This window comes from Enterobacter cloacae complex sp. ECNIH7 (genome assembly GCF_002208095.1).
GTDB classification, from domain to species: Bacteria; Pseudomonadota; Gammaproteobacteria; order Enterobacterales; family Enterobacteriaceae; genus Enterobacter; species Enterobacter cloacae_M.
This window is the reverse complement of the sequence record NZ_CP017990.1, coordinates 2,237,234-2,294,107: the sequence shown is the minus strand read 5'-3', so window position 1 is coordinate 2,294,107 and position 56,874 is coordinate 2,237,234. Positions and strand designations below refer to the sequence as shown.

The 56,874-nt window shown below is 55.2% G+C and carries 54 protein-coding genes and 4 pseudogenes (2 of these 58 only partly in view); 34 read left to right on the top strand and 24 right to left on the bottom strand.

What is annotated here, in order from left to right; genetic code table 11:
* A pseudogene (locus WM95_RS11410) lies at positions 1–1,047 on the top strand (molybdopterin-dependent oxidoreductase) (its annotated part extends 378 nt beyond the left edge of the window); the annotation flags it as partial.
* Positions 1,048–1,635: 588 nt separating this feature from the next.
* Here the strand turns inward: WM95_RS11410 and WM95_RS11405 are convergent.
* Positions 1,636–2,622, bottom strand: a complete 987-nt coding sequence (locus tag WM95_RS11405; RefSeq protein ID WP_063408715.1) for a hypothetical protein — start codon at positions 2,620–2,622, stop codon at positions 1,636–1,638.
* Between the two features lie 70 nt (positions 2,623–2,692).
* Positions 2,693–3,184 carry a hypothetical protein gene (locus tag WM95_RS11400; RefSeq protein WP_063408716.1) on the bottom strand — a complete coding sequence of 164 codons (492 nt, stop codon included), beginning with the start codon at positions 3,182–3,184 and terminating at the stop codon, positions 2,693–2,695.
* 246 nt (positions 3,185–3,430) lie between these two features.
* Between WM95_RS11400 and WM95_RS11395 the strand changes: the two genes are divergently transcribed.
* On the top strand, positions 3,431–3,739 hold the full coding sequence (locus WM95_RS11395) for a hypothetical protein (protein WP_074166111.1): 309 nt from the start codon (positions 3,431–3,433) through the stop codon (positions 3,737–3,739).
* On the opposite strand, the gene WM95_RS27595 is transcribed toward WM95_RS11395, so the two are convergent.
* The 4 genes from WM95_RS27595 to WM95_RS11370 form a co-directional block, all read right to left on the bottom strand.
* Positions 3,720–3,911: a hypothetical protein gene (locus WM95_RS27595; protein WP_074166112.1), complete on the bottom strand. Its 192-nt coding sequence runs from the start codon at positions 3,909–3,911 to the stop codon at positions 3,720–3,722. The two genes, WM95_RS11395 and WM95_RS27595, sit on opposite strands and share 20 nt — an antisense overlap.
* Before the next feature lie 2 nt (positions 3,912–3,913).
* Entirely contained in the window at positions 3,914–4,399 is a 486-nt protein-coding gene (locus tag WM95_RS11385) for a hypothetical protein (protein ID WP_063408717.1), read from the bottom strand.
* A gap of 1,032 nt (positions 4,400–5,431) precedes the next feature.
* Positions 5,432–6,040 carry a hypothetical protein gene (locus WM95_RS27415; RefSeq protein ID WP_063408718.1) on the bottom strand — a complete coding sequence of 203 codons (609 nt, stop codon included), beginning with the start codon at positions 6,038–6,040 and terminating at the stop codon, positions 5,432–5,434.
* A gap of 13 nt (positions 6,041–6,053) precedes the next feature.
* Complete coding sequence (locus tag WM95_RS11370; protein ID WP_088544778.1) at positions 6,054–7,406, bottom strand: site-specific integrase; 1,353 nt, start codon at positions 7,404–7,406, stop codon at positions 6,054–6,056.
* 309 nt (positions 7,407–7,715) lie between these two features.
* On the opposite strand from WM95_RS11370, the pseudogene WM95_RS11365 reads away from it, so the two are divergent.
* Positions 7,716–8,741: pseudogene (locus WM95_RS11365) on the top strand (molybdopterin dinucleotide binding domain-containing protein); the annotation flags it as partial.
* Between the two features lie 93 nt (positions 8,742–8,834).
* Positions 8,835–9,449, top strand: coding sequence for a Tat proofreading chaperone DmsD (gene dmsD / locus WM95_RS11360; protein WP_063408720.1), 615 nt, complete (start codon positions 8,835–8,837; stop codon positions 9,447–9,449).
* Positions 9,450–9,489: 40 nt separating this feature from the next.
* Here the strand turns inward: dmsD and WM95_RS11355 are convergent, their stop codons facing one another.
* Both WM95_RS11355 and WM95_RS11350 read right to left on the bottom strand, forming a co-directional pair.
* On the bottom strand, positions 9,490–11,205 hold the full coding sequence (locus WM95_RS11355) for a SulP family inorganic anion transporter (RefSeq protein WP_063408721.1): 1,716 nt from the start codon (positions 11,203–11,205) through the stop codon (positions 9,490–9,492).
* Between the two features lie 170 nt (positions 11,206–11,375).
* Positions 11,376–11,801, bottom strand: a complete 426-nt coding sequence (locus WM95_RS11350; protein WP_063408722.1) for a VOC family protein — start codon at positions 11,799–11,801, stop codon at positions 11,376–11,378.
* A gap of 254 nt (positions 11,802–12,055) precedes the next feature.
* Between WM95_RS11350 and WM95_RS11345 the strand changes: the two genes are divergently transcribed.
* On the top strand, positions 12,056–12,604 hold the full coding sequence (locus tag WM95_RS11345; RefSeq protein WP_231106823.1) for a hypothetical protein: 549 nt from the start codon (positions 12,056–12,058) through the stop codon (positions 12,602–12,604).
* Between the two features lie 9 nt (positions 12,605–12,613).
* Here the strand turns inward: WM95_RS11345 and WM95_RS11340 are convergent.
* A pseudogene (locus WM95_RS11340) lies at positions 12,614–13,153 on the bottom strand (MipA/OmpV family protein); the annotation flags it as partial.
* Positions 13,154–13,353: 200 nt separating this feature from the next.
* On the opposite strand from WM95_RS11340, the gene WM95_RS11335 reads away from it, so the two are divergent.
* Complete coding sequence (locus tag WM95_RS11335) at positions 13,354–14,616, top strand: hybrid sensor histidine kinase/response regulator (protein WP_088544777.1); 1,263 nt, start codon at positions 13,354–13,356, stop codon at positions 14,614–14,616.
* Between the two features lie 137 nt (positions 14,617–14,753).
* On the top strand, positions 14,754–15,233 hold the full coding sequence (locus WM95_RS11330; protein ID WP_047174831.1) for an RrF2 family transcriptional regulator: 480 nt from the start codon (positions 14,754–14,756) through the stop codon (positions 15,231–15,233).
* Positions 15,234–15,332: 99 nt separating this feature from the next.
* On the opposite strand, the gene oqxB is transcribed toward WM95_RS11330, so the two are convergent.
* Entirely contained in the window at positions 15,333–18,488 is a 3,156-nt protein-coding gene (oqxB, locus tag WM95_RS11325) for a multidrug efflux RND transporter permease subunit OqxB (protein WP_088544776.1), read from the bottom strand.
* 24 nt (positions 18,489–18,512) lie between these two features.
* Positions 18,513–19,688, bottom strand: coding sequence for an efflux RND transporter periplasmic adaptor subunit (locus WM95_RS11320; protein ID WP_063408724.1), 1,176 nt, complete (start codon positions 19,686–19,688; stop codon positions 18,513–18,515).
* Positions 19,689–20,024: 336 nt separating this feature from the next.
* Here WM95_RS11320 and WM95_RS11315 point away from each other — a divergent pair, with 336 nt between their 5' ends.
* The 3 genes and pseudogenes from WM95_RS11315 to WM95_RS27520 form a co-directional block, all read left to right on the top strand.
* On the top strand, positions 20,025–20,378 hold the full coding sequence (locus tag WM95_RS11315) for a helix-turn-helix domain-containing protein (RefSeq protein WP_023311528.1): 354 nt from the start codon (positions 20,025–20,027) through the stop codon (positions 20,376–20,378).
* Positions 20,379–20,448: 70 nt separating this feature from the next.
* Complete coding sequence (locus tag WM95_RS11310; protein ID WP_032657529.1) at positions 20,449–20,766, top strand: YebG family protein; 318 nt, start codon at positions 20,449–20,451, stop codon at positions 20,764–20,766.
* Positions 20,767–20,839: 73 nt separating this feature from the next.
* Positions 20,840–20,953 (top strand): annotated as a pseudogene (locus tag WM95_RS27520) (DUF6500 family protein); the annotation flags it as partial.
* A gap of 80 nt (positions 20,954–21,033) precedes the next feature.
* On the opposite strand, the gene WM95_RS11300 reads toward WM95_RS27520, so the two are convergent.
* Together WM95_RS11300 and WM95_RS11295 are read right to left on the bottom strand one after the other, a co-directional pair.
* Positions 21,034–22,221, bottom strand: coding sequence for an OmpP1/FadL family transporter (locus tag WM95_RS11300; RefSeq protein WP_063408725.1), 1,188 nt, complete (start codon positions 22,219–22,221; stop codon positions 21,034–21,036).
* Between the two features lie 30 nt (positions 22,222–22,251).
* Complete coding sequence (locus WM95_RS11295; protein WP_088545037.1) at positions 22,252–23,862, bottom strand: mechanosensitive ion channel family protein; 1,611 nt, start codon at positions 23,860–23,862, stop codon at positions 22,252–22,254.
* Positions 23,863–24,170: 308 nt separating this feature from the next.
* Here WM95_RS11295 and WM95_RS11290 point away from each other — a divergent pair, with 308 nt between their 5' ends.
* From WM95_RS11290 to WM95_RS11280, 3 genes are all read left to right on the top strand, one after another.
* Positions 24,171–25,649 (top strand): DUF1254 domain-containing protein, encoded by a 1,479-nt coding sequence (locus WM95_RS11290; RefSeq protein WP_063408726.1) that lies wholly within the window; start codon positions 24,171–24,173, stop codon positions 25,647–25,649.
* 12 nt (positions 25,650–25,661) lie between these two features.
* The gene (locus WM95_RS11285; RefSeq protein ID WP_063408727.1) at positions 25,662–27,125 is read left to right on the top strand and encodes a DUF1254 domain-containing protein; all 1,464 of its coding nucleotides are present in this window, start codon (positions 25,662–25,664) and stop codon (positions 27,123–27,125) included.
* Between the two features lie 144 nt (positions 27,126–27,269).
* A complete protein-coding gene (locus WM95_RS11280) occupies positions 27,270–27,680 on the top strand; it encodes a YybH family protein (protein ID WP_063408728.1) in 411 nt (136 codons plus the stop codon).
* A 44-nt stretch (positions 27,681–27,724) separates the two neighbouring features.
* On the opposite strand, the gene WM95_RS11275 is transcribed toward WM95_RS11280, so the two are convergent.
* On the bottom strand, positions 27,725–28,144 hold the full coding sequence (locus WM95_RS11275) for a hypothetical protein (RefSeq protein WP_369880840.1): 420 nt from the start codon (positions 28,142–28,144) through the stop codon (positions 27,725–27,727).
* A gap of 203 nt (positions 28,145–28,347) precedes the next feature.
* On the opposite strand from WM95_RS11275, the gene WM95_RS11270 reads away from it, so the two are divergent.
* The 7 genes from WM95_RS11270 to clcB all read left to right on the top strand — a co-directional run bounded on the left by WM95_RS11270 (position 28,348) and on the right by clcB (position 34,972).
* On the top strand, positions 28,348–28,971 hold the full coding sequence (locus WM95_RS11270; protein WP_063408730.1) for a glutathione S-transferase family protein: 624 nt from the start codon (positions 28,348–28,350) through the stop codon (positions 28,969–28,971).
* 153 nt (positions 28,972–29,124) lie between these two features.
* Positions 29,125–29,862, top strand: coding sequence for a YoaK family protein (locus WM95_RS11265; RefSeq protein ID WP_063408735.1), 738 nt, complete (start codon positions 29,125–29,127; stop codon positions 29,860–29,862).
* 276 nt (positions 29,863–30,138) lie between these two features.
* On the top strand, positions 30,139–30,849 hold the full coding sequence (gene osmY / locus WM95_RS11260; protein WP_088544775.1) for an osmoprotectant ABC transporter permease OsmY: 711 nt from the start codon (positions 30,139–30,141) through the stop codon (positions 30,847–30,849).
* Between the two features lie 18 nt (positions 30,850–30,867).
* The gene (gene osmX, locus WM95_RS11255) at positions 30,868–31,767 is read left to right on the top strand and encodes an osmoprotectant ABC transporter substrate-binding protein OsmX (protein ID WP_063408731.1); all 900 of its coding nucleotides are present in this window, start codon (positions 30,868–30,870) and stop codon (positions 31,765–31,767) included.
* An 8-nt stretch (positions 31,768–31,775) separates the two neighbouring features.
* The gene (gene osmW / locus WM95_RS11250) at positions 31,776–32,423 is read left to right on the top strand and encodes an osmoprotectant ABC transporter permease OsmW (RefSeq protein ID WP_023311514.1); all 648 of its coding nucleotides are present in this window, start codon (positions 31,776–31,778) and stop codon (positions 32,421–32,423) included.
* Entirely contained in the window at positions 32,423–33,559 is a 1,137-nt protein-coding gene (gene osmV / locus WM95_RS11245; protein ID WP_088544774.1) for an osmoprotectant ABC transporter ATP-binding protein OsmV, read from the top strand. The genes osmW and osmV overlap by 1 nt, the downstream gene beginning before the upstream one ends.
* A gap of 102 nt (positions 33,560–33,661) precedes the next feature.
* Complete coding sequence (gene clcB / locus WM95_RS11240) at positions 33,662–34,972, top strand: voltage-gated ClC-type chloride channel ClcB (RefSeq protein ID WP_063409417.1); 1,311 nt, start codon at positions 33,662–33,664, stop codon at positions 34,970–34,972.
* Here the strand turns inward: clcB and bioD are convergent.
* The 3 genes from bioD to WM95_RS11225 form a co-directional block, all read right to left on the bottom strand.
* Positions 34,907–35,602: a dethiobiotin synthase gene (gene bioD, locus WM95_RS11235; RefSeq protein WP_047742052.1), complete on the bottom strand. Its 696-nt coding sequence runs from the start codon at positions 35,600–35,602 to the stop codon at positions 34,907–34,909. The two genes, clcB and bioD, sit on opposite strands and share 66 nt — an antisense overlap.
* A gap of 130 nt (positions 35,603–35,732) precedes the next feature.
* Positions 35,733–36,953: a sugar metabolism global transcriptional regulator Mlc gene (mlc, locus tag WM95_RS11230; RefSeq protein WP_023311510.1), complete on the bottom strand. Its 1,221-nt coding sequence runs from the start codon at positions 36,951–36,953 to the stop codon at positions 35,733–35,735.
* Positions 36,954–37,047: 94 nt separating this feature from the next.
* Positions 37,048–37,980 (bottom strand): LysR family transcriptional regulator, encoded by a 933-nt coding sequence (locus tag WM95_RS11225; protein ID WP_047742053.1) that lies wholly within the window; start codon positions 37,978–37,980, stop codon positions 37,048–37,050.
* Between the two features lie 121 nt (positions 37,981–38,101).
* Here WM95_RS11225 and WM95_RS11220 point away from each other — a divergent pair, with 121 nt between their 5' ends.
* The 8 genes from WM95_RS11220 (at position 38,102) to WM95_RS11180 (ending at position 44,829) form a co-directional block, all read left to right on the top strand.
* Positions 38,102–39,355, top strand: coding sequence for an MFS transporter (locus WM95_RS11220; protein ID WP_063409418.1), 1,254 nt, complete (start codon positions 38,102–38,104; stop codon positions 39,353–39,355).
* 173 nt (positions 39,356–39,528) lie between these two features.
* Complete coding sequence (locus WM95_RS11215) at positions 39,529–40,011, top strand: Hcp family type VI secretion system effector (protein WP_063409419.1); 483 nt, start codon at positions 39,529–39,531, stop codon at positions 40,009–40,011.
* A 13-nt stretch (positions 40,012–40,024) separates the two neighbouring features.
* On the top strand, positions 40,025–40,474 hold the full coding sequence (locus WM95_RS27590) for an STM2901 family protein (protein WP_063409420.1): 450 nt from the start codon (positions 40,025–40,027) through the stop codon (positions 40,472–40,474).
* Positions 40,474–40,803, top strand: a complete 330-nt coding sequence (locus WM95_RS11205) for a DUF1493 family protein (protein WP_047742057.1) — start codon at positions 40,474–40,476, stop codon at positions 40,801–40,803. The genes WM95_RS27590 and WM95_RS11205 overlap by 1 nt, the downstream gene beginning before the upstream one ends.
* 101 nt (positions 40,804–40,904) lie before the next feature.
* Positions 40,905–42,392 (top strand): carboxypeptidase M32, encoded by a 1,488-nt coding sequence (locus WM95_RS11200; RefSeq protein WP_063409421.1) that lies wholly within the window; start codon positions 40,905–40,907, stop codon positions 42,390–42,392.
* A gap of 156 nt (positions 42,393–42,548) precedes the next feature.
* On the top strand, positions 42,549–43,088 hold the full coding sequence (locus WM95_RS11195) for a thioredoxin fold domain-containing protein (protein ID WP_081247955.1): 540 nt from the start codon (positions 42,549–42,551) through the stop codon (positions 43,086–43,088).
* A gap of 174 nt (positions 43,089–43,262) precedes the next feature.
* Positions 43,263–43,727 carry an acid resistance repetitive basic protein Asr gene (gene asr / locus WM95_RS11190; RefSeq protein ID WP_032657610.1) on the top strand — a complete coding sequence of 155 codons (465 nt, stop codon included), beginning with the start codon at positions 43,263–43,265 and terminating at the stop codon, positions 43,725–43,727.
* Between the two features lie 280 nt (positions 43,728–44,007).
* The gene (locus WM95_RS11180; RefSeq protein ID WP_045401259.1) at positions 44,008–44,829 is read left to right on the top strand and encodes a trypsin-like serine peptidase; all 822 of its coding nucleotides are present in this window, start codon (positions 44,008–44,010) and stop codon (positions 44,827–44,829) included.
* A 38-nt stretch (positions 44,830–44,867) separates the two neighbouring features.
* Here the strand turns inward: WM95_RS11180 and mdtI are convergent, their stop codons facing one another.
* The 3 genes from mdtI to WM95_RS27850 all read right to left on the bottom strand — a co-directional run bounded on the left by mdtI (position 44,868) and on the right by WM95_RS27850 (position 45,836).
* Positions 44,868–45,197: a multidrug/spermidine efflux SMR transporter subunit MdtI gene (gene mdtI, locus WM95_RS11175; RefSeq protein ID WP_024909144.1), complete on the bottom strand. Its 330-nt coding sequence runs from the start codon at positions 45,195–45,197 to the stop codon at positions 44,868–44,870.
* A complete protein-coding gene (gene mdtJ, locus WM95_RS11170; protein WP_063409423.1) occupies positions 45,184–45,546 on the bottom strand; it encodes a multidrug/spermidine efflux SMR transporter subunit MdtJ in 363 nt (120 codons plus the stop codon). The genes mdtI and mdtJ overlap by 14 nt, the downstream gene beginning before the upstream one ends.
* Before the next feature lie 119 nt (positions 45,547–45,665).
* On the bottom strand, positions 45,666–45,836 hold the full coding sequence (locus tag WM95_RS27850; protein ID WP_085930315.1) for a protein YdgV: 171 nt from the start codon (positions 45,834–45,836) through the stop codon (positions 45,666–45,668).
* A 133-nt stretch (positions 45,837–45,969) separates the two neighbouring features.
* On the opposite strand from WM95_RS27850, the gene WM95_RS11160 reads away from it, so the two are divergent.
* Positions 45,970–47,004, top strand: coding sequence for an AI-2E family transporter (locus WM95_RS11160; protein WP_063409424.1), 1,035 nt, complete (start codon positions 45,970–45,972; stop codon positions 47,002–47,004).
* Between the two features lie 3 nt (positions 47,005–47,007).
* On the opposite strand, the gene WM95_RS11155 is transcribed toward WM95_RS11160, so the two are convergent.
* On the bottom strand, positions 47,008–47,955 hold the full coding sequence (locus WM95_RS11155) for a zinc-dependent alcohol dehydrogenase family protein (RefSeq protein ID WP_088544773.1): 948 nt from the start codon (positions 47,953–47,955) through the stop codon (positions 47,008–47,010).
* Between the two features lie 28 nt (positions 47,956–47,983).
* Entirely contained in the window at positions 47,984–49,009 is a 1,026-nt protein-coding gene (locus tag WM95_RS11150; RefSeq protein ID WP_023311499.1) for an LLM class flavin-dependent oxidoreductase, read from the bottom strand.
* A gap of 178 nt (positions 49,010–49,187) precedes the next feature.
* Here WM95_RS11150 and yajD point away from each other — a divergent pair, with 178 nt between their 5' ends.
* Positions 49,188–49,535, top strand: coding sequence for an HNH nuclease YajD (yajD, locus tag WM95_RS11145; protein WP_003857471.1), 348 nt, complete (start codon positions 49,188–49,190; stop codon positions 49,533–49,535).
* 28 nt (positions 49,536–49,563) lie between these two features.
* Here yajD and WM95_RS11140 read toward each other — a convergent pair whose 3' ends face one another.
* Positions 49,564–50,349 (bottom strand): MipA/OmpV family protein, encoded by a 786-nt coding sequence (locus WM95_RS11140; protein ID WP_088544772.1) that lies wholly within the window; start codon positions 50,347–50,349, stop codon positions 49,564–49,566.
* Positions 50,350–50,473: 124 nt separating this feature from the next.
* On the opposite strand from WM95_RS11140, the gene WM95_RS11135 reads away from it, so the two are divergent.
* The 4 genes from WM95_RS11135 (at position 50,474) to WM95_RS11120 (ending at position 56,663) form a co-directional block, all read left to right on the top strand.
* A complete protein-coding gene (locus WM95_RS11135; RefSeq protein WP_029739347.1) occupies positions 50,474–51,169 on the top strand; it encodes a response regulator in 696 nt (231 codons plus the stop codon).
* Positions 51,166–52,362: a sensor histidine kinase gene (locus WM95_RS11130; protein WP_063409427.1), complete on the top strand. Its 1,197-nt coding sequence runs from the start codon at positions 51,166–51,168 to the stop codon at positions 52,360–52,362. The genes WM95_RS11135 and WM95_RS11130 overlap by 4 nt, the downstream gene beginning before the upstream one ends.
* A 78-nt stretch (positions 52,363–52,440) precedes the next feature.
* Entirely contained in the window at positions 52,441–53,589 is a 1,149-nt protein-coding gene (locus tag WM95_RS11125; RefSeq protein WP_063409428.1) for an efflux RND transporter periplasmic adaptor subunit, read from the top strand.
* Positions 53,586–56,663 carry an efflux RND transporter permease subunit gene (locus tag WM95_RS11120; protein ID WP_063409429.1) on the top strand — a complete coding sequence of 1,026 codons (3,078 nt, stop codon included), beginning with the start codon at positions 53,586–53,588 and terminating at the stop codon, positions 56,661–56,663. The genes WM95_RS11125 and WM95_RS11120 overlap by 4 nt, the downstream gene beginning before the upstream one ends.
* Positions 56,664–56,685: 22 nt before the next feature.
* Here the strand turns inward: WM95_RS11120 and WM95_RS11115 are convergent, their stop codons facing one another.
* On the bottom strand, positions 56,686–56,874 hold the 3' portion of the coding sequence (locus tag WM95_RS11115) for an arylamine N-acetyltransferase family protein (RefSeq protein ID WP_063409430.1). 579 nt of this gene lie beyond the right edge of the window; the window shows 189 of its 768 coding nt (coding positions 580–768); the start codon falls outside the window, past its right edge — the gene reads right to left on this strand; the stop codon is at positions 56,686–56,688.

Below are 56,874 nucleotides of genomic sequence, written 5' to 3'. Positions count from 1 at the left end.
GGTGAAGGCAAGTTCGAGCGCATCACATGGGATGAAGCGCTGGACGCCATCACCGCCAGCCTGAAAAACGTGGTCAGCAAATACGGCAACGAAGCGGTGTATATTAACTACTCCTCCGGGATTGTCGGCGGCAATATCACCCGCTCCTCCCCTTACGCTTCGCTGGTGGCGCGCCTGATGAACTGCTACGGCGGTTTCCTGAGCCACTACGGCACCTACAGCACGGCGCAAATCGCCTGCGCCATGCCCTACACCTACGGCAGCAACGACGGGAACAGCACCTCTGATATTGAAAACAGCAAACTGGTGGTGATGTTCGGCAATAATCCGGCGGAAACGCGCATGAGCGGCGGCGGGATTACCTATTATCTGGAGCAGGCCCGCGAGCGCTCAAACGCGCGAATGATCGTTATCGACCCGCGCTATACCGATACGGCAGCCGGACGCGAAGATGAATGGATCCCGATCCGTCCGGGTACCGATGCCGCACTGGTGGCGGGTATTGCCTGGGTTTTGATCGACGAAAACCTGGTCGACCAGCCTTTTCTCGACAAATACTGCGTTGGCTACGACGAAAAAACGCTGCCGGAAAGCGCGCCCGCTAACGGCCACTACAAAGCGTACATTCTCGGCCAGGGCGATGACCGCACGGCGAAAACGCCGGAGTGGGCCTCACGCATCACCGGCATTCCGGCGGATCGCATCATCAAGCTGGCCCGGGAAATCGGCTCCGCGAAACCGGCCTATATCTGCCAGGGCTGGGGACCACAGCGCCAGGCGAACGGCGAGCTGACGTCCCGCGCCATCGCCATGCTGCCTATTCTGACTGGAAACGTGGGGATTAGCGGCGGCAACAGCGGCGCGCGTGAGTCGACATACACCATTACCATCGAACGTATGCCGATACCGGATAACCCGGTCAAAACGCAAATCTCCTGCTTCAGCTGGACGGACGCCATCGCCCGCGGACCGGAGATGACCGCCCTTCGCGACGGCGTGCGTGGGAAAGATAAGCTGGACGTGCCGATTAAGTTCATCTGGAACTTCAAGGACTTGAAGCGAGACCGCATTACACCTGAGGTCCTACATTGAGTCAAGACTTTGTGTCAGCCTTTGTGTCAGCCTTTGTGTCAGTGATGCCCCCAGTTCCAGTGCTTGTGGTGCTGATTGAGCGTCTCAACCACCAGCCTAAGGTGAGGGACTATTCGTCCGACCCCGGTATGTTGGACTCTCAGCAGGGCCTATGGGGGAGCTGTCGTCTGCTTAAAGAGTGATATGGGTCCTCACATTTTTCAGTCAAAAACTCATCGGACCCAGCGTCCTGACCAGCGGTCCCGGACCACCAGCACGACCAGTAATCCCAGCTTGACGAGGAAGACCACCAGATAGACTTGATGCAGGCTCATAGTCTCCCCTGTCATTGATATACTACCATACCAGAAATAAGGCCAAGACCCGGAGGTCCTGACCAATAGTTTTATTGTGGCGATTGGAACGATTGTACAGTAGGGACTTTACGTCTCACCCATTGCTCAGCTTCAGCTAGTGACCAGCACAGCCGCTTATAAACTCTGCGGGTCATCCAGATAGTCGCGTGATACCGCCCACCAGCTACAGGCTTTATGGATGTCTTAATCACGGATTACCACGGTCCCAGACGAGACGCTGTACGACAAACAGCAGAGCGTTAACACTGCCCGTCCCCATCTTGATTGTCGCCGCTGGTTCTGCGACTACGTGAACCTTACCGCGAATCTCAAGGTCATGAGACTGAGAGTTACCATCACGAGACAGGACCACATTGATATGTTCACCATCAGTACGCAGACAACCGAAACTCAGCGCAGTGAACCGTTTAGCCAGCACAAAGGCCCCACGGTCAGACCCGTTATAGTAGGCGATGTCCGTCCCCAGCATATCCTTGATAGCGTCTTCACCACCGAAGCCCTTAGAAGCAGCCAGTCGACCCAGAGCGCGAATCTCGTCCTCGTGCATCAGGATTCCGTAGTCAGACAGCGAAGCACCCATAGAGGACTCGGTGTAGGCATACAGTCCATCCAGCAGGGATTCTGCGTAATCGACCATCTTACCAGTAGTCACAGGGACTTCATGGTGTGTCTTCACCAGACGGGAGGTCATCAGCACGTCAACCATCTTGGAGTTAATGGACCGAACGACAGACTCGCAGATGTTCAGGGCGTCTTGCTGAAGTGTGCCAGTGGTGAAGCCTGAAAGGGTCTTAGCGTCCCAGAGCTTGGTTTGATAGCTGACAAGGATTGCCTGCTCAATAGGTTCGACAGTTACCTCAGTCCCAGCCGCAGCATTGACTACAGCAGGAGCCTTACCACCACCAATCGGAACGACCACAGAACGGTCAGCCAGCGTATGAGCAATAATCGGGGTCGGTAAGCTGTTACGGGTCGGCAGCAGTTCCACCGGGAAGGGGATGTTTGACTCAGCGTCCTGAAGTGCTGCATTCAGCATAGCCTTGACGGTCTTAGCTAACTGAAGCGCGTAGACTTGCGGCTCGGTAGCGGCCTGCTCAGAGACCTGAATGTTGTCAGTGTTGGTGATACGGGCTGGCTCAATGCCGAACTGGAAAGCGTCTTTAATAGTTGTCATGATAATCAATCTCCTTTGAGTCAAATACTTGAGGTCCCAGCTTAAAGTCCGGGACCGAATGTGGCTGTGATTACAAGCTGTCCATCCAGTTGTCCATGCCTTCAATCTCCACCAGCTTCGAGGCTCGTGAGCGACCAGTGGAAGACACAGCGTTGCGGATAGAGTCACCATAGGCCTGACGTTCAGCCTTCTGCTGGTCACGCTTCTGGTTAGCCTTAATGCGTTCCTCTTCGGTCATGTGCATCTCTGCCATACGCTCGGCAAGGACACGCTGCTCACGCTCAATGCGCTCTGCTTCACGCTGCTTATTAACCTGACGACGCTGGTAGGATGTAAGGAGGTCGTTACTGAAGAAGTTGCTAATCGTCACACCAGCTTCAGCGAGGGCCTCCAGCAGCTCCATAGACGCAGAGCTGGTAGGAGACAGTCCAGACAGGTAGCCCGGAATCAGGGTCTTTAACGCCAGTGATAACGGGTATGACTCACCGTCCAGCTTGCAAGTATTTGCGTAAAGGTCGATGTCGGTGACTTGGAGTTTCCAGTCGTTTTGGTCGAATAACATTGTTCGTACTCCTCTTGAGAAGGTGAGAACTATCGGTATCGCAGACACAGTTATGCCTACGGGTCTCCCCGCATCGGTCATTCTCAAAAGGTTTAAATAGGGTAGTGAGTAGGCGAGCTACTAACGGTTAGGTTTGATCACTCTGAACGATCAATTGAAGACACTATGATTGGAACAAACGATCAATAGGTATGTGGTTATTTGCTAATCTACGACCACCTTTACAAAGACACACAGGAATGCTTCATGCCTAAATTAGCTATTAGCATATTGCTTTACTTGGCCTGCTTCTATGCAGTTGGATACGGAGCTGGATATATAACAGGTGGGATAACTTGGCACACACTGTATATGCTTGAACGTATAATCACCGTAGCTTTATTTGCATTCGTTCCAGTATTTATCTTTTCAGTTTTATTAAACTCACCTAGAAGACAAGGAATAATAAAATCACTTTCTGTTGCAGCAATTAATATAATTCCTTCAGCTATCGCAATCCTTGTAGGATTTACTGACGCAGTGACCAGAGAATTTCTTACTTACTTTCTCGGTTAACTGACATATTGCGAATGACCAACTGTTCTATTAGCTCATTACGGGAATAAAATGGTCGGTCATTCGTAGCCTCTTTATCCACACCAAGCATCGACAATAGAATAGAAGTGGGAAGACCCCGGTAACGCAGGGTTAAACGGCCCTCAGGTGTGCGTGGGTCAATCATAGCCATTGTTAAAGTCTCCACTCACAGCGACCGACACGTAGCTCCTCAAACTCCTCTTTCGAGACGAGTTGTCCAGCCCTGTAGTGCGATACAGTGTGCTTCTTAATGAATGCCTTAGAGTCCGGCGAGATGTCATCCGAAGATGTTACAGCGGCCTGTACGGTGGAACTGGAGGTCATAGACACAAAGGCATCCGCTACAGCTATTCCGTACTCAAAGTCCAGCCACTCGCCAAACTTGATAGCCGCTACCGGGTCAGCAAGCCATGACGTACCGAGGCGACCCATATCGACTTTCTTTATGCCGCCATTTTTCGGCGTTATAAAGTAGCGACCTGTTTTAGTGCGGGCGAATCGGTAAACCATGGTCGACTCGGTGTCTTCTACCTTACCAATCTGGATACCGACCCGGCGTATCTCATCCAGTCGGAACAATCCGTCCTGACTGGTGAGGTCCTGACCGAAGATATGGATGGTGTATTCTTGTTGAGACATTTACGTGTACTCCTTTTGTTTGCACCCTGAAGTCGCACCCTACTGACCTACTCAAGCCCCCACGTAAAGGGAGACCAGCAGGCAACAGGACGCAAACAGAATGACTTGAGGTAATTGTGTTGTGGTCTGCGATGACCATAGAGACGAAGGTGCGACAGCGTGTCAGGACGACCAGATGGTGAGCGGTGATAGACTCAAGTCAAAATGAAGACACGAGAACGCTAACGGGCTGGAGGTCTGACAGAGGCTGTCTTGCTAGCCTTGGTATGGGAGAGCTTCCGCATGTCCTGACGCATCAGGCTCAGAGGCGGCTAGCCGGTCTCTCTACAGTGAGGGTTTATTCGGTTCTACACTTGAAGTCATCAGACTACTGGTTTGCTAGCGACTCCATGCGATGCCTCATGCGCTTCTATACAAGTAGACTTGATGGTCCGGGTCAGGACCTTAGTTGGGAAGACACGATGCTGGAAGACGCCTTGTGGATATCGTCTGGGGCATCGTGTTACTGAAGTCTAACTACAGGTTTCTTATTGGAATTGTGATAACACAATCCATCAAAGAGGACTCTAGTCAAGCCATAGCAACAATGGGTCTCCTCCAGCCTGCTGGTCATCTCAAAGCCCAAACCTCAGACACCACTGGTCAACCTCTTTGAGTTTCCGCCTGTCCACAATGGGTGTCAGACCTCAGCAATGATGTCTTGGTTCTTCAGTTATCCGCGCAGCGATTATCGCAGAGCCAACTTAAAGTCGGATGCGGTCTTCTGCTCCCCGCCTGTCAAAAGGGAAGATAACCTACGTTAAAGAGAATGGTCTCAGGCGCAAGGTGATTTAACACTAGGCGTATGCGGATGGTTTCCAATCGGTCCGCTACCGGAAGCCTGAGACTTAATGAATGTGGGTCGAGGAACTAAGGGTCCCCCTCCTATAGTGAGGGTATAATGCTTGCTAATTGTAACTCTTGTAAACTATATCAATTATAATATTTCGCAGAACCATATCTATCCTTAAAATGCTAGTTAAGCCCCTACGTTCAGGCGCTAGGCCACATTGACACCCCACTGACCCCGAAAGCTAACATCAGGTTTCTACGCTCGGCTGCCGGGAGGTCCTCTTCAGAAGGCCTGTAACCGTTATCATAAATCTCATGGTCAATATGCTTTGCCATCTCTATGTATTTCTTAAGGAGGTCGGCAGTTAATCCCCGGAATTGTTCGGAGTTTACCGCCAAGACACCTCTTGCAATATCGTCTTGGTTATCCAAATGATCCGCAGAGAAATTAAAGCTGGAAGTGTACGAATCGCCGTGAGCAATTGCATCTCTTACCTCAAGACACTCTTTGATAATTTGATAAGGCCTTGTCCCCATATAATTAGTAAAGCCGCACAATTTTAACGTTTTCTTGTGCATTGTCTTTCTGCACTCTGGTTTCGTCTTATCGTAACCGGGGTCAACCTGTTTTCTATAGAAGATGAACATAGCCTCAATAGCAAAGGCAGTGAATATGATACCTGTACGATAATGGTGCTCACGCTCCCACTCCTCGGTCGCCAGACCTGCTAACCCCAAACAGGTTTCAGCAGTAATCATACATTCATATGACGGCTTATTTTCTTTACGGACTTTAAACTCTTTAACCATTACGATTCTCCACTCACATCCCTACCAGTGCCAGATTTAGCGCATCAGCCAGACGTCCAACCGCGTGCCCCTTCCCGTACAGGTCGTAAGTGATTGACTGCGAGCTATGACCTAAGATGCCCTGAGCGTCCACCAGATTGACACCACGCTCTTTCATGCGGGTCGCCAGCCAATGCCTCAGACTATGAAGCGAGACGTTATCAGCGCCCGGCAGAGCTTCAGTCAGGACCCTTGAGTTAAACCAGCTAGAGTAGGCGCTCGGTGTCATCCCGAAGAGAGGACCATCATCAGGCTGGGCGTCTACCCACGACAGGAAGGACGTCAGGTCAAACCCATGCGCTCCGTTGGTCAGCGGTACAAGTCGGACTGAATGCTTGTTCTTTACGGACTTCCCGTCCCCATCTTCATTGATGTCGATACAAACCATATCGTCGATAGTAACAATGTCACGTTTAGTCAGGTGGCAGACCTCAGCAGACCGTGCGCCCGTGACCACAGAGACCAAAGTCGCCCATCTGCGAGCCTCAGAGGTCGTGTGAGCGGTATGTCGTGTGAACTGATACTCAGCCTCTACCCGGACAAGAAGTCTCTCCAGCTCCTCGTCAGTGAATGCTCTACGCTTGGAGTCGACATCCTTGGTTAACTTCATGCGCTCAATCGGGTTGCGGCCTTTAAGTTGCCCATTCATCAGACCATAGTCCAGACACATCTTCGCCTTGGTCAGTAGCTTGTTAATCGTCGACGGTCTCACCTCAGCAGACAGCATAGCGTCCCTCACTGCCAGCCACTCAGAGCGGGACATCAGGTCCATGCCAGAAGTAAGGAACCGGGATACGGTATTCAGTGAGGACGAGAGGTCCTTGTAGCTAGATGCCTTCAAGGTCTGGACCTTCTCAGCCAGCAGTGAGGACACAAGCTCAGAAAAACTACAGATAGCAGTAGTGACTTGACGCTCCTGCGTGAATACTTCTGGGCTGACCCCCTGCTCGTTACTCAGAATTGACGTAGAGCCGCCTATAGTTGAGTAATCTGTAGGGTTATTATCATCACCACCACTAACTAGCTTAATCAGACCGGAGGTATCGCCAGTGTCTACGCGCTGCTGCGCTGCGGTCAGGACTTCCAGCGCCAACCTTATGCCTTTCTGCTGGTCCAGACTCAAGGCTTGCGTGGCGGCTAGCTCTCTCAGGTTCGACTTCTCGTCGACCAGAGTAGCGACATCTACCCCATTCCAATAATCATCACTAGCGTCTGTCAGGAACTGCTCAGCCATGACCCGGAGGTGGGCTGTAAGAGCCTGTAGTGAGACTTCCGGCTCATCCAACATGAATGCCTTAGCTGTAGCGGCTAGCTCTCTCTGACGCATGACGGCGACTCTCCTGTCTGTACTCCGGGTCGATACTGAAAGAAATGGCTTGGTGTCCCCTTTAAGCCGTAGACGGATAGTATACCGACCATTGGCTCTGCGGACTACTTGCGGGACTGCAAGGTCCTTGATTTGTGTCAGCCTTGTGTCAGGACTTGGGGTGTAGACTTGCCCATACAGATAGGGAGAGCCAGAGAAAGAACTGGATGGATACACAGTATTATCATGATTAATGTCAGTCATATCAGGGCCTTAAGTAGCGTTAAGTCAACTACTTCAAGTCCGTCCATCCGTCTGACAATGGAGTCCATCTGGAACTACGCGGGCAATACCATCATCAACCAGCACTCCGATATCAATAAAACCCACGATATCCTGCAGGATGAAAGCAAGTGCGAAATGATTGTCGTCATCGACAATTTCATGACCTCGTCAGCGAAGTATGCCGATATCGTGCTGCCGGACCTGATGACCGTCGAGCAGGAAGATATCATTCCTAACGATTATGCGGGAAATATGGGCTACCTGATTTTCCTCCAGCCCGTGACCGCGCCGAAGTTCGAGCGTAAGCCGATCTACTGGATCATGAGCGAAGTGGCGAAACGCCTCGGGCCGGATATCCATCAGAAATTCACCGAAGGACGCACGCAGGAACAGTGGCTGCAGTTCCTGTATGCCAAAATGCTCGCGAAAGATCCTCAGCTTCCGTCATATGACGAGCTGAAAAAAATGGGCATCTATAAGCGCAAAGATCCGAACGGACACTTCGTGGCCTATAAAAAATTCCGCGAGAACCCTGAAGCCAATCCGCTGAAAACGCCATCGGGCAAGATTGAAATTTACTCCAGCAAGCTGGCAGAGATTGCGGCCACCTGGGAGCTGGCAAAAGATGAGACCATCAGCCCTCTGCCCGTCTACGCATCGACCTTTGACGGCTGGGACGCACCCGAGCGCGCGCAGTTCCCGCTGCAGCTTTTCGGGTTCCACTTCAAAGCCCGTACCCACTCGAGCTACGGTAACGTCGACGTGCTGAAAGCGGCCTGCCGCCAGGAGGTGTGGCTTAATCCTGTCGATGCCGAAAAACGCGGCATTAAGAACGGCGATACGGTGCGCGTCTTTAATAGCCGCGGCGAGGTGCGAATTGAAGCGAAAGTCACGCCGCGCATCATGCCCGGCGTGAGCGCCATGGGCCAGGGCGCCTGGCACGATGCCAATATGAGTGGCGATCGTATCGACCACGGCTCCTGCATCAACACGCTGACGACCCATCGTCCTTCTCCGCTGGCAAAAGGCAACCCGCAGCACACCAATCTTGTGCAGATTGAGAAAGTGTAGAGGGTGAAACACGAGACCCTGGTTTATTCTGTGGTCAGTATTATCGGTTAACACAGTCGCGCGGGCGTCATCCGCGCGAGCAAGGAAGGTTTAATGAAAGACGTCTCACATAGTGAATCGTTCGCGTTCAGCGCCCGGGTGCTGGGCGCGCTGTTTTATTTCGCTCCGGACAGCGAGCAGGCCGCGCCGCTGGTGAAAGCGCTCACCGCTGGCGAATGGGTTCAGGACTGGCCTCTGCCTGCAGAAACGCTGCAGCCCGTTGCCGATACGTTTGCCTCATCTTCCGATGAGCCGCTGGCGGACGCCTGGCAACGGCTGTTTATTGGTCCGTATGCCCTGCCCGCTCCGCCGTGGGGTTCCGTCTGGCTGGACCGTGAGTCCGTATTGTTTGGCGACTCGACCCTCGCGCTGCGCCAGTGGATGCGTGAGAACAATATCGCGTTTGAGATGCAGCAGAATGAGCCGGAAGATCATTTTGGTACTTTGCTGCTGCTGGCGGCGTGGCTTGCCGAGAATGGCCGCGAAGCAGAGTGCGCTCAGCTTCTGGCGTGGCACCTGCTGCCGTGGAGCACCCGCTTCCTGTCGGTGTTTGTGGAAAACGCCGGGCATCCCTTTTATACCGCGCTGGGCAGACTTGCTCAGCTAACGCTCGCGGACTGGCGAGCCGGGCTGCTTATTCCGGTTGCGGAAAAAACGCTGTATCTCTAAGGGATGCGGCTTGCTCGCGGTTGGCGGGCAAGCCTTTAGCTTATACCTCGCTACCTGATTCACTCGCACTCTCTTTGCTTTGAATGAACCGAAGTGCCAGATAGAGGTCTGGCGCCAGAATCATGTCATCATCATTCATTGTTGGCCGGCTATCTTTAAACCAGCGCGTTAATTCCGTTTTTCTGCCCGCAAGGATTAACGTAATCTGTCGACCTTTCAGATCGCGCTTTAACTCATTTATGGTTGCCAGAACGCTGATGTCTGAATAGGTGAAGCAAGCAACGGCATCAATGACCACCCATTTAGGCTGTACTGCTGCACCATCAACCAGGTTCAATACCCGACGTTTAAAATAAGCCACGTTAAAATAGGTCAACGGTGAGTTAAATCGATACATCAGCACGCCCGGGACCATTTTAATATCGGTTGTATTACCTAATGAGTGAATCATGCCATCGTCGTCAGTTCCCAGTAAGTGCTCAGAGGGACGAAACACCGTACGCAGGAACTGTAACAGGCCAAGCAACACCGCAAGGCCGATCCCCTGGATAACGCCGATAATTAACACACAGCCAAACGTGAAAAAGGCCAGGCGAAATGCCTGTTTATTTCTACGCCTCAGGTTCCATAACCCGCGCAGATCAATTAATGACCAGGATGCGTACATCAAAACAATACCTAATGCAGATACCGGAATAAATTGTAATGGCTGAGTGAAAAACACCACTACGATACCGATGAGTAAGGCTGCGACGATGGAAACCAGCTGGCTTTTCCCACCCACTGAATCATTAACCGCGGTCCGGGAATCGGCTCCACTGATAGCAAACCCCTGAGATAATCCCGACATGAGGTTCGCAATCCCCAGCGCCCGGAACTCTGCATCAGCATTAATTTCATAGCCATTTTTCGCGGCGAAACTGCGGGCGGTCAGCATCAGGCTGACAAAACTGACCAACGCCAGGTTCAGCGCCGGGATCACTAAATCACGCATCGGACCGGGCTGGAACGCGCCCCAGTTAACGACGGGTAAACCAGGCTGGAAGCCTTCTCCCCCAATAGTGGCAATACCATACTGTTGTGCAGATGTCGCCCATACCAGTAGCGTTGTCATCACAATGGCAATCAACGGTGCTGGCCAGTGGCTGCGATACGTTTTGATCGCCATTAAAATAATTAACGTTAAAAGCGATATGCCAACGGTTAATAAATGGCTTTCTGAAAGACGGCCTGGCAAGGCCATTATTTTCTCAATAACCTGCGCTTCGTCGAGTTTTATCCCCAACACCTTGCCTAATTGCCCGACAATAATCGTCACGGCAACGCCATTAAGCAAACCCGTAAGGATTGGATGAGAAAGCAGATCGGCAAGTGCGCCCAGGCGGAATTTACTGGCAAGCAGGCACCACCCACCCATCATCAACGTCATGATAATGGTCAGCTGCCAGTGCAGTTCGGGATTACCTGCAGAAAGAGGAAACACGACGGCTGCAATCACCGCGCAGGTCGTGGCATCAGGGCCCACAATAAGCTGACGTGAAGAACCAAAGAGTGCATACGCTATCATCGGTAAAACGCAGGAATAGAGCCCCACTATTGCCCCAACACCCGCCAACTCAGCATAAGCAATAGCCACCGGAAGCGCGACAGCCGCAACGGATAAGCCAGCTTTAACATCATTTTTTAGCCAGCTTTTATCGTAGGCTAACAAAGTTTGTAAACCTGGCATGTAGTTTAACAATTGTTTTCCGAACACGTTGTTCTCCGGACAGGAATATTAGCCACGTCATGCTGGCACACTTCTCAGTGAGGTTCTGGCTTTCAAATGCTCCGGATTAAGGCCGCCACTATTCAGAATCTAATAACAGTTCAACTATTTATTATTCTGACTGGTGTTAAACATAGTTCAAAAACGACCGCTTGTGACTATTCTTCGCATGGGAACGTATCGGCTTCAGGAGAATAATGCTGACAAACGCATGCCAGCTTATGCCCGTCAGGATCGCGCAGATAGGCAACATAAAAATCGGGGCCGTACGCGGTTCGTGTCCCTGGCATGCCTTCACTCTTTCCTCCCGCAAGAAGGCCTGCTGCATGGAAACGTCTGACAAGCTCCGCGTTAGCTGCACGGAATGCGAACATGATCCCGTTTCCCGCCGTTGCGGGTTGTCGGTCAAAGGGAGGACAAATACAGAAGCTAAACCCCTCATCTGGATTATTTTCATCTCCCCACATTGCCCAGTCCTTGGTCCAGGCAGGCAAGCGTGAATAGCCAAGCACTTTAAAAATCGCGTCATAAAACGCCGCGGCGCGCTGAAGATCATTTGTACCTATAGTGATATAAGTCAGCATCTTGTCACATCCTCTTTGCCTTTTTCTGAACAGCGATTATACCTCAGAGGCTATGATTTTAGCGGCGGCAAAAAGGCTGATTTTCAATCGTGTAAGCGCTTGGGGTAAGGGTTCGCAGAACATGTTCTATCGTAATTTCAGCCCCCAATCCGTGACGTGAATATCTCGAGTTTTGGTATGTATGCTAAAATTTATCCAGCTGAAGATCGAAAATAGTCCTTATAATTTCAGTACGTTAGCTAAAGTGAGCGAATATGGATAATATTCCACATAAGCAGACAGATCGGAAAAGATGGCCCACATGGCTGTGGTGCGGAAGTTTTTATCTTTTTACGTTGCATTGCTCTGCAGATGAAATAAATCTGTATTCAATAAATACCGGCTCATACGTTTATCATCTGACGCATAATCGAGGACAATACACGGAGAACTTTGAAAATAAGTTCATATCCGTTGAGAGGAAATTCTCGCATACGTCGAAATACAGTCTTGTGCTAGGGACAATGAAAAACAGCTTTAATGACAGATGCCTGGCTGCCGGCGTAAGAAGAGACTGGGTTGGATGGGATAACGGTTGGGTTTTTAAAGGAATCTATGGCTATGTAGGTGAATTTTTCTTTGATACTTTCGATGATTGTGGTGACCATGGTTCATACCATGATTTTAAAAAAGCAACGGGGATAGGATTTTCGCCCTATATATATCATGGGTTCCAGTATAATTTTACGTCTTATTTTGGAATGGATGTGGGTATTATCATACCTTCCGTGTTTGTCATTACGGCACAATGGAGCTTTAGATAAATCCGTCAATGAGGTGTAGAACGGGCTGGAAATGCCGAAATGAACCGCTTCACCGTTGTCTCTTTCTGAAACCGGTACCTCTACCTGCATCTGCAGGTGAAGCCAGTCGGTCACCCTGTACTCCAGCCCGGGCACAATGATTGCCGAGCCTTTTATCTCGCCCATTCCTCGCAGCTCGTCGCTGTCGGAGCTGATGGAATCGCTGCTCACGTCTTAATCTTTACGGCCAACTCGATAGCTCAGCGCGGCGCTGTAGTCCAGGTTGCCGATGTTGTTGCCGTAACCGATCCCTCTCGTGGTGCCGATAAAAAAGCCGTTTGCCATGGCGTACTCCACCACCTGAGCCGCACTGACGCGGGTTTTATCGGAACCCGAGTAGCGCGGCGCGACGTCCACGCCGCCCCCCAGCGTTAAGACGTTACCCTGACTCTGTTCTGCCGCCAGCGCAGGCATGGCCAGTAACGCCAGAACGAAGCCCGGCACGAGGTTTTTCAGGCTGCGGCCCGAAAGTAAATGGGGGAACGTATGACGAAGTTCGATGTTTCTCATTAAAGAAGCCCTTTTGGATTCAAATGACGATGCATGCGGTTAACCGCCAGAACGCCCATTTTGAATACCGACCCTAAGGTTCTTATGAGCCGAAAATGAAGAAACACTGAAGCGCGAGCAGGCGCTGTAAACCGGGCTGGTTTCCTGATACCGTTTTTTTCTTAAGATGTTCTTCATTCACGGTTGATACAGTTGCCAGTGTGAAAATTTTACTAATCGAAGACGACCTGGATCTCGGCAACGGCGTACGTATCGCCCTCTCGGATCAAGGATTTGACGTCATATGGGTACGCCGCAAAGAGGATGCGCTGCATCAGCTGGACGTCTGCGTGCCGGAACTTATTTTGCTCGACCTGGGGCTGCCCGACGGCGACGGCATGAGCCTGATGGCGCGTTTGCGCCAGCAGCTCAAGGGGATCCCGGTCATCATCCTGACGGCGCGAGGTACGCTGCAGGATCGCCTGTGCGGGCTGGATGCCGGTGCGGACGACAAATCCCCTCACTCTGACGTGGAGGTCACCCTCTTCACGCCAGCCAGCGGCTGGAACTTCTTTATCTATCTGAACTCACGCGGTTACTACATCCTGCCGCTGCTGGTCTGCTTCCCTTTTCTTCTGTTTCCCGCGTGGCTGTCAATCCGCATTGCGATGCGCCCCTGGAACAAGGTGGTCAATGAAATTACGCTACGCACGCCTGACGATCTCTCCCCTTTAAAAGCCGTTCCCGGACACAGGGAGCTTCGCCAGATGGTGGATGCGATCAATGACTTCCTTGCCAGAGTGCGTGAAAGCGCGGAAAGGGAACGGGTTTTCATTGCGGATGCCGCGCACGAGCTGCGTACCCCCCTCGCGGCGATGCGCATCAACGTGGAAGCGCTGCAGTCCTGGGTCATTAGCGAGAGCCAGCAGGAGCTGCTTGCGGGGGTGATTCGCAGCAACAGCCGGGCAGCGCGTCTCGTCAACCAGCTGCTTCTGATGATGCACAGCGAAGCGCGCATTGATACGGAAATGGAGACCGTGCCGCTGACGACGCTCATCCAGGAGCGAATGGCCGAGCTGGAACCGCTGGCCTCTGCGCGCAGGATAGAACTGGAATTCTTCGCCGAGGATGACATCTGGATCCCCGGCGTCAGGGAACGCCTGGTGTCGCTTATTGATAACCTCATTGAGAACGCCGTGAAGTACAGTCCCGAGGGCGGGCGGATTCAGGTCGACGTCTGCACATCAGATGGCTTCGCGCGGCTTCGCGTTTCAGATGCAGGGCCCGGTATTCCGGTTGAACTCCGGGAGCGTGTGTTCGACCGGTTTTTCCGCGACCCCAATCAGGTGCAAAGCGGGAGCGGGCTGGGTCTTGCCATCGTCAAAGCGGTGGCGCAGCAACACAACAGCAGCGTAAACCTGAGTACTTCCGCTGAAGGTGGCCTGATGGTGACGGTTGACTTCCCGAACCGCACGTTTTGCTAAATCAGAACAGGGGGTTCGATCGCAAATGCCGCAGATTGCTTCAAAATAATTACCGTATTTGTTATATTGTTGTTTATTGCTTATTCACCTCTGCGGTGCCAAAAAGAACAAGATTCACCGCAACCCAGGACAGAGAAATGTTAGATTACCGCTTCCCGACAGCTTTGCAGATGGTTCTCAGCGTAGCGATGGCGGAGCAATTGGGTGAACGTTCTACGAGTGCGATTCTGGCCTACGGCCTGGAAGCGAACCCGAGCTTCATCCGCAAATTGATGGTTCCGCTGACGCGTGACGGCATTATCGTCTCAACGCTTGGCCGTAACGGCTCAATTCATCTTGGTCGCCCGCCGGAAGAGATCACCCTGCGCGACATCTACCTTTCGGTTATCGAAGATAAAAAGCTGTGGGCGTCGCGCCCTGACGTGCCGGCCCGCTGCGTGGTCAGCGCTAACGCCTGCTGGTACTTCAAATCGATATCCGAAGAAGCCGAGGAGGCTTCGTTAGCGGTACTGGCCCGCCATACCGTGGCAAGCGCCCTCGACGCGGTCAAAAACGCCGACAGCAGCGGATGGGATCCGCTCCCCGACCTTATTGCCCAGTATCAAAAAACGTCGTAACGATCTTGCTGGCTGGCGCTGCGCTTACCCGGCCCATATTCAGATGTAAAAAAAAACCGCCTTCACAATGAAGGCGGTTTTTTATTATCTGCAGCATTCCTACGCGGGCAGAACGTCCCTTTCCTCTTTTTTCCCGCGCGTCACGAATTTACGCAGCGTCACGTAAAACACCGGCGTCAGGAACAGACCAAACAGCGTCACGCCCAGCATCCCGGAGAAGACCGTGATCCCGGTGACGCCGCGCACTTCTGCGCCCGCGCCGTGGCCGAGGATCAGCGGAATAGTCCCGGCAATAAAGGCGATGGAGGTCATCACAATCGGACGTAAACGCAGGCGGCACGCCTCCAGCGCGGCTTCCATAATGCCTTTGCCCTGAATTTCCAGCTCGCGGGCAAACTCCACGATAAGAATCGCGTTTTTACACGCCAGCCCCATCAGCACCACCAGCCCCACCTGCACGAAGACGTTGTTATCGCCACCGGTCAGCCAGACGCCAAACAGCGCGGAGAGCATGGTCATCGGCACGATAAGGATCACCGCCAGCGGCAGCGTCCAGCTTTCATACAGCGCCGCCAGGACCAGGAACGCCAGCAGCACCGCGACCGGGAAGACGATCAGCGCCGTGTTGCCCTGCGTCGCCTGCTGGAAGCTCAGGTCCGTCCATTCAATGTTCATCCCGTTTGGCAGGATCTGCTTAGACATGGCGTCCAGCTGCGTCATCGCCTGCGCAGACGAAAGCACGCGCGGGTCGGCATCGCCAATCAGATCTGCCGCCGGGTAGCCGTTGTAGCGGATCACCGGATCCGGGCCGTAGGTGGTCGTGATTTTCACCATGCTGCCAATCGGCACCATTTCGCCCTGGCTATTACGGGTGCGCAGATTCGCAATATCTTCCACGCTGTCGCGGAACTGTCCGTCGGCCTGCGCCATCACGCGCCAGGTACGGCCGAACTGGTTGAAGTCGTTCACGTACGACGAGCCAAGATAGGTTTGCAGCGTACCGAAAAGATCGGTCAGCAATACGCCCTGCGCTTTCGCCTTATCACGGTCTACCTGCACGTCCAGCTGCGGAACGTTAGCCTGGTAGGTTGAGATCGGGAAGTGCATTCCCGGCGTCTGCATAATCGCACCGGACATGGTGTTCACCGCATTTTGCAGCGCGCCATACCCCAGACCGCCGCGATCCTGAATGTACAGGGAATAGCCCGACCCCTGACCCAGCCCTAAAATCGGCGGTGGCAGAATGGAGAAGCCAAAACCTTCCTGAATTTGCGCGATTTTCGCGTTGATCTCAGCGTTAATTTCCGCCGCAGTATGTTTGCGCTGATCGAACGGCTTCAGGCCAAAGAAGACCGTCCCGGTATTCGGCGTGTTGGTGAACTGCAGCGCGTTCAGCCCCGGGAACGCAACCGCGTAGTCCACGCCTTCGGTATTCATCCCGATTTCGCTCATTTTGCGGATCACCGCGTCGGTGCGCGCCAGCGAAGAACCTTCCGGCATCTTCACGCCGCCAATCAGGTACAGCTTATCCTGTGTCGGAATAAACCCGCCGGGAACCGCTTTAAACATCACGCCAGCGGCACAGAGCAGCAGCAGATACACCACAAATACCGAGCCGCGTCGTCCCAGCGTTTTGCCCACCAGCCCCTGATAGCCGTTCGAGCTGCGGTGGAAAAAGCGGTTAAACGGACGGAAAATCCAGCCGAACAGACGATCGATAAGCCGGGTCGGGAAATCCTTCGGCGCGCCGTGCGGTTTTAACAGCAGTGCCGCCAGCGCCGGAGAGAGCGTCAGCGAGTTAATAGCGGAGATGACCGTGGAAATCGCGATCGTCACCGCAAACTGCTTGTAGAACTGCCCGGTCACGCCCGAGAGGAACGCCATCGGAACAAACACCGCGCACAGCACCAGCGCAATCGCGATAATCGGCCCGGACACTTCGCGCATCGCCTGATGCGCCGCCGCAAGCGGCGCAAGCCCCTCTTCTATGTTTCGCTCGACGTTTTCCACCACCACGATGGCGTCGTCCACCACGATACCGATGGCCAGCACCAGCCCGAACAAGCTCAGGGTGTTCAGCGAGAAGCCGAGCAGGTAGAGAATGCTGAAGGTACCCACCACCGAAACCGGCACCGCGATCAGCGGAATGATCGACGCGCGCCAGGTTTGCAGGAACAGGATCACCACCAGCACTACCAGCACCACCGCTTCCAGCAGCGTTTGCACGACCGCACGGATGGAGTCGCGCACGAAAACGGTTGGATCGTAAGGTGCCGCCCACTTCATATCTGCCGGGAAGCGCGTGGACAGTTCGTCCATTTTCGCGCGCACCGCGTTAGACAAATCAATGGCGTTCGCCCCCGGCGACTGGAAGATACCAATCCCGACCGCGTCTTTATTGTTCAGCTGGGAACGCAGCGCATAGCTGCCGGACCCCATTTCGATACGCGCCACATCGCGCAGGCGGACGACCGTACCGTCCTGCGTCGTTTTCAGGACAATATTGCCGAACTCTTCTTCGGTATGCAGACGCCCTTGGGCGTTAATGGAGATCAGGAAATCGCTCTTTTTCGGCAGCGGCTCGGCGCCAAGCTGCCCGGCGGACACCTGCACGTTCTGCTCCTGCATCGCCGTGACCACGTCCGACGCGGTCAGCCCGCGGGCCGCCACCTTGTTGGGATCCAGCCAGACGCGCATCGCGTACTCGCCCGAGCCGAAAATCTGGATCTGGCCGACGCCGGGCAGGCGCGCCAGCTCGTCCTTCACCTTCAGCGTGGCGTAGTTACGCATATACAGGGAGTCGTACTTACCGTTGGGCGAAAACAGATGCACCACCAGCGTTAGCGTCGGGGACTGTTTCTGGGTGGTAATCCCCAAACGCCGCACGTCTTCCGGCAGACGCGCTTCGGCCTGCGCGACGCGGTTTTGCACCTGCACCTGCGCCTGATCCGGATCGGTACCCGGACGGAAGGTGACGGTGGTGACCAGCACGCCGTCGGAGCCCGCGACGGACTTCATGTACATCATGTTCTCAACGCCGTTGATCGCCTCTTCAAGCGGCGTCGCCACGGTCTCGGCAATCACTTTCGGGTTAGCGCCCGGGTACTCCGCGCGCACCTGCACGCTTGGCGGCACGACGTCAGGATATTCGCTCACCGGCAGCAGCGGGATGGCGATTAACCCTGTGATAAAAATCAGAATCGACAGCACCGCGGCAAAAATCGGCCTGTCGATGAAAAAGCGGGAAAAGTCCATGGGTAGGATTCTCAGGTCAAGGGATCAGTTGAGGGCGCTGGTGGCGGTCATGGCAACGGTTTTCGCGTTAACCGGCATCCCCGGCATAAACACTTTTTGTAAACCCTCGACGATGACTTTATCGCCAGGGTTCAGCCCCTGCCGCACGATGCGTAAACCGTCTGCCAGACGGCCCGGCGTGATGTCGCGGCGCTGCGCTTTCCCCTCTTTATCGACGATATAGACGTACTTACGATCCTGATCGGTCAGCACAGCTTTGTCGTCGATAAGCGTGGCTTTGAACTCCGCGCTGCCCGGCAGGCGTACGCGGGCAAAAAGTCCCGGCGTGAACTGACGCTGCGCGTTATCCAGCAGCGCGCGCATACGGATGGTGCCGGTACTCGGCGTCAGCTGGTTATCCAGGAAGTCCACTTTGCCCTGGTGGGGATATCCCTCCTCGCCCGTCAGGCCAATCTCAACCGGAAGCGCCGTGTGATTGCTGGAAGCCCCCTGCCCGCTGCGGGCCAGATTCTGGTAGTGAAGATAGGTCGACTCGTCCACGTCAAAGTAGACGTAAACCGTTTTCTGCGAGACCAGCGTGGTGAGGACGCTGGCGGTGTCACCCGCCGTCACCAGGTTTCCGCTGGTGATCAGCGCCCGGCTGGCGCGACCGTCGATAGGCGCGGTGACTTTGGTGAAGTCCAGGTTGAGCTGCGCGGCGTCAACCGCCGCCTGCGCGGCACGAATATCGGCCTGCGCCTGAGTGGCGGCCGAACGACGCTGCTCCCACTCTTCGCGGGAGACAACGTTGGTATTGACCAGCTTATCGGTACGATTAGCCTCACTTTGCGCCAGGCTGGCCTGCGTTTTAGCTCTCGCCAGGTTCGCCTGCGCCTGTTCCAGCGCCGCGCCATAGGTTCGGTCATCAATCGTGAACAGCACCTCGCCCTTCTTCACTTCCTGGCCGTCGGTGTAATTCACTTTATCAATGTAGCCGGAAACGCGCGGACGGAGCTGAACGCTCTCCACCGCTTCAATCCGGCCATTAAAGCTATCCCACTGGCTAATGGATTTCACCACCACGTCAGCAGCGCTGACGGCGGGCGCAGGCGGCGCGGCGTTTTGCGCGACGCTGTTATCGCATCCGACAAGCAGCACGGAGAGCAACATGACCCCCAGCGCGTTCAGATGAAAGTTACCCCAGGTTTTTTGCAGGCTCATTATTTTTATTCCGGTAGTTGTCGCCGCCGGGCAAGACGCAGCAGGAGGCACTGCGCCACTTCCTTTGTCCGGTGGCTATCTCAAGGCCATTTGTGTCGTTCATCGCCACAAAACTGTAACAGTTGCGAATACACTATCGCGGCGATTGTAGGAAGGCGCTTAACTAAGTGCAAGAATAATTGTTGCACTTTATGTGCTATTTGAGCGGATGTGAAAAGACCCGTTTCGGTCAGGGATTTAAATGCAACAATAAAACTTGCAATTAATACAAAAAAGCGCCACCTTTTAATGCAACAGACAAAGATACTTTTTGACAGGCAGCGTGGGAGTAACCAGATGAACACTGGCGCATTTATGCATGATTTACTCGACTGGATCGACAACAACCTGGATAGCCGTCTGGACATTGAGTCCGTCGCCAGGCGGTCCGGCTACTCAAAATGGCACCTCCAGCGCCTCTTCAAAGAGCATACGGGCTATCCCCTCGCCGGGTATATTCGCGCGCAAAAGCTGCAAAAATCGGTTGAGCGCTTAACCCGCAGCGATGAGCCTATTCTAAACGTGGCGATCGCGCTGGGCTTCGACTCCCAGCAGTCCTTCAACCGCAGCTTTAAGCGTCAGTATGGTCAGGCGCCTGGGGCATGGCGGCGGAGTATGGGTGGCCCGGAAACACAGCAGCTTCGCCAGTAATGCATATTTTGCTGCAACATCGATCTGTTGCTGCTATACTGTATATAAATACAGTATAGCGAGGTGCACGATGGCTGTTGAAACAAAATTTGTTGTCGTAAGAAAAGGTGAAGAGAAAATGACATTTGCCAGTAAGAAAGAGGCTGACGCTCACGACAAGCTGCTGGATATGGCAGACGCGTTCACCGACTGGCTGTTGCAAAGCGGAATGCAGATGGATGAAACGCAGGCTGAAAATCTTGGCCTGTATCTCGCCGAGCAGAAAGAAACAGTGCAGCATATTCTGCGTACCAGCAAGCTTCCCGATCTCAATGCTCCAGCTGCAACGGATAAAACAGAATCCGATGCGGCTGACACGAAAAAAATCAGGGCTGTGAAAGCGGCCTGATCGTCAGACAATCATCACGATCCGGAAGCCGTAAGCAGTAATTTGCTTACGGCTTTTTTAGTCAGAACATGATTTTGCTAATAAAAATGACGATCCTGAACTGCTTATGGAAGTGGCCCACTGGTGGATTATGGAGATGAAGCTGGACCATTTTGAAAAGACAGAAAAGATCAAAAAAATTTGTTAGCCATATAGCGCCTGTGTTTAAAACAGCGTGAAAATTTGCTTAGTGACAGAAGCAACCTGTCTAAAAATTCCGTCAAAAAATCAGAACAAATAGCTGTAGTTCACGCTGGCAAACCACAGGTACGGATTATCATAGCTTCCCTTAAATTGTTCCGGTGTTTTCACGCGTGAGGACTGCATATGCAAATACGAGACGGCAAATCCAATGTTGCTTTGTGGCGTCATCTGGTACTGAGCGCCTGTCGCAAATCGCCACTCGTCGCCGGTGGGTAATGAAAGTGCAACATCATTCTGAGACTGGTATACGGTACTGTCAAACGCCACGCCTGCATTTAAGCGCCACAATTCTGTTGGGCGATACTGTAACCCCAGCGCAGTATGCCAGGAGTCTTTAAGCCGGTTTTTTCGTTCGGCATCTTGCCCAGCGACAGTGACCTGCGGACTGCCAAATTGGCTCCAGTCCTGCCAGCCCAGGTCCCCCATGATCGACCACGTTTTATTGAAATCATGTACCAGACTCAACATAACTTGCTGAGGTGCCCTGACCTGCGCAGAAATGGGAATGTCATATTCAACGTTGGGTAAATTTGGGAAGCGGACTTTGCCATCAATATTAAAGTCATATTCCGTTTTACTGGTCCACGCAATGCCCGCTCGCGTTTGATCGGTGAGCGCCATCAGTAAGCCCAGACGGTAGCTCAACGCCCAGTCATGATCGTTTTCTTTGACATCTTCATTGTCGACATCGCGTGTAAGTGAAAGGAATCCGTAATTCACATTGACGGAACCGCCAACGGACACCCGCCCGCTCAGCTTGTAGGCTAAGGATGGACTTAGGGTCATCGCGACCATTGTACTTTTTTTGATAAGCCGATCGCCGGCCCAATTACCAAAATCAATACCCAGCCCATAGTTCCCATATAAACCCACACCAGCATACAACGCATCATCGAGTTTCTGCGTGTAAAAGGCACTCGCATTTGGAAAAAATCGCATGATATCACCGGGACTTTTACGGCCCGAATCATCATCAAGGTGATAAGAAATATCCCCGTCCATTGCCTGTAATCCGCCGGTAAACATATGTTCAGGCAACCGCGTCATTCCCGCCGGGTTGGTCACTATCGTGGATGCGTCCTGAGCACGGGCAGCCTGACCAGCACCGGCAAGCGCGGTATCTTCAGACCCAATCTCATAGAAATAGAGTGCGCTGGCCTGGGTTGCCTGCGAAAAAAACAGTACAAGATAAAACAATGTCGATTTTCTCATGTGCCCTCTGCCTGCGATTAAATACCCGTTCTATTTTTCCCGTTCAGGTGCGACTGCCGGAGCGGGATACCAGTTCTCTCTAGCGACCATGACGCTTCCTTCTGGCTGCATAACAAAGTTTGGCGACATGATCTGCACATTAAATTCGTTAAAGACATCCTGAATATTGCTGAACAGCGCATTGCGCGCGATAGCCAGTGACTGCTCGGGTAGCAGCCTGACCTGAAGCTCATAGGCTATATACCAGTCCATAAGTGCCAGCTGACGCACAAGCGGCGCGGTCGTAAGATCCACACACGCTGTCCGCTTTGCGGCGAGCTCAAGCATGGCATGAAGTCGCCAGGGTGTGTCGTAGCCAATGGTGACGCTTACGGTTAGATTGAGGCTGCCATCATTATTTTGTGCGCTGAGGTTTGTTATCTTGCCACTCACCACGACAGCATTGGGTACGGTAACGACATAGTTTTCACGCGTGATAATTTTGGTGGCGAGCATACCGATTTCACTCACCTTCCCTTCGTTGTCCGCGACCCGGATGACGTCACCTTTGCGCAGAGCGCGCGAATAAATCAGTACGAGACCGCTCATGGCGTGATTCATCACGCCGGCAGATCCCAACGTCAGCATCAGACCAAAGAAGACGCTTATGCCCTTAAAGGCCAGTGAATTTGCGCCGGGAAGAAACGGGTAGGCTGCAGAAAGAGCAAATAACCACACAACAACAGAGAGCAGTTTTCTGGTTGCTCCGACGGTTTCAGGATGCAGTCCCGGAAAATGTAACCGCCCCGCTTCTACCTGATTGAGTACTATCTTCAATAATTTAAGTATAGTGGCCGTGATGATGAAAATAATGAGAACGATCAGCAAACCCGGTAAAGCTGAGACGATGGATAAGAAAATCTGACGAACGACGCGCAGAGACCAGTCACCCAACGATGTCGCCCAAACCCGCGTCCAGGGAAATAGGCTAAACGCCCAGCTAAGCCATACATAGAAAGCTAATATGCCCAGCAATATCATTAGCAAGGCGTACAAGCGGGCTTCTACAGGGCCGAGATAACGTCGCCAGTTTTTTGGGATCCATCCTCGATTTTCAGCGATCAGACGGCGACAATATCGCTTCACCCTACGCCAGGAACGCCACGCGACCCAGGCAAGCAATACAAAGGCCGCCAGCCCCACCACAGTTTTCACTGTGGCAAGCACAAGCCATCCGGTGTCATATTGATCGTGAAGCGCTTTACGTTGCGCCTCCATTCGCGTAAGCACGCGTTGCGCGGCCTGATCCAGCGTCAGGTCGTCACCTTCATCAAGATCCGCCTGCCTCAGCAGCATTAGCGGCTTGCCATTCATCACGAAAAGTTTGCCCTGCTGGTTATAACGTGTGACGGCGACAATTTTAATCGGTTCGCGGACATCTGCCTGAGTAAAATTACGCAGCGTATTGCGGATGCGTAAAACGCGTTCTTCTGGCGTTGTCAGGCCGAACTTAGCCTGAAGCATCACGATGGGGGTATGGAAGATATAGAGCGTGCGTGCTTTCTCCTGCTCCGTCGGTTCCTGTCGGGGTTCAGCAGCAAAGGTACTAAACACTAAAAGGGATATGATACACGTTAAAAAAGTAAGCACTCTCTTATTCATACCCGGCACCGAGTAGCGTGAAATTATCAGTTCTTTTACTCTGCCACCCGAGCGGCAGACGCACGATTTTCTGAGCATAGACCAGCGGTTCAGATCTGCAATATTCCTGTAAGCACCACTTCTTTCATTCAGAAAGAAGAAAATTTTCATTTCGCAAATTTATTAATAAATAAATCTAAAGATTACAAATTTGCAACGTTAACTATCCTTAAATGGCATTCGACATTTTCAGTGCCAGACGTGAATGTCCTCTAAGTACTAACGACATTCACAACCGGCATTTCTGCTAATTAATTCAGGAATATGCCATGAAAGTTCACGTAATAACCTCTGCTGTATTACTGGCATTGGCGTTTTCTCAGCCGGTATTCGCGGCCGATGCGCCTTTATCGCCGTTGATGAAACAACTCAACAACGGCAACTGGCTGGCACCGGATGAGGCGCAGACGCTCAGCGACGAGCTGTATTATCAGGATGCTATTCAGGCATACATTCAAACCTTGCCCCTTCTGAATACCATCGGTTTGCGTGATGGCTCTGAGGCCGCGTTTGGCAAAGGATATAATGTCCTGCCGATCTGGAAAGAGCGCATGGACAGCCGCGCCGTCGTGCCGACGCCAAACGGGGATGTCATTTATTCCATGAGTTACCTGGATCTGAAAGAAACAGGTCCACTGGTGATAAAAGCACCGGCAAACGTCATCGGCATGTTCACCGATTTCTTTCAGAAAACCATTACCGACGTAGGTGCTATAGGCCCGGACCGAGCCAGAGGTGGTTTATATTTGCTGTTACCGCCTGATTATGAAGGCCCGGTGCCTCAGGGTTACTACGCATTTAAATCATCGACTTATAACGTATTCTTGTTCTTCAGGACCATAATGGGAAAAGGTGACGGTAAGCCTGACCCGGTTCCTGCGGTAAAAAATGCCGAAACGACGCGTATTTATCCGCTCTGGGATGTAGAGAAAGAGGTCAAGCCGATGCAGTTCCCGGACGCCAGCGGCAAGCGCGTCAATATGATGTATCCCACCGACGCCAGTTACTGGCAGAAACTCAAAGCCTTCGTCGATTACGAGCCTCTAACGGCGATTCCGGAGGAGACACGAAGCGCATTGTTAAGTATCGGGATGGTTAAAGGGAAACCTTTCGCGCCGACAGCGAAGCAGCAGGAAATGCTCAACAAAGCGGTCGTCACAGCGCCTCGCATGATTCTGGCTCGCCGACAGGTTGGACGTGATGACCAGCGGCAGCTTTACTACAAAGACAGGCAGTGGGAAACCTCATGGGCGGGTGCAACAGCAGAATGGATGCAATACGGCACGCTTGATGCTAACCAACGTGCAGCCTTCTTCCAGATTGCCTATTCCAGCGCGGCCGCAATGGTAATGCATACCACCGGGGCGGGGTCGAAATATCCTTTCGCGACCAAAGACAATTCCGGTAAATTCCTGAACGGCAGCAATACCTACAAACTGCATCTGCCACCAAATCCGCCAGCTGCGCTGTTCTGGGCGGTAACGGCCTACAACATCACCGATGGCACTATGCCTGAAACAGATCAGTTACTTCCTTCCACCAATGGTTACTACAACATCCCGAAAAACAATGACGGCTCAATCGATCTCTGGTTTGGCCCAAACAAACCTGACGGCGTAGAGGACAGTGCGTTTATTAAAACCGTTCCTGACCGTAATTTCCTCGTTGCCCTTCGCCTGTATGGTACAGAAGACGGTTTCTACGATCAGACTTGGGTACCTGACGATCTGGTTCAGACCAACAAATAATTGAGAGAAAATATGAATAAACGTTACCTCCCTCTCTTTGTTGCGCTGACACTTAGCGCAGGCGTACATGCACAAAGTGCACCGTTGACCATCCCACATCCAACCAAGTTTGATCAGCTAACTCAACCATCTGCTGATGTAACGATGCCTGAAAGTTATGTTAAAGCAATTGCACAGCAGGCCTACATCTGGGGCTGGCCAATGGTGAACCAGTTCAACCGTCGGGAAACTATCGCCAAAGCGCCCTATCCCGCGCTTAATGGTGGAATGGTCCCCGTCGCGCCAATGGGTCAACTCAGCATGCTGACAGACTACATTAAGCCTGAAGAAACCTTCGTTACCTGCCCCAATCAGGATGTTGCATATGGCCTGGGCTTCTTCGAGTTAGATAAAGAGCCCATAGTCATCCAGGTACCGGATTTTGGCGAGCGTTTCTGGGTTTATGCTATCTATGATGCCCGCACGAACCAGATTGGTAATGTCGGTAAGCCTTACGGCACGAAGCCAGGATTCTATTTATTAGTCGGGCCGAACTGGAAAGGCGAAACGCCGAAGGGTATTGAAGGGGTCATTCGTTCCTCAACAGAAATGGCTAACGTTATTCCACGCGTACAGATGGATGATACGCCGGAAGACCGCAAAGCCATTCAGGCTCCAATTAAGGAAATCATGACCTACCCGCTAAGCCAGTTTGACCGAAAAATGAAATCCTTTGAATATTCAAAAATTCCGGCCATTGGTGATAAACCTGATGCCAGCGCGGGCGAGACGCGCTGGGTGGTGCCAGAGAAGTTCTTTGACCAGTTTGCAAATGTGCTGGATAAAGTGCCACCTCTGCCTGGTGAAGAGGCAATGTACGCTCAGTACCGCCACCTGGTCGAAGCCGGGAAGAAAAACCCTGACGTTCGCAAATGGATGGATGAAGCGGCGATTGAGACGGATAAAACGGTAATTGCAGACTTCTTTAAATGGAAAAATAACGGGGTGCCCGCCGGTAATGGCTGGAACCGTTCTAAAAATAACGCCGAGTTCGGTGTCGATTATTACAACCGCACAGGCACTTCTAAATCGAATATGTTCGATAACAAACAGAACGAAACCCAATATTTTTACACCGACAATGATGCCGCTGGTGGGCAGTTATCTGGCGACCATGACTACACGATTACGTTCGCCAAAGGTGAGCTTCCTCCTGTAAAAGGATTCTGGTCACTTACGCTCTACAACAGCAAGCATCTGTTTAGCCCAAATGAACTGAATCGTTTTTCACTTGGGACGAAAAATAAAAATCTGAAGTACAACGAGGATGGCTCGCTAACGCTCTATGTCAGCAAAACCCGCCCTTCTGACGATAAGGTTAATAACTGGCTCCCCGCCCCCGAAGGAAACCTGTCACTCTATATTCGAGCTTACTGGGGTGAACAACCTATTCTGGATGGCACCTGGCAGCCACCGAAAATTGAAACGGTGAAATAAACCAAATCCAAGGCCCCTTGTTGATGACCGGGGGCCCTTGTGTCTGTGCAGAAAGGAACCGAGCATTGCCCTACTGTAGGTAGCTATACAAACTCGCCAGGATGTGATGGTAGTACATGTTCATCACCTAAAGAGGAAATGCGCATGACTCCACATCCACTACGCCAGGTCATTGAATCCTGCGATCGCGCCATCACCACCAAAAACTATGACGCCCTGATGGAGTACTACGCCGACGACGCGGCTCTGGTGGTCAAGCCCGGCATGACGGTTAACGGAAAAGAAAATATTCGCAGCGCGTTCATTGCCATTTCTGATTATTTCCAGGACCAATTGATTGTGGAACAAGGAGAGATGCAGGTGATCGAAGGTGGCGGCAATGCCCTCGTTATCATGGAAACCGTTCTGCGTTTTCCTGATGGTCAGTGTGGAATAACAAAAATGTCGCGCCGCGCGACCTATGTTTTTCGACAGGAAAGCGACGGTCGCTGGCTTTGCACCATCGACAACTCCTACGGTACGTCGCTTCTGGATACCGGGAACCGATCGCGTTAATCACGGTTATAAAGGGGCGCTGCCGCCCCTCCACGCCTGCGCCCTTAATGTGTAGTGATGCGCGGCTCCTTCACAAACTCAGCCAGCAGCCACACCATATCGTGCAGCAGGCTCGTCAGCTCTTTCGCTACGTGAGCGAGTAGCGTTCCACCCATCACCACCTGCGTCAGCGCCAGAACGTAGTCCACCTGCGTTAAGGTGTCCTGCCAGCAGTCCGGCACGCAGGAGTTGATTTTCTCACCCATGATCAACTGTTCAATCAGGTATGGAGGAAGATCGACATCACAGAGTTCACGCAGCCTGCGCAGGGTCTGCAGGAGACGTTCGCACAGCGCTGCACGGCTTGCGACATCATCGGTTTCGACCAGTACGCTCACCAGCGCGGCGCAGCTGTCGGCGACGACAAACAGAGCGGCATTGGCCGGAAGCGGTCGGGAGATAAGTTGCAGGCGTATGTGCCGCAACGCAGGCACTTTACGACCGCACCCCGTAGAGGAAAAGGCATAACGCTGAATTTCATAAGGTTACTTTGCGGTTTGCGAAGCGCCTTCCAGAAAAGTTTACCGGGGCCAGACAGAGCGCGCCCCACCAAATTTTGCCCCAACCTCAACCGTATAACTGGTGTATTGTTTCTAAACAACTCATTCTTCTAAAGGACACCTGCGCAATGATCGGCATCCTCGGTAAAACCACCTCCATCAACGTTCGTAAAGTGCTCTGGACCTGCGAAGAAGCGGGCATCGCCTACCGGCAGGAAGATTACGGCAGCGGTTTTGCCTCGACGGAAACAGATGCCTTTCGCGCCCTCAACCCTAACGCCATGGTGCCGGTGCTGATTGATGGCGATTTCGTGCTGTGGGAGTCCAATTCCATCTGCCGTTATCTGGCGCGCAAGGCCGAACGTCACGATCTGCTGCCCCAAGAACCGCAGGCCTGCGCCAACGTTGAGCGCTGGATGGACTGGCAGGCCACTGAATTTAACAACGCCTGGCGCTATGTCTTCCCGGCGCTGGGGCGTAAAAACCCGGACTTTAACGACCCTGAGCGCATTGCGGCAGGAATCAAGGAGTGGAACCACTGCATCACCATTCTGGAAAACCAGCTGCAGCGCACCGGCGCATTTGCGGCGGGCGAGACGTTTACCCTTGCGGATGTCGTGCTTGGGCTGTCGGTGAATCGCTGGAAGATGACGCCGTTTGATAAGCCCGACGTGCCCGCGATTGAGGCCTGGTTTGAACGTCTTAACCAGCGCCCGGCTTTTTTGCGTCACGGCAATAACGGCATGATTTAAAATTTACGCCCCCATGTTGAGCAAGGATATTTTATTTAATTACTTAACCCTGAAAGTCGTCAGAGGGAATAATAATTAAGCCATATCCTGGACAGCCCGTTGCGCCGCTTTGCTAGCCTGAATATTCATGCAAAGCTCAATCTGGAGGTATTCTTGCTGATTAGGCTCAAGAAAGAACGAACGCATAAGGAGGATCGCCGGCTTGCTCTCTGGCTGGCGACCTCGGCAGGTTTACTAAACGCCATCGCCCTCGGGGCATTTGGTTTTTTCCCCTCACACATGACCGGCAACACCTCACAGTTATCCAGCGAAGTTTCTTCCACCGACCTGAGCGATATTATTTTCTTCGGCTCGATTATTCTCTCTTTTGTCGCAGGCGCCATTATTGCGCGCGCGATCGTGATATGGGGGATTATCCATAACGTCAGGCTGGTTTTTTGCCAGATCCTGTTTGTCGAGGGGATATTACTGACCGGCGTCTCTTTCTACGAAATGTATTTTCATGCCCTCACCAGCAACCGCGAGATAATTCTTTTTCTCTGCTTTCTGATGGGCATTCATAATTCTACCTCCACGCAGCTTTCCGGCGGACGGGTAAGATCGACGCACATTACCGGCACGCTGACGGACGCCGGGATCTCCCTGGCCTCGGTAATGGTGGCGATGCTGCGCAGGGATTACTCCAAAGATACGGCGGCGCAAAAAAGCCAGCTAAAAACCCACTTAACCACCCTGTTCTCGTTCATTACTGGCGGTATTGCGGGGCTGCTGCTGTTCAGATGGATCGGGTTTAACGCCATGCTGGCGCTCGGGTTGATGCTCGCCGTGGTCGCTATCGTTTCAATTATCACCGTCTCGACGCGGGTTCGACGGGTTCGTGCCTCTCTCTGAAATGAATGTCCGATATTCGGCGTATGAGCCTTTTAGATGTGACACTGTCACATCTAAAAATTCGCTTTAGGACTATTCTGCCCGACCCACAATCAGGCCTTATGCCATAAGGCCTGAACTGATGTTGCCACTAGTTTCATAGGGTTACTGATTTTACCCCTTCGCTGGAACCCTTCCCAAACGCTTGCTATAGGTCAATTACCCCTGCCGAAACATGGCATAACAACAGGCAACCGGTGGTTGCTATAACGCATGCGCACAGGGAGACACACCGCAATGCACCCATTACTCAAACGTTCGCTGCTGTTTGTCGGCGCCATTATCGTGGTCCTCGCCCTCCTCGTCTGGGGTATCGGGATGGAGACGATTAAGGCGCGCCAGGTTGACCTGGTTTATCTCGGGCAACAGCACATGATTCTGGTTTTCTCATCGATGTTTTTTGCCCTGCTGGTGGGTATTCCAGCCGGTATTCTGCTGAGCCGCCCGGCCGCGCGGGGTATCGCCGAATATGTGATGCAAATCTTCAACGTCGGCAACACGCTGCCGCCGCTGGCCGTGCTGGCGCTGGCGATGGTGGTGATTGGCATTGGCGATACGCCCGCCATCATCGCCCTGTTCCTCGCCTCGCTGCTGCCGATCGTGCGCAATACCTACGCCGGGCTGTGCTCGGTCCCGTCGTCGCTGCTGGAAGCGGCAAACGGCATCGGGATGACCAAATGGCAGCGTCTGCGCCAGGTAGAGCTGCCTGCCGCCTGGCCGGTGATGCTCTCGGGGATCCGCATCGCCACCGCCATAAACGTCGGTACCGCACCGCTGGCGTTCCTGATCGGTGCCAGCAGCTACGGCGAACTGATTTTCCCCGGCATTTACCTGAACGATTTCCCGACCCTGATCCTCGGCGCGGCGGCCACCGCCCTGTTCGCCCTGATCCTCGATACCCTGCTGGCGGCGCTGGGTCGCGCGATGAGTCCCCATCTCGCTCGATAACAATAACAAGGAGCTTTTATGAGACTGTTTTCCGGCCTGACGGCGCTGTGTGCCGCGGTGCTGTTCACCGGCCAGGCGATGGCGGCCCCGCTGATTCTGGCGACCAAGAGCTTTACCGAGCAGCACATTCTCTCGGCGATGACCGTGCAGTACCTGCAGAAAAAAGGTTTCCAGGTCCAGCCGCAAACCAATATCGCCACGGTGATCTCCCGCAACGCGATGATCAACAAGCAGATTGACATGACCTGGGAGTACACCGGCACGTCCTTGATCATCTTTAACCATATCAACAAGCGCATGTCGCCGCAGGAGTCTTACGAGACGGTGAAACGCCTGGACGCAAAGCACGGTCTGGTCTGGCTCAAGCCCGCCGACATGAACAACACCTACGCTTTCGCCATGCAGCGCAAGCGCGCCGAGGCGGAACACATCAACACCATGTCGGAGATGGTGGCGAAGATTGAGCAGATCCGTAAAACCAACCCGGACAAAAACTGGCTACTTGGCCTGGACCTGGAATTTGCCGGACGCAGCGACGGCATGAAGCCGCTTCAGGCGGCCTACAGGATGGATCTGGACCGCCCGCAAATCCGTCAGATGGACCCCGGTCTGGTCTATAACGCGGTGCGCGACGGCTTCGTCGACGCCGGTCTGATTTACACCACCGACGGGCGCGTGAAAGGCTTCGACCTCAAGGTGCTGGAAGACGATAAAGGCTTCTTCCCGAGCTACGCGGTGACGCCGGTGGTGCGTAAGGACACGCTGGAGGCCAACCCCGGGCTGGAAGAGGCGCTCAACACCCTCTCGTCGCAGCTCAACAACGACGTTATCACCGAGCTGAACAAGAAGGTGGATATCGACCATCAGTCACCGCAGCAGGTCGCCCGCGATTTCCTGCGTAGCAAACAGCTGCTGTAGGAGGCGCTATGGAGACGATTCACTACATTCTGGACAACTGGGATTACCTCTTAACCCTCACCCTTCAGCACCTGTGGCTGGTGGCGCTGGCCGTAGGTTTAGCCATCATCATCGGCGTACCGCTGGGGATTCTGATTGTCCGCCACAGGTGGCTGGCGACGCCGGTGCTGGGGATAGCCACTATCGTGCTGACCATTCCGTCCATTGCCCTGTTTGGGCTGATGATCCCGCTGTTTTCGCTGATCGGTCAGGGAATTGGCGCCCTGCCCGCGATTACGGCGGTGTTTCTCTACTCGCTGCTGCCGATTGTGCGTAACACCCATACGGCGCTCGACAGCCTGCCGCCGGGCCTGCGCGAAGCCGGACGCGGTATCGGCATGACCTTCTGGCAGCGGCTGCGCTGGGTTGAGATCCCGATGGCACTGCCGGTGATTTTCGGCGGCATCCGCACCGCCGTGGTGATGAATATCGGCGTGATGGCGATTGCCGCGGTGATCGGCGCGGGCGGACTGGGCCTGCTGCTGCTCAACGGCATTGGCGGAAGCGATATTCGCATGTTGATTGCGGGCGCGCTGATGATTTGTCTTTTAGCGATTGTGCTCGACTGGCTGCTGCATCGTCTGCAGGTGGTTCTGACTCCAAAGGGGATTCGATAATGATAAAACTGGAAAACCTCACCAAACAATTTTCACAGAAGCACGGACAGACCTTTAAGGCCGTCGACAACGTTAACCTGACCGTGCCCGAAGGGGAAATGTGCGTCCTGCTCGGCCCGTCCGGCTGCGGAAAGACCACCACCCTGAAGATGATTAACCGCCTCATTACCCCAAGCAGCGGGACGATCCTGATCAACGGTGAAGACACCAGCGGGATGGACACCGTCACCCTGCGCCGCAACATCGGCTACGTGATCCAGCAGATTGGCCTGTTCCCGAACATGACCATCGAAGAGAACATCACCGTCGTGCCGCGCATGCTGGGCTGGGATAAAGCGCTCTGCAAAACCCGCGCCGAAGAGCTGATGGATATGGTGGCGAAGTTCCTCAACCGCTACCCGCGCGAGATGTCCGGCGGCCAGCAGCAGCGTATCGGCGTGATCCGCGCCCTGGCTGCTGATCCTCCGGTGCTGCTGATGGATGAACCCTTCGGCGCGGTGGACCCGATCAACCGCGAGGTGATCCAGAACCAGTTCCTGGAGATGCAGCGCAAGCTGAAAAAAACCGTCATGCTGGTGAGCCACGATATCGACGAAGCCCTGAAGCTCGGCGACCGTATTGCGGTGTTCCGTCAGGGGAAAATCGTGCAGTGCGCCAGCCCGGATGAACTGCTGGCGAAACCGGCGAATGAGTTTGTCGGCTCGTTTGTCGGTCAGGACCGGACGCTGAAGCGTCTGCTGCTGGTATCGGCGGGCGACGTCACCGACCAGCAGCCGACCATTACGGTGCGGGGCTCTACTCCGCTTCCCGAAGCCTTTGCGACCATGGATGATAACGACATTCGTGCCGTGACGGTGGTCGACGAGCACGGCAAGCCGCTGGGCTTTGTGAAGCGTCGCGAAGCGCGTAACGCGAGCGGTACCTGCGCCGACATCCTGCATCCGTTCCGCATGACCGGCAAAGCGGAAGACAACCTGCGCGTGGTGCTTTCACGTCTGTATGAGAGTAATACCAGCTGGATGCCGATCGTGGATGAGGACGGTCGTTACAACGGCGAGATTTCGCAGGACTATATTGCCGAGTACCTGAGCTCCGGACGCACGCGCCGGGCGCTGAATATTCATAGCGACAGCTAACCTTTCTGGCCGGGCATCGCCCGGCCTTTTCGCACGCAGACCTTTTGCTAACCCTGCGATTTCCCGCCACAATATCGTATCGTCCCCGTTAAAACGCACCCCATGCAACGTCTTCATACCTACCCCGACATCCGCGCGATGTTTCGTCGCCTGCTGATTGCCACCGTCACCGGCGTGCTGGCCGCGCTGGCCGTTGCGGTATTCCGCCACAGCATGTACCTGCTGGAGTGGCTGCTTCTCAGCAACGACAGCGGCAGCCTGGTGAATGCCGCCGCGTCGCTCTCGCCCTGGCGACGCGCATTGACGCCAGCGCTGGGCGGGCTGGCTGCCGGGCTGCTGCTCTGGGGATGGCAGCGTCTGACCGCGCAGCGGCCTCATGCCCCTACCGATTACATGGAAGCGCTGGAGACCGGCGACGGCCAGTTTGACTTCGGCGCCAGCCTTGTGAAATCCCTTGCCTCGCTGCTGGTCGTGGCCAGCGGAAGCGCCATCGGGCGTGAAGGGGCGATGATCCTGCTTGCCGCCCTCGCCGCCTCCCTATTCGCCCGGTGCTTTACGCCCAAATCCGAGTGGAAATTATGGATAGCCTGCGGCGCCGCCGCCGGGATGGCCAGCGCCTACCATGCTCCGTTAGCCGGAAGCCTGTTCATCGCGGAAATTCTGTTTGGCACGCTGATGCTGGCCTCGCTCGGCCCCGTGGTTATCGCAGCGGTGGTGGCGCTTCTCACCACTCAGCTCCTGGCACCGGGCGCGGGTACGCTCTACGCGGTCCATCTGAGCGGCATCCTCACCGCGGCCGATTATGCTCTTCTCGTCGCGATGGGCCTGCTGGCGGGCCTTTGCGGACCGCTGCTAATGTGGCTGATGGACTTCAGCCACGGGCTTTTCCTGCGCCTCAAGCTTTCGCCGCCGTGGCAGCTGGCGCTGGGCGGTGCGATCGTCGGGCTGCTGTCTCTCCTCACGCCGAAGGTGTGGGGGAATGGCTACAGCGTGGTTCAGGCTTTTCTGCTCGCGCCGCCGCTGCTTTCGGTGATTGCCGGGGTGTTCATCTGTAAGCTGCTGGCGGTGCTGGCGAGCAGCGGATCGGGTGCGCCGGGAGGGGTTTTTACGCCTACGCTGTTTGTCGGTATGGCGACGGGAATGCTGTTCGCGCAGCTTTTCGCACTGTGGCTGCCGGGTTCTGAAACGGCAATTTTGCTGGGGCTGGCGGGGATGGCTACGCTACTCGCCGCGACCACGCATGCGCCCATTATGTCGGCGCTGATGGTCTGTGAAATGACCGGGCAGTATCTTTTACTGCCCGGCCTGCTGGTCGCCTGCGTGGTCGCGTCCGTGCTGTCGCGGACGTTACGCCACGACTCGATCTACGGCCAGCACGCCACCGAGGGCAGAGAGATCGATGTACTGCGCTAACTCGCGCTGCTCGGCGCGCGGCAGATAAGGCAGTTCACCCACCAGCGGTCCGGGCAGTTTTTTGCTCAGCACGTCGATAATCTCCGCGTAGTGCGCCAGGCCCGGGTTGATGCGGTTTGCCACCCAGCCAACCAGCGGCAGGCCGTCATTGGCAATCGCCTGCGCCGTCAGCAGCGCGTGGTTGATGCACCCTTCCTGGATACCCACCACCATTACTACCGGAAGCTGCTCCTGCACGACCCATTCAGAAAGCGGGCGCAGGTCGTTCATCAGGCTGCGCCAGCCGCCCGTCCCTTCTACCACCACGTGGTCCACCTTCTCGCTCAGGTTCGCCAGTCCGTCGGACAACAGGGGATAATTAATCAGGCCGCTGTGCGCTACGCTGCTCTCCTCTTCGCTTAACGCAATGGGATTGACCGCGTGATAAGGCAGTTCCAGCGACGAGACGCTTTGCAGCACCAGGGCGTCTTTATTACGCAATCCCTCTGGCGTCTCTTTACTGCCTTTTGCGACCGGTTTGTACCCTGCCACGCGTTTACCGCTTGCTGCCAGCGCCTGCAGCAATGCGCGGGATACGACGGTCTTGCCGACAGAGGTATCTGTACCAGTAACAAAGAAACGCTTAAGCATGACTCACTCCACCTCTTGGGTATGCTTCGAAAATATAAACCAGGTAAATAATTCAGTGGAGGAAGTCTACGGGATGCATGCGCTACCCGGCTTGAGATAGCGCAATTTTTCTTACATCAGCGGAAAAGAGTTAACCCTGTAACAGGCGGATCAACAGCGAGCCGTTATACATGGCATCTTTGACCAGCGCCGCGCCGGCCATGGTTCCCTGGTTGGAAAACTGTGTGCTTTCTACCGCAATATTTTTGCTGTAGGCGGGAAGCGACTGCTGATGGATACAGGCCGAGATTGCCGGGAAGAGGATCTCCGCCGCCTGGCTCAGCGGTGAGCCAATAAGGATTTTTTGTGGATTGAAGAGGTTCACCATAATGGCCAGAATGCGGCCAACGTTATTACCCACGCCGGTAATAATGTCCTTCGCCAGCAGATCGCCCTGGCGCGCGGCGGCGCAGAGGGAATCCACCGTTAAGGGTTGTCCGTGCAGCGAGGAGCTCATGGACTGGCTGAGCCTGACCTGCGCCAGCTCAAGCACGCTTTCCACGCTGGCAATGGTCTCCAGACAGCCGTGGTTCCCGCAGTAGCAGCGCTTGCCGTACGGATCGACCTGGGTGTGGCCAATTTCCACCAGGCTACTGCTCCCGGCGTGGAGAAGACGTCCGTCGGTAATCACGCCCGCCCCAACGTTATGGTCGATGACCACCTGAATCACATCCCGCGCGCCGCGCGACGCGCCAAACAGCGCCTCCGCCATCGTCCAGGCGCTGATGTCATGCTGAATATAGACCGGCACGCCGGTATGATTTTTCAGCACCTCACCCAGCGGCATCTCTTTAACATCGTCGTAAAACGGCATGCGGTGAACAATACCATTTTCGGTATCAATAATTCCCGGCATGGTGATGGCAATCGCCGTTAAGCGTTCAAGCCGCTGCTGATGGCGGATAAAGAAGTGATCGATATGCGAGACAATCGCGTCGAGGAGCGGTTCCTCCGCGTTGAGCGGCAGTTCAAGCCGGTCTTCCACCACCAGCTTGCTGCTCAGGTCGCGCAGCGCAAGGAAGATCTCCCCCCGGCTGATGCGCAGTGACAGGTAGTGCCAGGCTTCCGTTTCAACCACCAGCCCGACGGCCGGACGGCCACGGCTTCCGGGTTCCTGAATTTCCGTCTCCTGAACCAGGTGCGCTTCCAGCATCTCGCGGACAATCTTGGTGATACTGGCAGGTGCCAGTTGTGCCAGGCGCGAAAGATCGATACGCGAAACCGGACCAAGCTGATCAATCAGGCGATACACCGCGCCAGCGTTGGTCTGCTTAATCTGATCGATATGCCCTGGCTGACTATCAGCAACCACCTCGTACTCCCTTATTTTCGAGCTTCGAAATAAACTGTTTGCTATGGTGAAGCACTTCCATGGCCGTCGTCAAATATTTACTTAGCCATGTGATTTACCGCACATTTTTACCCTCTTTTCCGTGAAAATGCCGCCCGGCAGAGGCGCTAATTAGCTGCTGTTTGAAGCGCTGTGCGGCATGGCTCTGTTCACGGTGTTTTGACCACACCAGCCACATTTCGGAAACGGCATCCTCTTCGGCAATGGTCACCCAGCGCATTTCACGCAGCTGCACCCGCTTAAAGGAGGCCGGAAGAATAGACACGCCCAGACCGGCCGCGACCAGGCCGATAATGGTCATCGCTTCCCCTACCTCCTGGGTGATGACCGGGGCAAGATCGTAGCGGCGCATCAGCCCCAGGATATCGTCATACAGGCCCGTCCCGACCTGCGGGTCAAAAAAGACAAACGGCTCTTTTGCCAGCTCTGCCAGCGAGACCGCCGGACGCGACGCCAGCGGGTGATCGTGCGGGATCATGGCCATCAGCGGCTCGCGCAGGATCACCTCCCACGCCAGCGAGTCCGGCAGCTGGGTGTTACGCATCAGCCCCAGATCCAGCGAACCCTCATTCAGCGGCGCAATCTGCTCGCGGGTATTGATTTCGCGCGTCTGAATATGAACATCCGGAAAGTGGCGACGGAATGACGAAAGGGTCTCCGAGACGGCGCTGATGAACGGCGCGGACGAGGTAAACCCGATTCGCAGCTCTCCGGCTTCTCCGAGATAGAGCCGTTCTGCACGGGCGGCGGCGTCATCGACCATGCTCAGAATTTGTCGGCTGTCGATCAGGAACTGCTTACCCGCCGCCGTCAGGCTCACGCTGCGGTTGGTGCGGGCCAGAAGGCGCGCCCCGACCTGCTGTTCCAGGATCTGAATCTGCTGGCTTAACGGTGGCTGAGAGATATTCAGCCGTGCCGCCGCGCGGCCAAAATGCAGCTCCTCGGCAACGGCGACAAAGTAGCGAAGATGACGCAGCTCGATATTCATATTTTTAAAGTATCATTTGAGATTATTAATATATTAGACAGAATATTTACATTTTCCTACCCTGAACATGTGGTCATACCCGTCACCAGAAATCACGGGGATTTTTAAGCAAGGAAACAGTGTGAGCCGTACAACGACTATTGATATCGATCCGGCAAGAGATATCAATGATTTACCCGCATCACCGCAGCCGGTCCAGTTCATTAAACGTGGTACCCCCCAATTTATGCGCGTCACGCTGGCGCTCTTTTCCGCCGGTCTGGCGACCTTCGCCCTGCTCTATTGCGTTCAGCCGATCCTGCCCGTTCTCTCTCATGAGTTTGGCGTATCGCCTGCCAGCAGCAGCGTTTCACTCTCTATTTCTACCGGCATGCTGGCGATTGGGCTGCTCTTTACCGGGCCGCTGTCCGACGCCATTGGCCGTAAACCGGTGATGGTGACCGCGCTGATGCTGGCGTCGGTCTGTACGTTACTCTCGACCATGATGACCAGCTGGCACGGCATTCTGGTGATGCGCGCGCTGATTGGGCTCTCGCTCAGCGGCGTGGCGGCGGTCGGGATGACCTACCTCAGCGAGGAGATCCACCCGAGCTTTGTTGCTTTCTCTATGGGGCTTTATATCAGCGGGAACTCGATTGGCGGAATGAGCGGCCGCCTGCTGAGCGGGGTGTTTACGGACTTCTTTAACTGGCGTATTGCGCTGGCGGTAATCGGATGTTTTGCGCTGGCATCCGCCCTGATGTTCTGGAAAATTTTGCCCGAATCGCGTCATTTTCGCCCGACATCGCTGCGCCCGAAAACGCTGTTTATCAACTTCCGCCTGCACTGGCGCGACAAAGGGCTTCCGCGCCTGTTTCTGATCGGCTTTCTGCTGATGGGCGCCTTCGTCACTCTGTTTAACTATATTGGCTACCGCCTGATGCTCTCGCCGTGGCATCTGAATCAGGCCGTTGTCGGTTTGCTTTCTGTGGCCTATCTCACCGGCACGTGGAGCTCGCCGAAAGCCGGGGCGATGACCGCACGCTATGGACGCGGGCCGGTACTGCTGGTATTCACGGGCGTGATGTTACTCGGCCTGCTGCTGACGCTATTATCCTCGCTGTGGTTCATCTTTGCCGGAATGCTGCTCTTCTCCGCCGGGTTCTTCGCCGCCCACTCGGTCGCCAGCAGCTGGATTGGCCCGCGCGCGCGTCGCGCCAAAGGACAGGCATCATCGCTGTATCTGTTTAGCTATTACCTGGGTTCCAGCATCGCCGGGACCCTCGGCGGCGTGTTCTGGCATTACTATGGCTGGAACGGCGTGGGCGGGTTTATCGCGCTGATGCTGTGCGCGGCGCTGCTGGTGGGGAGAAGCCTGCATCAGCGTTTGAAATAAACAAACGCTATCCCCCGCATATCAGCTAATGTACGGGGGAGCGTTTCTCATGTTAGCTAAACTTAATTCGGTATTAAGTAAAACGAATTCTTTATAACCATTTTGTGCATTCAGCTCTCTTCCCTCTCTCTGTAAGCTCATCGACTTCATCGTATGAAAAGAGGGATTTTAAAATGGCCATTCCAGGCAATATGTGGTTGTTCGATGACGGTGGTGCGCTTATCAAAGGCGGTTGTGATGCGCAGCACAGGGAATACAGTATTGAGTTCAAAGGATTTCACCACAATCTTTCGACGCCGACCGATAACCTGACGGGTAAACCTACGGGTAAACGCATCCACTCCCCAATGATGATCGTAAAGGAATTCGATTACTCATCACCCTATCTCTACAAAGCGGTCGCGACAGGTCAGGCTCTGCAAAAAGCCGAACTCAAGTTCTACAAGATTAATGACGCAGGTCTTGAAGCGGAGTATTTCAATATTCTTCTGGAAGGCGTGCGGATTGTTTCAGTATCACCTGCAATGGCCGCGCCGGGCGACAATAATAACAACCACCTCGAAACGGTTGAATTGCGCTATGAGAAAATTACATGGAAACATAACGACGGCAATATCATTTTCTCTGACGCATGGAATGAACGGGCGACGGCGTAACTGGGGTACTGGTATGGATACAACGGAAGAGATTAACGGAACCTACTTCTACAGAGATCATTCAAACGTCACTCAGGGCGAGTTACTTGAGATCATTTTTCTTGAGGAGTTCTGTATGGAGTTGGGGATAGATGCCGTTTCAGGCGCGGCTATATTGGGCGGACAACCGTGGCTACGTACTCGGGTAAAACCTGAAGGCGCTACCCTGGGGACAAGCGTTGTTTCAAAGTACGCGCGAATAATTTTACGGGACGCTCGTCTTCCTTTCGGGATTAAAATTCCCACTCCCGTGGGAGTCAGGATGCAGCCAACTAACAAACTCGCAGCGGTAATTGGTCGCTATATCCCCTGGCTTGGGTGGGCCTCACTTGCACTGACTCTTCATCGAGTTTCAACGCGTACACGAGAGAAATACAATTTGATTGCACGACCAAAAGACCGCATAGCGTGGACATCTTTCTAATGAGCATCGTAGACGACGTGTTATTTATGTTTCGGGATGAAATTCCTGGTTATCTGGATAACGACTGGAAAGAAGTTCCTCTGGAACTGGATTCTGATTTATTCGATTCACCGGGCGATGACCTACACGATGCATTAACCCGATACGAGAAAGAGTTCAACGTCGATTTGTCTGGTGTGGATTGGTCTCGCTATTTTCCCTGGCAGAATACGCCCTTGTTAAAGCGCTGGTTCAGATTGAAGCGGGAAGAAATTGAATCAACCCGCATACCGTTGACCGTAAGAATGTTTGCAGAGTCGGCAAAAGCAGGAAAGTGGCTCTACGACTGACTAATAAGGGGCTTCGCGCCCCTTGCATCAAAAGTGCACTAATCCTCCATAATTCACGATACACTCCCTCAATACTCCCAAAACGATAAGGAAGAACAAGAATGGAAAAATCATCGGCTTATCAGGCACTCACCCGCACCTTCCAGCGTCTCTCCCGCTTCTCTCACCTCTCCTCCATCGCCAGCTGGGACATGTTCACCATGATGCCGCCGGGCGGCAGCGCCGCGCGCGGCGAGGCGCTGGCGGAGATGAGCGTCCTGCAACACCAGATCCTGACCGATAAAAAAGTCGGCGACCTGTTAGCGGCGGCGGCAGGTGAAGATCTGAATGATGTCGAACAGGCCAACCTGCGCGAAATGACGCGCCACTACCAGCAGGCCACTCTGCTGCCGGAATCGCTGGTGGAAGCCAAATCCCTGGCGGGCAGCAAGTGTGAACACGCCTGGCGTACTCAGCGTCCCGCCAACGACTGGCAGGGTTTTTCCGCCAACCTGAAAGAGGTGGTAAAACTCAGCCGCGAAGAGGCTCGCCTGCGGTCTGAAGCCAAAGGCTGTACGCCGTACGACGCGCTGCTGGATATTTTTGAGCCCGACATGACCAGCGCGCGTCTGGACGTTCTGTTCGGCGATATGAAGTCCTGGCTACCGGACCTGCTGGCAAACGTGGTGGAAAAACAGGCTCAACGGTCGTTTATTCCCCCGCAGGGCCCCTTCCCGACGGCCACACAGCGTGAGCTGGGCCTGGAAGCCATGAAGATGCTTGGCTTCGATTTTAACGGCGGTCGCCTGGACGTGAGCGCGCACCCGTTCTGCGGCGGCGTCCCGGAAGACGTGCGCATCACCACGCGCTATGACGAAGATGAGCTGCTCAGCGCGCTGTTTGGCGTGATCCACGAAACCGGACACGCCCGCTACGAACAAAACCTGCCGCGCGCGTGGGCAGGACAGCCGATTGCCCTGGCGCGCTCAACCGCGATCCATGAGTCACAGAGCCTGTTCTTTGAAATGCAGCTGGGGCGCAGTGAAGCCTTCCTCAGGCATCTCCTCCCTGCGGTACACGCCCGCTTTGGCAGCCAGGCGGCGTTTAGCGAAGAGAACTTTATTGCCTGGAACCAGCGCGTGAAACCCGGCTATATCCGCGTCGATGCGGACGAAGTGAGCTACCCGGCACACGTGGTGCTGCGCTATGAGATTGAGCGCGCGCTGATCAACGGCGAGATAGAGGTGGACGATATTCCCGCCCTGTGGGATGAGAAAATGCAGGCCTGGCTCGGATTATCCACCAAAGACAACTACCGCAACGGCTGTATGCAGGATATCCACTGGACCGACGGCGGTTTTGGTTACTTCCCGTCATACACGCTTGGCGCTATGTACGCCGCGCAGCTGTTCCATGCCGCCAGAACCGCACTGCCGGGTCTGCAGTCCTCCATCACCGAAGGCGATTTTTCCGCACTCTTTGAATGGCTGCGTCAGAACATCTGGCAGCACGGCAGCCGCTTCAGCACGTCGCAATTAATCACCCAGGCGACGGGTGAAGATCTGAATATCCGTTACTTCCGCGAACATCTGACCTCCCGTTATCTTTAATCCCTCTGCCGGAGCCTGCTCCGGCACTCTTCTCACCCTTTTCAATAAGAATATGATTTAGCACATGTTGTCATGATTGCGTCGGGTGTATGAATGCGTGTCCTTCCGACACAATTAGACTGCCATCAGGTTAGGATTAAAAAAATAAAGGGATGAATGATGAAAGGCATAATCAAAACGATGTTAGCCATTCTGTGTGCGACCAGTTTAAGTACTTTCGCAGCCACGGATAATACCCCGCAAGACGCGTTTAACGATATTACCCGCTCTCTTGCAGACCTCCAGCCCATCACGTTTCAGGCTCCTGCTGAAAAATATAAGCTGCTGGTGTTTATTGATAACCAGTGCATTTACTGCAGCAACGTAGTGAAAAACGTTAAGCAATATACGGATGCCGGTTTGACGATGTCGTTTCTGACCGTTGCGCCCAACGCCATTCGCGACTCGGTAATTGAAGATATGGGGCGCGTCTGGTGTTCAACCGATAAGGTCAAAAGCCTGCAACAAGCGATGGCGGGATTTTTACCGGATAACGACACCACCACAGCCTGCTCCGATCTGATCGCGCGGCAATCTGCCCTGGCAGAACGTTTGGGCATTAGCATCACCCCGGTAATGGTGGTGATCGAGCCTGAATCACGGACGATTATAGGCAGTCAGTCTCCGGCGGCTATTCTGGCCACACTGAACAAATAACAGAGGCCCGTACGAGCAGCGGCGTTTGGCCTGTTCGTACACTTTCCTCCCCTCTGTACATTCCGTTACACGCCGATACCAATCACTCACGGAAACCTCGAATTTACAGGGATATAGTTATTTCAACGGCCCCGCAGTGGGGTTAAATGAAAAACCAAATTCGAGGGTATGAGAATGAATAAAGTATTAGCTCTGGTTGTTGCCGCTGCTATGGGTCTGTCTTCTGCTGCATTTGCTGCTGACACTACCGCAACTGCAGCACCGGCTGCCGCGCCTGCTGCAACCACCACCGCTGCGCCAGCAAAAGCGGTTCATCATAAGAAACATCACAAAGCTGCAGCGAAAAAAGAAGCCGCTGCACCAGCAACCGCAGCACCAACCGAGCAGAAAGCTCAGGCTGCCAAAAAGCACCACAAAAAAGCCGCTAAACCGGCTGTAGAGCAGAAAGCGCAGGCTGCTAAAAAGCACCACAAAAAAGCAACCAAACCGGCTGTAGAACAGAAAGCTCAGGCTGCTAAAAAGCACCACAAAAAAGCGACCAAACCAGCTGTAGAACAGAAAGCTCAGGCTGCTAAAAAGCATCACAAAAAAGCAGTAAAACACGAAGCTGCTAAACCAGCTGCACAGCCAGCTGCGTAAGAGTACAAGCTTAACCGTGCCCTTCGGGGCACGTTGGTAAACCGGCGCTGAACCGGAACAGGTTCCGCGCCGTTTTTTTATTTCCGGAGGGCGTATGCTGCGACGCTATCGGTTTGAGCTGATTCTGATCCTGCTTATTTTATGCGCGCTCATCGCCAGCCATTTTTATCTTTCCTGATTGTAGCACGCTGATTTTACTCCCACTTTAGCGCTGTCCCGTCTATAGTATTTTCATAGGGTTCACTTTTAATAATCATAATTACCCCCACCAGAGTGTGATATGCGTAAATCTGTTGTGTTGTTACTGGGAACGTTTGGTCTTTTTTCTGGATTCTCACATGCGGATGATGGCGGTGATGACACCATTAGCGCGAAAGAGCTAAAGACGCTTTTTTTCGGTCATGACGATCGTACGCGCGTCGCCGATCCCACCCAGGCCCCCTGGGATGCTATAGGCCAGCTGGAAACCGCCAGCGGTAACTTATGTACTGCGACGCTGATCACCCCGCAGCTTGCCCTGACGGCAGGACACTGCCTGTTAACGCCGCCAAACGGCAAGCCGGATAAAGCCGTTGCCTTGCGGTTTGTGTCGCAAAAAGGGACCTGGCGCTATGAAATCCACGGCATTGAGGGAAGGGTTGATCCGTCTCTCGGCAAACGCCTGAAGCCGGATGGCGACGGCTGGATAGTGCCACCGGCGGCCGCCTCGTGGGATTATGGCCTGATCGTTTTACGCTACCCGCCTTCGGGCATTACGCCGCTGCCGTTATTTGACGGCGACAAGGCCGCCCTCACCGCCGCGCTGAAAGCCGCCGACCGAAAGGTGACGCAGTCAGGCTATCCTGTCGATCATCTGGATACGCTTTATACGCACACCGACTGTATTGTGACGGGCTGGGCGCAAACCAGCGTACTCTCGCATCAGTGCGATACGTTGCCGGGTGACAGTGGTTCACCGCTGATGCTGAAAACCGACAAGGGCTGGCAGTTGATTGGTGTCCAGAGCTCTGCCCCGGCGGCAAAAGACCGGTGGCGCGCCGACAACCGCGCCTTGTCCGTTACCGGTTTCCGCGACCAGCTGGAGGCGCTGGCTACACAGTAAGCCAGCGCGGAGGCCTGAAACTAAGGATCGCAACGTTATCAGGCGAGTTTTATCATGATCATGCCGGCAAGCAGCAAGATGAGCCCCATCCAGCCCTTGTTGTTTAAGCGCTGGCCGAAGAGCACCCAGCCTGCGGCCAGCGTGGCGGCGATACCAAAACCGCCCCACAGCGCATAGGCCACCGACAGGTCGATCCCTTTTACCGCCTGGGACAGGGCGCTGAACGCCCCCAGAACCGCGGCAATCGACATCAGGCCGTACAGTTTACGGCGAAAACCATCCGAGAATTTCAGCAGAACGTTCGCCAGGATCTCCAGCACGATGGCAAGCCCCAGCCAGGCCGCATGAACCCACTCAAACTGTTGCATGGTTCTGCTCCTTCTGCTGTTTGCCAGGCTTACGGGTACCCGATTTAATCAGCACAATACCCGCGACCAGCGTCGTTAATCCGGCGACCTTCATTATTGTTAATGTTTCGTCAAATATCAGCACGCTGAACAGCGTAATCAACAAAATACCGATCCCTTCCCACAGTGCATACGCGACGCCCAGCGCAATTTTTTTCACCGCAAACGAGAGGAAAATATAAGAAAGCGAAATCATCACCAGCATCAAAATAAAACCGGTGTTGCCATCGCTGACGCTTGCCCATTTCATAGACAGCGTGCCGGTAATTTCAGCGACGATAGCCAGCGCTAATAGGATCCAGTAAAACATGTTTTTCTCCTGCTTGAGAATATAATCCATCGTGGCCCGCTGCGTGCAGCAAACCCAAAAAAAAACGAATTGAAATCAGATAGCTAAGCGCTTAGCGCCAGCTCAGGCAGAAGAAATGACTATAGTGCGGTGCGCCAGTGTTGCTCACCAGAAAGCAGGCAGAAGGAGGTGGAGTAGACAGCGGTATTGTTTGAAGAGTACGTCCTGAACATATTGTCCATAAAATTACAATTATCCGCGTTGTTGCTTCTCGTCTTTGCGGATGAAAATTGTCCTCGGTAGTTAAACACACCAGATTTGTACCATAAGCCAGGATTTTACTCAAAGTCTTTGCAATTCTTTACCCATACCGTTTGATTTTGGTTAGTTTATTGCAACGCCTTTCACCTTTATTATAAATATAAAGAAAAATTCGGAGTCACCATGGCTAAACCCATTATTACCCTGAACGGGTTAAAAATTGTCATCATGCTGGGCATGCTGGTGATCATACTGACGGGCGTTCGTTTTGCCGCCGACATTATTGTGCCCTTTATTCTGGCCCTGTTTATCGCGGTGATCCTTAACCCGCTGGTGCAGCGCATGACGCGCCTGCGCATCCCGCGCGTGCTGGCAATCACGCTGCTTATCAGCATCATCATTGTGGCGATGGTCTTGCTGGTGGCGTATCTGGGGACCTCGCTCAATGAGCTGGCGCGAACGCTGCCGAAGTACCGTTCTTCGCTGGCGATACCGCTGCTCCAGCTGGAACCCTGGCTGCAGCGCGCGGGTATCGAAATCTCGGTTGAGGAGCTCCTGAAATATATCGACCCCAACGCGGCCATGACGATCGTCACCAGCCTGCTGGCGCAGCTTTCCAATGCCATGACCTCCATTTTCCTGCTGTTTTTAACGGTGGTGTTCATGCTGCTGGAGGTGCCGCAGCTGCCGGCAAAGCTGCAGCAGATGATGGTCCGTCCGGTTGAAGGCATGGGGGCGATTCAACGCGCGCTGGACAGCGTCTCCCGCTATCTGGTGCTGAAAACGGCGATTAGCCTGGTCACGGGCGGTGTCGTCTGGGCGATGCTTCTGGCGCTGGACGTTCGCTTTGCCTTTGTCTGGGGGCTACTGGCGTTTGCGCTTAACTACATTCCCAACATCGGCTCCGTGCTGGCGGCGATCCCCCCTATCCTTCAGGTGCTGGTTTTCAGCGGGCTTTATGACGCGCTGATCCTGCTGGCCGGCTATCTGGTCATCAACCTGGTGTTCGGTAACATTCTTGAGCCACGCATGATGGGGCGAGGGCTGGGACTCTCCACGCTGGTGGTCTTTTTGTCCCTGATTTTCTGGGGCTGGCTGCTCGGGCCCGTTGGAATGCTGCTCTCCGTCCCGCTGACCATTATCGTCAAGATTGGCCTGGAACAGACGGCGGGCGGGCAAACCATCGCCGTGCTGCTGAGCGATATGAGCCATAAATAGCGGTCAGTCCGCCATCGACAGGAGGGGCTTGCGGGTCCTTCCCCCTTCGCGATACGTACCGATCGCCCTCCGCCATTCCGCCAGCGGATACACCGTGACGTCGCTGTACCCGCTGGCGGGCAAATTAAGCCAGATGCGGTCAAACTCCGCGCGCCACGCCTCAGCGCTGAGCGCATCCAGACCGTTTCGGATATGGAACCACGCCACGCGCGGCGCGGGCCGTTGCTGTCTGAACGTTTGCCCGGAGAGCAGCCCGTAGCAGACAAACATGCCCTGCTCGGGCATCGCGCTGAGGATCGCTTCCGCCAGCGGCCCGCCGGTGGCATCGTAGACGACGTCAGCACGCGCGGCGACGGTGCCAATCCGCTGCGCGTCATGCTGCGCGACGGGAATGATACCCATCGCCTCCAGCCGTTCAGCGTGAACGGGGGAACGGTGGATCCCGTACACGGCTTCCGCTCCTGCCTGACGTGCCCACTGCCCCAGCAGAATGGCGCAATCCGACCCGGCAGCCGTCAGCAGCACCCGCTTTCCTTCAGGCGGATAGCGGGTAAGCATCATCTGCGCCGCCAGCGGGTTGATATAGGCCCGTGCGGCCAGATGTGCGTCAACAGCGTCCGGAACGGTGATAGCATACTCTGCCGGGCAATCAACATAGCGCTGCCAGGTGCCTTGACCGCGCAGCGGCAGGACGCGTTCACCCAGCAGATGCGCAAAGGACGCGGGCGCGTCGGTGACAATGCCGACACCTTCATACCCCGCTACCGCCGGTAACGGGGTTCTGTGGCGGTAGGCGCCGGTAATGGGAATAAGATCGGACGCGTTCACGGGAGAAAACAGCATTCGCACGCGCAGATGACCCGGCGCAAGCGCCCCCAGCGGCGCGGTTTCAGATTGCAGAACGATTTCTGGCTCGCCAAAACGGCGATACCAGAGGGCCAGATTTTCCATTACGATCTCACGGCTGATAGCGGAACGACTACTCGCGCCAGCCCATTGCCGGTGCGACGTGTTTGAGAATAGACTCAATCACGTGCGCATTGTAATCCACACCGAGCTGGTTCGGCACGGTCAGCAATAACGTATCGGCTTCGGCAATCGCGTCGTCCTTTTTCAGCTGTTCAATCAGCTTGTCCGGCTCCGCCGCATAGCTTCGCCCAAAGATCGCGCGCGTTTTCTCATCAAGATAGCCCACGCTATCGCTGTCGTTGCGGCTGGCACCGAAATACATCCGGTCGCGGTCGTCCATCAGCGCAAAAATGCTGCGGCTGACCGACACCCGCGGCTGTCGAGAATGCCCTGCCTCTTTCCAGGCCTGACGGTACGCGCGGATCTGTTTTGCCTGCTGAATATGGAACGGCTCGCCGGTTTCATCGTCCTTCAGGGTTGAACTTTGCAGGTTCATTCCCAGCTTTGCGGCCCATACGGCCGTCGCATTGGAACCGGCGCCCCACCAGATACGCTCGCGCAGCCCTTCAGAATACGGCTCCAGGCGCAGCAGCCCCGGCGGATTCGGGAACATAGGCTGTGGGTTAGGTTTTGCAAACCCTTCACCGCGCAGCACCTCAAGCAGCACCTCGGTATGACGGCGCGCCATATCCGATTCGTCTTCCCCTTCCTGCGGGACATAGCCGAAATGGCGCCAGCCATCAATGACCTGCTCCGGCGAGCCGCGGCTGATGCCAAGCTGCAAACGACCGCCGGAAATCAGATCCGCCGCGCCCGCATCTTCAGCCATGTACATCGGATTTTCATAGCGCATATCAATCACGCCAGTACCGATTTCGATGGTTTTCGTTTTTGCGCCTATTGCCGCCAGCAGAGGGAACGGCGAGCTAAGCTGTCGGGCAAAGTGGTGCACGCGGAAATACGCGCCGTCTGCCCCCAGCTCTTCAGCCGCCACGGCTAAATCGATGGACTGCAGCAGCGTGTCTGCCGCCGATCGCGTGCCGGACTGGGGAGAAGGCGTCCAGTGACCAAAGGATAAAAACCCGATCTTTTTCATAACCATTTTTCCTGATAATACGTTGCGTTCTGTCCACTTTACGCATTACCCGATAAGAATAAATGCCGTTTATTTAACGGAAAGCATCAAATAAATTGACAGAATAGCGTGGTTCTTCATTCCGCCCCATAATGGGATATAATCTTCCCCACTCTTTTCATGGCAGGTAAAACCGGCAATGGCTTTGATCCCCAAAAACTACGCGCGGCTGGAAAGCGGCTATCGCGAAAAAGCATTAAAAATCTATCCCTGGGTCTGCGGACGCTGCTCGCGCGAGTTTGTCTATTCAAATCTGCGTGAACTCACGGTTCACCATATCGATCACGACCATACCAACAACCCGGAAGATGGCAGCAACTGGGAGCTGTTGTGCCTGTTTTGCCACGATCACGAACATTCGAAATACACCGAAGCGGATCAGTACGGCACCACCGTGGTGGCCGGGGAAGACGCGCAAAAAGACGTGGGCGTCGCCACGTTTAACCCGTTTGCCGATTTAAAAGCGATGATGGATAAGAAGAAATAATCCTCTCGCCCCCTCGTGCTCCTCGAATTTAAAATGTCCAGGTGATAGCGGCGGTTGCAGCCCCCTCATTGCGCCGCATCACGATCGGGCTGTTATTCGCACGATCGCCCAGCCAGGTATAGTCCGCACTCAGCACCGTCCCCCAGTGGGCATCGAACTGATGGCTCCAGGTCAGGCTGGTGTCGACACCATAGAATCCACCCGGCGCAGCATAGCGGCGATATCCGGTGCGGCGGCTCTGCCGCTCGCTGACCCCATACCAGGTATTCAGATAACGGCTGTCGCCAAACAGGGCCGCTGACTGAAAGGCAACCGTATCCTGATTATTTTGTAAGGGGATCAGCGTCACGGAGGCCTGATAGCTTGCCCCCTGGCTGTCCGTTAACGGCAGCGTCGCTTTGCCTTCCATACTCAGCCATGGCGCGGCCTGCCAGCCGACGGCAAGGCCGGTATTCAGGGTGGCATCAATGTCCCCCATCCCTTTCAGATTGTTTGCGCCCTCACGCCAGCCTGAATTTTTCTCAGCCCTTCCGAAGTCGTAGCCCAGCGTGTGTTCGAAATACCAGCCGCTGTCGTTTTGCAGGTCATATCCCACCCCTTTTTGCGCATCAATAAAGAAAGCGCCTTTGCGTCCCTGCAGCACCGGAACCACCTGCCACACCTGCTTGTCTGAGCCTGAGTAACGCGGGGCATACTGCCCCCCAAGCCCGACGGTTAAGGAATCGGACGCGGTGCCATCATCCGCCTGCGCGCCGGAAGCCACGGCCAACAGAAGCGGGACGGACATATACAGGACTTTTTTTATCGCTATCATACTGCTCTCCATACGGACGCTGGCGCCTCCTGATACGGGGGCGGCCACACAACGTTGGCGCAGTATGATTTGGCTGAATCAATGAATCGTCGGGATAGTGTTAAGAAATGGTCAAGGTGAACGGATGTTGTCCAGAAGAGTGCTGATTATTGAAGATGACGCCGATGCGGCTGGCGTGCTCGAGGCCTATTTACGGCGGGAAAATTACGACGTGACCATTACCGGAGACGGTCATTCCGGGCTGGATATGGCGCAGCGGTGGAAGCCCGACCTCATTCTGCTGGACGTGATGCTGCCGGGGCTTAACGGCACCGAGGTGCTGGCTGGCCTGCGTCGTAAAAGCGATGTGCCGGTGATCATGGTCACGGCCATGGGGGATACCCCTGACCGCATTGGCGCCCTGCGATACGGTGCCGATGATTACGTTGTGAAGCCTTATCATCCGGGCGAAGTGGTGGCTCGGGTGCAGGCGGTGCTGCGGCGCAGCAGTAAAAAAGAGACGGACGAGGCGATCCTTCGCTGGCAAACGCTGGAGGTGGACGTGGCCGCCATTGTGGCGAGCGTGGATAACGGCGGCGACGCGCCCGTGATGCTCGATCTTACGCCAACGGAATTCTCGCTTCTGGCAACGCTGCTGCGTTCTCCGGCGCACCCGTTCTCCCGCCAGTATTTACTGGAGCACTGTTTGCCGGAAAGCGAGGCGCTGGAGCGCGTGGTGGACACCCATATTTATAACCTGCGTAAAAAACTGGAAGCGGCGGGGATCTCCGGCGTGCTGATCAACGTTCGCGGCGTGGGTTACAGGTTCAGACAGCCATGATTAAAAATCAGCACTCCTCTCTGTGGCGCTGGATTTGCGCGCGCATCCTGGCGCTGGCTATCGGCAGCGTGATCGTCATTGCCACCTGCATGTGGCTGCGCTATGCGGTTCAGAACTACTGGATAATGGGCAAAATGCCAGCGGCGGTCCGCCAGGAGTTTCTGACGCTCAGCCAGAACCCGCAGGCCAATCCGGCCCGCTTCCACTCGATTGTGGACACCTGGTGGGGCCTGAGCTATTCCACGCCGTCTATCGCCTCAGCCGACTGGGCCACGGTGGCCCTGCTGGTGCTGGTGATGATCCCGTTTATCGTGGTGATGGGGCTCAAACACGCCCGGCCGCTGGCGCTGCAGTTCAGCCGCCTTCGCGATGCGGCAAAGGATGTCGCCGACGGGCAGTTTGGCCGTCAGGCGGAACTGATCGAGGATGCGCCGGCGGAAATGGTCAGCTTTGCGACCGACTTTAACTCCATGACGGGACAGCTCGCCCGCTATGAAAAAGAGCTCCGCGCCTCGCACGTCGCGATGGCGCACGAGCTGCGCTCGCCCCTGACGGCCGCCATCGGGCGTCTGCAGGGCATGTTAGACGGCGTGTTTGATGCCAGCCCGGCGCAGCTCGGCATGGTGATGAAACAGCTCCAGCACCTCAACCGCCTCACCGATGAGCTTCACCTTCTGTCGCTCGCCGACGCGGGTAACCTCGTGCTGGAGGACCAGCCGTTTTGCCTCGATGAGCTGATTCAGGAGCGGGCTGCCTGGATCATGCCCGAGGCTGACGCGCATCATTTTCGGATAACGCTTCGCAACCCGCGCACCAGCCCCTTCAGAGGCGATGCGTTCCGTCTTGGACAGGTCGTTACCATCCTCATGGAAAATGCGCTACGTTACGGACGCGAGGGCGGCCACCTTGAGGTGGCGCTGCACTACGCCAGCGGGCATTACATCCTCGAATTTACCGATGACGGGCCGGGCGTGTCGCCCCAGTTCTTACCGGAAATGTTTAAACGCTTTAGCCGCGAGGAGCAGTCCCGCGCGCGGCATTCCGGCGGCAGCGGCCTCGGTTTGTCCATCGCCCGGGCGATTTGCGAGGCGCATGGGGGTGAGATTAGCGCGTCATTGCCGGAAACCGGCGGCCTCGCCGTGCGCATTTTGTTGCCCTGGCACCCGTCCGGTAATGAAAATATCCACTCTTGATAAAGCCTTGACAGAACGTCGAATCTTTCTCGACGTAGCGCGCATTTAATAACGCCATTCCCTTTATGGAGCGGCGTTATGTCAGACGAATTTTTTCTCTCCCTCCGCCACTGCCTGCATCATTTGTACGGCGTGGCGCGCACCCTTTCCTGGCTGCATTTTCTTCCCCTGGCCCTGCTTGCGCTGGCGATTTTTCCGCTGACCGGCTGCGGTGATAAACACGAAAATAAGCCCGACCCTGCGCGAGCGGTACGCTACGTCGTCGTCGGGGCCGCCCAGACCCTTCCCGCGCTGGAAAGAACCGGTGAGATCCATGCCCACGATGAAACGACCCTGAGCTTTCGGACCGGGGGCCGAATACTGACGCGCAGCGTTGATATTGGCGATCGGGTCACTGCCGGACAGCTGCTGGCCACGCTTGACAATACAACCGGGAAAAACCAGCTCGACGGCGCTGAGGCCGACTATGAAGGTGCCAAAGCCTCGGCGCAGGTCGCCGCGCTTAATGTTAGTCGAATGCAAAAGCTCATGCCAACGGGTGCTATCGCCCGCACGCAGCTCGACAGCGCCCGTGCCGACTGGCTTGTCGCCCGCGCGCGCTTAAAAAGCAGCGAGGCCGCGTGGCGAAATGCCCGCGAAAGCCTCGGCTGGACGCGCCTGATCGCGCCGCAGGCGGGCGTCATCACGGCCGTGAACGCCTCTGCGGGGCAGGTTGTCAGCGATGGTCAGTCCGTGCTGACGCTGGCAACGGGTGAAGCCCGCGACGTGGCGTTTGATATTGCCACTCCGGATGCGATTCCGCCTCTGGATAAGACAGAATTGCGGGTTTCCCTCCTCAGCGACCCGTCGGTACAGGCGTCTGCCGCGCTGCGGGATATCACCCCGCAGGCCGATCCTCAGACCCGCACCTGGCGCGTCAGGGCCACCCTGCAAAACCCGCCGGCGGCCATGGCGCTGGGCGCCAGCGTTACCGTCACGTTGCCATCGTCTGCCCCGCGCGGCTACACCCTTCCCGCCTCGGCGCTGACCCGCATCGGCGACAAACCGGCCGTTTTTGTGATTACCCCGCAGTCGCGGGCGCAGCTGCGCGCTGTGGTGCCCGCGAGCTATACGGCCACCTCCGTCATGATTGCCTCCGGCCTTGAGCCGGGCGACAGGGTGATTACGGCGGGCGTGAGCACATTGCGGTCCGGCGAGCCGGTGGTTGCCGGAGAGGTTCAGCCATGAACACAGGACCGGAAGCCAAATTTAACCTCTCCGCCTGGGCGCTGAAGAACCAGCAGATGGTCAGCTTTTTCATGCTGCTGGTAATTGCGATGGGCGTGTTTTGCTATGAGAAGCTGCCGCGTAACGAAGATCCGGCTTTTACCATTAAAACGGCCGTCGTCTCCGCGCAGTGGCCGGGAGCCTCCGTGGCGGATACCACCCGCCTGCTGACCGATACGCTTGAAAAAAAGCTGCAGGAAACGCCCTGGCTGGACTATCTCGAAAGTGAAACCCGGGCCGGACGCACCGTTATCCACGTCAACCTCCGTGACGATACGCCCCCGCAACGCGTGCCGGATATCTGGTATCAGGTTCGCAAAAAAATGCAGGACATCGCGCCGTCCCTGCCTGAAGGGGTGCAGGGCCCTGCCGTGGACGACGAGTTTGACGACACGTTCGGCACAATTTATGCCTTTATTCCCGAGGGCTTCACCCTGCGGGAGGTGCGGGATCGCGCAGAGACAATTCGTCGCGAGCTGATGTCCCTGCCGGATATAGGCAAAACCACCCTGCTGGGCGAACAGCAGGAGCAGTGGGTTCTCGCCTTTTCTCCCGCGCGCCTGGCAGGGATGGGGCTTGATATTCAGGAGGTTGCCGACGCCCTCCGGGCGCAAAATGCGGTTGTCCCGGCAGGAACGATGCGTACCGAAAAAGAGAACATGGCGATCAAGGTCAGCGGGGCGCTCATGACCGAAGAGAGCTTACGCGCCGTCACGCTGCACGTGAACAATCGCTATATTCCGCTGACCGACATTGCCACCGTCACCCGGGAAATCGCCGAGCCACCGGCCCCGGCCTACCGGGTAAACGGCAAGCCGGCTATCGGGCTGGCGGTGTCGATGGCGCCAACGGGCAACATGCTGCGTTTCGGCGCTGCGCTGAATGCCAGAATGGCGGCCCTCAGCGCCGGGCTGCCGCACGGTATCGAGATGGTGAAAGTTGCCGATCAGTCAGCGGTGGTCAGTGACGCGGTAAGCGGATTTATCCGGGTGCTTATCGAAGCCGTTGTTATCGTGCTGGCGGTTTCATTTGTCTCGCTGGGCTTACGGGCCGGACTGGTCGTGGCGACGGCCATCCCGCTGGTGCTCGCCATGACGTTTGCCGGCATGATGCTCGCAGGCATCGGCCTTCAGCGCATCTCGCTCGGGGCGCTGATCATTGCCCTGGGCCTGCTGGTGGATGACGCCATGATCGCCGTTGAAACGATGGTCTCCCGGCTGGAAGCGGGGGATTCCCGTCGGCATGCGGCCACCCATGCGTTCAAAACGACGGCCTTCCCGATGCTCACCGGTACTCTGGTGATGATTGCCGGCTTTATTCCCGTTGGTTTTGCGGCCTCCAGCGCCGGTGAATACTGCTTTTCCCTGTTTGCGGTGGTGCTCATTGCCCTGCTCTGCTCCTGGGCCGTCGCGATCCTGTTTTCGCCGCTGACGGGCACGTGGCTGCTGCCGGAAAAAGTCAGACATCACGCGGCAGGCCCCGGCAGGATCGCGCGCGGGTACGGACGACTTTTACGCCTGGCGCTGCGCCACCGGCTCGCTACCGTGCTGATTGCGCTTGCCGCGCTGGGGCTGTCAGCGTACGGCACGACGTTTATGCAGGGCGAGTTTTTCCCCGCATCGGACCGGCCTGAGCTGCTGGTCAGCCTGACGCTTCCGGCCAACGCGTCGCAGCCGGAAACGCTAAGAGAGGTGAAAAAGCTGGAAAAAGCGCTGGCCGGCAACGGCAACATCGATCGCTATTCGACGTACGTCGGGTCGGGCGCCATCCGTTTTTACCTGCCGATGGACGTGCTGCTGGAAAATGAAAATATCGCCCAGATGGTTGTGGTGGCGAAGGATCTTGCGGCGCGGGATCGTCTGCATGCGCAGCTCAACAGGCTCCTGGCGACGCAGTTTAGCAACATCATCACGCGCGTGTCGCCCCTAGAGCTGGGGCCGCCCGTCGGCTGGCCCATCAAATACCGGGTGAGCGGGCCGGATTATCTGCAGGTTCGGGCGTTGGCGAACCGTCTCACGGACGCGATTGGCCGCTCCCCGTTCTCACGCGACGTTAACCAGACGGCCGGAGAGCCTGAAAGGGTCATCACCCTTAAGGTGAATCAGACGGCGGCCAGGGCGGCGGGAATATCGTCAGAAAGCCTCGCCCGCACGCTGAACACCGTCTGGTCCGGCAGCGTTGTCACCTCCATCAGGGATAACGACCGCCTTGTCGACGTGGTGCTGCGGGCCACGGACGATGCACGTCACAGCACCTCCACCCTCTCCTCGCTCACGATTCAGGGGAATGACGGTAAAAAAATTCCGCTCAGCGCCGTCGCGACGCCGGCCTGGGGCGTGGACGATCCGGTCATCTGGCGTCGCCAGCGCGTGCCCTTTATCACGGTGCAAACGGACCTTGCCCCGGGCCTGAAGGCTGAAGCGGTATCCGCGGCGCTGCGTCCGGCGGTCGACAAGCTGCGCGCGAGCCTGCCCGCAGGTTACAGCATTGAAGAGGGCGGCGCGGTTGCCGAATCGGACAAGGGGAACAGCTCCGTCTTTACCGTTCTTCCGGTAACGCTGGTCCTCATGCTGTTGCTGCTGATGCTTCAGCTGCGGCGATATTCCCGGATGCTGCTGGCCCTCCTGATGGCCCCGTTTGGCCTGCCGGGGATCGTGCTGGCTATGCTGCCCGGCGGCACGCCGATGGGGTTTGTCGCGCTGCTGGGCGTCATCGCCCTGGCGGGGATGATCGTGCGCAACGCGGTGATACTGATTAGCGAAGTTGACAGCAATCTTGCTCAGGGGATGGCAAACGATGCCGCAATTATGGCGGCCGCGGAGCACCGGGCCAGACCCATCTGTCTGACCGCCTGCGCCGCCATTCTGGGCATGATCCCGATCTCTCATCAGGTCTTCTGGGGGCCAATGGCCTATGCCATTATCGGCGGGCTGCTGGTCGCGACGCTGGTGACGCTGACCGTGTTACCCGCGTCGTTTAGCCTGCTGTTACAGTGGGGAGCTCAGCGCAACGCCGCAGAAGACGGACTGCGCTGAGGCTCCACCGTTTCCCGGCAGATTACGCGGCGGTCAGCGCAAAACGGTCTTTCAGGACATGGCGGATTTCCTCCTCCGCCAGTTTCCGCGTTTCAGTGCCGTTCGCCGTGATGGTTTTCAGCACATCGCCCAGCAAAATCTGGCGTCCCTCCGTGCTGTGCTGCACCACCACCCGCTTCTGCACAAAGATGGCATCCGGGTGCGTGGAGTT

What these genes read in the sequence shown, in the direction of transcription:
- WM95_RS11405 (WP_063408715.1), bottom strand. Translation starts at nt 2,622, where the DNA reads ATGACAACTATTAAAGACGCTTTCCAGTTCGGCATTGAGCCAGCCCGT.
- WM95_RS11400 (WP_063408716.1), bottom strand. Translation starts at nt 3,184, where the DNA reads ATGTTATTCGACCAAAACGACTGGAAACTCCAAGTCACCGACATCGAC.
- WM95_RS11395 (WP_074166111.1), top strand. Translation starts at nt 3,431, where the DNA reads ATGCCTAAATTAGCTATTAGCATATTGCTTTACTTGGCCTGCTTCTAT.
- WM95_RS27595 (WP_074166112.1), bottom strand. Translation starts at nt 3,911, where the DNA reads ATGGCTATGATTGACCCACGCACACCTGAGGGCCGTTTAACCCTGCGT.
- WM95_RS11385 (WP_063408717.1), bottom strand. Translation starts at nt 4,399, where the DNA reads ATGTCTCAACAAGAATACACCATCCATATCTTCGGTCAGGACCTCACC.
- WM95_RS27415 (WP_063408718.1), bottom strand. Translation starts at nt 6,040, where the DNA reads ATGGTTAAAGAGTTTAAAGTCCGTAAAGAAAATAAGCCGTCATATGAA.
- WM95_RS11370 (WP_088544778.1), bottom strand. Translation starts at nt 7,406, where the DNA reads ATGCGTCAGAGAGAGCTAGCCGCTACAGCTAAGGCATTCATGTTGGAT.
- dmsD (WP_063408720.1), top strand. Translation starts at nt 8,835, where the DNA reads ATGAAAGACGTCTCACATAGTGAATCGTTCGCGTTCAGCGCCCGGGTG.
- WM95_RS11350 (WP_063408722.1), bottom strand. Translation starts at nt 11,801, where the DNA reads ATGCTGACTTATATCACTATAGGTACAAATGATCTTCAGCGCGCCGCG.
- WM95_RS11345 (WP_231106823.1), top strand. Translation starts at nt 12,056, where the DNA reads ATGGATAATATTCCACATAAGCAGACAGATCGGAAAAGATGGCCCACA.
- WM95_RS11330 (WP_047174831.1), top strand. Translation starts at nt 14,754, where the DNA reads ATGTTAGATTACCGCTTCCCGACAGCTTTGCAGATGGTTCTCAGCGTA.
- oqxB (WP_088544776.1), bottom strand. Translation starts at nt 18,488, where the DNA reads ATGGACTTTTCCCGCTTTTTCATCGACAGGCCGATTTTTGCCGCGGTG.
- WM95_RS11320 (WP_063408724.1), bottom strand. Translation starts at nt 19,688, where the DNA reads ATGAGCCTGCAAAAAACCTGGGGTAACTTTCATCTGAACGCGCTGGGG.
- WM95_RS11315 (WP_023311528.1), top strand. Translation starts at nt 20,025, where the DNA reads ATGAACACTGGCGCATTTATGCATGATTTACTCGACTGGATCGACAAC.
- WM95_RS11310 (WP_032657529.1), top strand. Translation starts at nt 20,449, where the DNA reads ATGGCTGTTGAAACAAAATTTGTTGTCGTAAGAAAAGGTGAAGAGAAA.
- WM95_RS11300 (WP_063408725.1), bottom strand. Translation starts at nt 22,221, where the DNA reads ATGAGAAAATCGACATTGTTTTATCTTGTACTGTTTTTTTCGCAGGCA.
- WM95_RS11295 (WP_088545037.1), bottom strand. Translation starts at nt 23,862, where the DNA reads ATGAATAAGAGAGTGCTTACTTTTTTAACGTGTATCATATCCCTTTTA.
- WM95_RS11290 (WP_063408726.1), top strand. Translation starts at nt 24,171, where the DNA reads ATGAAAGTTCACGTAATAACCTCTGCTGTATTACTGGCATTGGCGTTT.
- WM95_RS11285 (WP_063408727.1), top strand. Translation starts at nt 25,662, where the DNA reads ATGAATAAACGTTACCTCCCTCTCTTTGTTGCGCTGACACTTAGCGCA.
- WM95_RS11280 (WP_063408728.1), top strand. Translation starts at nt 27,270, where the DNA reads ATGACTCCACATCCACTACGCCAGGTCATTGAATCCTGCGATCGCGCC.
- WM95_RS11270 (WP_063408730.1), top strand. Translation starts at nt 28,348, where the DNA reads ATGATCGGCATCCTCGGTAAAACCACCTCCATCAACGTTCGTAAAGTG.
- osmY (WP_088544775.1), top strand. Translation starts at nt 30,139, where the DNA reads ATGCACCCATTACTCAAACGTTCGCTGCTGTTTGTCGGCGCCATTATC.
- osmX (WP_063408731.1), top strand. Translation starts at nt 30,868, where the DNA reads ATGAGACTGTTTTCCGGCCTGACGGCGCTGTGTGCCGCGGTGCTGTTC.
- osmW (WP_023311514.1), top strand. Translation starts at nt 31,776, where the DNA reads ATGGAGACGATTCACTACATTCTGGACAACTGGGATTACCTCTTAACC.
- osmV (WP_088544774.1), top strand. Translation starts at nt 32,423, where the DNA reads ATGATAAAACTGGAAAACCTCACCAAACAATTTTCACAGAAGCACGGA.
- clcB (WP_063409417.1), top strand. Translation starts at nt 33,662, where the DNA reads ATGCAACGTCTTCATACCTACCCCGACATCCGCGCGATGTTTCGTCGC.
- bioD (WP_047742052.1), bottom strand. Translation starts at nt 35,602, where the DNA reads ATGCTTAAGCGTTTCTTTGTTACTGGTACAGATACCTCTGTCGGCAAG.
- WM95_RS11225 (WP_047742053.1), bottom strand. Translation starts at nt 37,980, where the DNA reads ATGAATATCGAGCTGCGTCATCTTCGCTACTTTGTCGCCGTTGCCGAG.
- WM95_RS11215 (WP_063409419.1), top strand. Translation starts at nt 39,529, where the DNA reads ATGGCCATTCCAGGCAATATGTGGTTGTTCGATGACGGTGGTGCGCTT.
- WM95_RS27590 (WP_063409420.1), top strand. Translation starts at nt 40,025, where the DNA reads ATGGATACAACGGAAGAGATTAACGGAACCTACTTCTACAGAGATCAT.
- WM95_RS11205 (WP_047742057.1), top strand. Translation starts at nt 40,474, where the DNA reads ATGAGCATCGTAGACGACGTGTTATTTATGTTTCGGGATGAAATTCCT.
- WM95_RS11200 (WP_063409421.1), top strand. Translation starts at nt 40,905, where the DNA reads ATGGAAAAATCATCGGCTTATCAGGCACTCACCCGCACCTTCCAGCGT.
- WM95_RS11195 (WP_081247955.1), top strand. Translation starts at nt 42,549, where the DNA reads ATGATGAAAGGCATAATCAAAACGATGTTAGCCATTCTGTGTGCGACC.
- asr (WP_032657610.1), top strand. Translation starts at nt 43,263, where the DNA reads ATGAATAAAGTATTAGCTCTGGTTGTTGCCGCTGCTATGGGTCTGTCT.
- WM95_RS11180 (WP_045401259.1), top strand. Translation starts at nt 44,008, where the DNA reads ATGCGTAAATCTGTTGTGTTGTTACTGGGAACGTTTGGTCTTTTTTCT.
- mdtI (WP_024909144.1), bottom strand. Translation starts at nt 45,197, where the DNA reads ATGCAACAGTTTGAGTGGGTTCATGCGGCCTGGCTGGGGCTTGCCATC.
- mdtJ (WP_063409423.1), bottom strand. Translation starts at nt 45,546, where the DNA reads ATGTTTTACTGGATCCTATTAGCGCTGGCTATCGTCGCTGAAATTACC.
- WM95_RS11160 (WP_063409424.1), top strand. Translation starts at nt 45,970, where the DNA reads ATGGCTAAACCCATTATTACCCTGAACGGGTTAAAAATTGTCATCATG.
- WM95_RS11155 (WP_088544773.1), bottom strand. Translation starts at nt 47,955, where the DNA reads ATGGAAAATCTGGCCCTCTGGTATCGCCGTTTTGGCGAGCCAGAAATC.
- WM95_RS11150 (WP_023311499.1), bottom strand. Translation starts at nt 49,009, where the DNA reads ATGAAAAAGATCGGGTTTTTATCCTTTGGTCACTGGACGCCTTCTCCC.
- yajD (WP_003857471.1), top strand. Translation starts at nt 49,188, where the DNA reads ATGGCTTTGATCCCCAAAAACTACGCGCGGCTGGAAAGCGGCTATCGC.
- WM95_RS11140 (WP_088544772.1), bottom strand. Translation starts at nt 50,349, where the DNA reads ATGATAGCGATAAAAAAAGTCCTGTATATGTCCGTCCCGCTTCTGTTG.
- WM95_RS11135 (WP_029739347.1), top strand. Translation starts at nt 50,474, where the DNA reads ATGTTGTCCAGAAGAGTGCTGATTATTGAAGATGACGCCGATGCGGCT.
- WM95_RS11130 (WP_063409427.1), top strand. Translation starts at nt 51,166, where the DNA reads ATGATTAAAAATCAGCACTCCTCTCTGTGGCGCTGGATTTGCGCGCGC.
- WM95_RS11125 (WP_063409428.1), top strand. Translation starts at nt 52,441, where the DNA reads ATGTCAGACGAATTTTTTCTCTCCCTCCGCCACTGCCTGCATCATTTG.
- WM95_RS11120 (WP_063409429.1), top strand. Translation starts at nt 53,586, where the DNA reads ATGAACACAGGACCGGAAGCCAAATTTAACCTCTCCGCCTGGGCGCTG.